Source organism: Devosia sp. Z11_6 (genome assembly GCF_058133665.1).
On the sequence record NZ_JBYUNQ010000001.1, the window covers coordinates 956,723 to 1,011,958 of the forward strand.

At 62.4% G+C, this 55,236-nt stretch carries 59 protein-coding genes, 1 tRNA gene, 1 pseudogene and 1 other annotated feature (2 of these 62 only partly in view); of the genes and pseudogenes, 31 read left to right on the forward strand and 30 right to left on the reverse strand.

The window, feature by feature from the left end; all coding sequences use genetic code 11:
• Positions 1-2,918 carry the 3' portion of a hypothetical protein gene (locus AC3YMN_RS04510; protein WP_489889071.1) on the forward strand. Its footprint begins 415 nt before the window's first position, so only the last 2,918 of its 3,333 coding nucleotides appear in the window; the start codon falls outside the window, past its left edge; its stop codon occupies positions 2,916-2,918.
• Positions 2,919-2,921: 3 nt separating this feature from the next.
• On the opposite strand, the gene fliP is transcribed toward AC3YMN_RS04510, so the two are convergent.
• Both fliP and AC3YMN_RS04520 read right to left on the reverse strand, forming a co-directional pair.
• On the reverse strand, positions 2,922-3,713 hold the full coding sequence (fliP, locus tag AC3YMN_RS04515) for a flagellar type III secretion system pore protein FliP (protein ID WP_489889072.1): 792 nt from the start codon (positions 3,711-3,713) through the stop codon (positions 2,922-2,924).
• Complete coding sequence (locus AC3YMN_RS04520; protein ID WP_489889073.1) at positions 3,682-4,347, reverse strand: hypothetical protein; 666 nt, start codon at positions 4,345-4,347, stop codon at positions 3,682-3,684. Before AC3YMN_RS04520 ends, fliP begins: the two co-directional genes overlap by 32 nt.
• Before the next feature lie 118 nt (positions 4,348-4,465).
• Here AC3YMN_RS04520 and flgB point away from each other — a divergent pair, with 118 nt between their 5' ends.
• From flgB to AC3YMN_RS04560, 8 genes are all read left to right on the forward strand, one after another.
• A complete protein-coding gene (gene flgB / locus AC3YMN_RS04525) occupies positions 4,466-4,918 on the forward strand; it encodes a flagellar basal body rod protein FlgB (RefSeq protein ID WP_248307053.1) in 453 nt (150 codons plus the stop codon).
• Between the two features lie 14 nt (positions 4,919-4,932).
• Entirely contained in the window at positions 4,933-5,343 is a 411-nt protein-coding gene (flgC, locus tag AC3YMN_RS04530; RefSeq protein WP_172123574.1) for a flagellar basal body rod protein FlgC, read from the forward strand.
• A 29-nt stretch (positions 5,344-5,372) separates the two neighbouring features.
• On the forward strand, positions 5,373-5,696 hold the full coding sequence (gene fliE / locus AC3YMN_RS04535; protein ID WP_172123573.1) for a flagellar hook-basal body complex protein FliE: 324 nt from the start codon (positions 5,373-5,375) through the stop codon (positions 5,694-5,696).
• A gap of 91 nt (positions 5,697-5,787) precedes the next feature.
• Positions 5,788-6,054 (forward strand): flagellar biosynthesis protein FliQ, encoded by a 267-nt coding sequence (fliQ, locus tag AC3YMN_RS04540; protein WP_489889074.1) that lies wholly within the window; start codon positions 5,788-5,790, stop codon positions 6,052-6,054.
• Between the two features lies 1 nt (position 6,055).
• A complete protein-coding gene (gene fliR, locus AC3YMN_RS04545) occupies positions 6,056-6,823 on the forward strand; it encodes a flagellar biosynthetic protein FliR (RefSeq protein ID WP_248305092.1) in 768 nt (255 codons plus the stop codon).
• Positions 6,824-6,833: 10 nt separating this feature from the next.
• Complete coding sequence (gene flhB, locus AC3YMN_RS04550) at positions 6,834-7,919, forward strand: flagellar biosynthesis protein FlhB (protein WP_489889075.1); 1,086 nt, start codon at positions 6,834-6,836, stop codon at positions 7,917-7,919.
• 207 nt (positions 7,920-8,126) lie between these two features.
• The gene (cckA, locus tag AC3YMN_RS04555) at positions 8,127-10,700 is read left to right on the forward strand and encodes a cell cycle histidine kinase CckA (protein ID WP_489889076.1); all 2,574 of its coding nucleotides are present in this window, start codon (positions 8,127-8,129) and stop codon (positions 10,698-10,700) included.
• Positions 10,701-10,736: 36 nt separating this feature from the next.
• Positions 10,737-11,093, forward strand: a complete 357-nt coding sequence (locus AC3YMN_RS04560; protein WP_489889077.1) for a DUF2237 family protein — start codon at positions 10,737-10,739, stop codon at positions 11,091-11,093.
• Positions 11,094-11,103: 10 nt separating this feature from the next.
• Here AC3YMN_RS04560 and araD1 read toward each other — a convergent pair whose 3' ends face one another.
• A complete protein-coding gene (gene araD1, locus AC3YMN_RS04565; protein ID WP_489889078.1) occupies positions 11,104-12,099 on the reverse strand; it encodes an AraD1 family protein in 996 nt (331 codons plus the stop codon).
• Between the two features lie 282 nt (positions 12,100-12,381).
• Between araD1 and recA the strand changes: the two genes are divergently transcribed.
• Both recA and alaS read left to right on the forward strand, forming a co-directional pair.
• On the forward strand, positions 12,382-13,455 hold the full coding sequence (recA, locus tag AC3YMN_RS04570) for a recombinase RecA (RefSeq protein WP_127753443.1): 1,074 nt from the start codon (positions 12,382-12,384) through the stop codon (positions 13,453-13,455).
• A 288-nt stretch (positions 13,456-13,743) separates the two neighbouring features.
• Positions 13,744-16,383, forward strand: coding sequence for an alanine--tRNA ligase (alaS, locus tag AC3YMN_RS04575; protein ID WP_489889079.1), 2,640 nt, complete (start codon positions 13,744-13,746; stop codon positions 16,381-16,383).
• Between the two features lie 77 nt (positions 16,384-16,460).
• Here alaS and AC3YMN_RS04580 read toward each other — a convergent pair whose 3' ends face one another.
• The 5 genes from AC3YMN_RS04580 to AC3YMN_RS04600 all read right to left on the reverse strand — a co-directional run bounded on the left by AC3YMN_RS04580 (position 16,461) and on the right by AC3YMN_RS04600 (position 21,849).
• The gene (locus tag AC3YMN_RS04580; RefSeq protein WP_489889080.1) at positions 16,461-17,441 is read right to left on the reverse strand and encodes a Tim44 domain-containing protein; all 981 of its coding nucleotides are present in this window, start codon (positions 17,439-17,441) and stop codon (positions 16,461-16,463) included.
• A gap of 112 nt (positions 17,442-17,553) precedes the next feature.
• Positions 17,554-19,305, reverse strand: a complete 1,752-nt coding sequence (locus AC3YMN_RS04585; protein WP_489889081.1) for an alpha/beta hydrolase — start codon at positions 19,303-19,305, stop codon at positions 17,554-17,556.
• A gap of 56 nt (positions 19,306-19,361) precedes the next feature.
• Positions 19,362-19,997, reverse strand: coding sequence for an exopolysaccharide biosynthesis protein (locus tag AC3YMN_RS04590; RefSeq protein WP_489889082.1), 636 nt, complete (start codon positions 19,995-19,997; stop codon positions 19,362-19,364).
• 79 nt (positions 19,998-20,076) lie between these two features.
• Positions 20,077-21,288, reverse strand: a complete 1,212-nt coding sequence (locus AC3YMN_RS04595; protein ID WP_127753439.1) for an NADP-dependent isocitrate dehydrogenase — start codon at positions 21,286-21,288, stop codon at positions 20,077-20,079.
• A gap of 120 nt (positions 21,289-21,408) precedes the next feature.
• Positions 21,409-21,849 (reverse strand): GFA family protein, encoded by a 441-nt coding sequence (locus tag AC3YMN_RS04600; RefSeq protein ID WP_489889083.1) that lies wholly within the window; start codon positions 21,847-21,849, stop codon positions 21,409-21,411.
• Positions 21,850-21,948: 99 nt separating this feature from the next.
• On the opposite strand from AC3YMN_RS04600, the gene AC3YMN_RS04605 reads away from it, so the two are divergent.
• From AC3YMN_RS04605 to rpsD, 5 genes are all read left to right on the forward strand, one after another.
• A complete protein-coding gene (locus AC3YMN_RS04605; protein WP_489889084.1) occupies positions 21,949-22,542 on the forward strand; it encodes a GNAT family N-acetyltransferase in 594 nt (197 codons plus the stop codon).
• Between the two features lie 115 nt (positions 22,543-22,657).
• Entirely contained in the window at positions 22,658-23,215 is a 558-nt protein-coding gene (locus AC3YMN_RS04610) for a GNAT family N-acetyltransferase (protein ID WP_489889085.1), read from the forward strand.
• A gap of 103 nt (positions 23,216-23,318) precedes the next feature.
• Positions 23,319-24,122 carry an RNA methyltransferase gene (locus AC3YMN_RS04615; protein WP_489889086.1) on the forward strand — a complete coding sequence of 268 codons (804 nt, stop codon included), beginning with the start codon at positions 23,319-23,321 and terminating at the stop codon, positions 24,120-24,122.
• Between the two features lie 75 nt (positions 24,123-24,197).
• The gene (locus AC3YMN_RS04620) at positions 24,198-25,469 is read left to right on the forward strand and encodes an MFS transporter (protein WP_489889087.1); all 1,272 of its coding nucleotides are present in this window, start codon (positions 24,198-24,200) and stop codon (positions 25,467-25,469) included.
• A 175-nt stretch (positions 25,470-25,644) separates the two neighbouring features.
• Positions 25,645-26,262: a 30S ribosomal protein S4 gene (gene rpsD, locus AC3YMN_RS04625; RefSeq protein WP_127753433.1), complete on the forward strand. Its 618-nt coding sequence runs from the start codon at positions 25,645-25,647 to the stop codon at positions 26,260-26,262.
• Between the two features lie 186 nt (positions 26,263-26,448).
• Here rpsD and AC3YMN_RS04630 read toward each other — a convergent pair whose 3' ends face one another.
• Complete coding sequence (locus AC3YMN_RS04630) at positions 26,449-27,831, reverse strand: SbmA/BacA-like family transporter (RefSeq protein ID WP_489889088.1); 1,383 nt, start codon at positions 27,829-27,831, stop codon at positions 26,449-26,451.
• A 179-nt stretch (positions 27,832-28,010) separates the two neighbouring features.
• On the opposite strand from AC3YMN_RS04630, the gene ttcA reads away from it, so the two are divergent.
• Both ttcA and AC3YMN_RS04640 read left to right on the forward strand, forming a co-directional pair.
• Positions 28,011-28,865, forward strand: coding sequence for a tRNA 2-thiocytidine(32) synthetase TtcA (gene ttcA, locus AC3YMN_RS04635; RefSeq protein ID WP_489889200.1), 855 nt, complete (start codon positions 28,011-28,013; stop codon positions 28,863-28,865).
• A 2-nt stretch (positions 28,866-28,867) separates the two neighbouring features.
• Positions 28,868-29,686, forward strand: coding sequence for an inositol monophosphatase family protein (locus tag AC3YMN_RS04640; protein WP_489889089.1), 819 nt, complete (start codon positions 28,868-28,870; stop codon positions 29,684-29,686).
• 17 nt (positions 29,687-29,703) lie between these two features.
• Here AC3YMN_RS04640 and AC3YMN_RS04645 read toward each other — a convergent pair whose 3' ends face one another.
• Positions 29,704-30,951, reverse strand: coding sequence for a multidrug effflux MFS transporter (locus tag AC3YMN_RS04645; protein ID WP_489889090.1), 1,248 nt, complete (start codon positions 30,949-30,951; stop codon positions 29,704-29,706).
• A 123-nt stretch (positions 30,952-31,074) separates the two neighbouring features.
• Positions 31,075-32,289: an MFS transporter gene (locus AC3YMN_RS04650; RefSeq protein WP_489889091.1), complete on the reverse strand. Its 1,215-nt coding sequence runs from the start codon at positions 32,287-32,289 to the stop codon at positions 31,075-31,077.
• Positions 32,290-32,440: 151 nt separating this feature from the next.
• Here AC3YMN_RS04650 and AC3YMN_RS04655 point away from each other — a divergent pair, with 151 nt between their 5' ends.
• Complete coding sequence (locus AC3YMN_RS04655) at positions 32,441-32,725, forward strand: Dabb family protein (protein WP_489889201.1); 285 nt, start codon at positions 32,441-32,443, stop codon at positions 32,723-32,725.
• Between the two features lie 51 nt (positions 32,726-32,776).
• Here the strand turns inward: AC3YMN_RS04655 and grxD are convergent, their stop codons facing one another.
• The 9 genes from grxD to purC all read right to left on the reverse strand — a co-directional run bounded on the left by grxD (position 32,777) and on the right by purC (position 39,267).
• Positions 32,777-33,112 (reverse strand): Grx4 family monothiol glutaredoxin, encoded by a 336-nt coding sequence (gene grxD, locus AC3YMN_RS04660; protein WP_127753427.1) that lies wholly within the window; start codon positions 33,110-33,112, stop codon positions 32,777-32,779.
• Between the two features lie 106 nt (positions 33,113-33,218).
• Entirely contained in the window at positions 33,219-33,536 is a 318-nt protein-coding gene (locus tag AC3YMN_RS04665) for a DUF6665 family protein (RefSeq protein WP_489889092.1), read from the reverse strand.
• A gap of 5 nt (positions 33,537-33,541) precedes the next feature.
• Complete coding sequence (locus AC3YMN_RS04670) at positions 33,542-33,778, reverse strand: BolA family protein (protein WP_127753425.1); 237 nt, start codon at positions 33,776-33,778, stop codon at positions 33,542-33,544.
• 70 nt (positions 33,779-33,848) lie between these two features.
• Positions 33,849-36,098, reverse strand: a complete 2,250-nt coding sequence (gene purL / locus AC3YMN_RS04675) for a phosphoribosylformylglycinamidine synthase subunit PurL (RefSeq protein WP_489889093.1) — start codon at positions 36,096-36,098, stop codon at positions 33,849-33,851.
• A gap of 29 nt (positions 36,099-36,127) precedes the next feature.
• A complete protein-coding gene (purQ, locus tag AC3YMN_RS04680; protein ID WP_172123558.1) occupies positions 36,128-36,796 on the reverse strand; it encodes a phosphoribosylformylglycinamidine synthase subunit PurQ in 669 nt (222 codons plus the stop codon).
• Positions 36,797-36,883: 87 nt separating this feature from the next.
• Positions 36,884-37,963 (reverse strand): acyltransferase family protein, encoded by a 1,080-nt coding sequence (locus AC3YMN_RS04685; RefSeq protein WP_489889094.1) that lies wholly within the window; start codon positions 37,961-37,963, stop codon positions 36,884-36,886.
• A gap of 135 nt (positions 37,964-38,098) precedes the next feature.
• Positions 38,099-38,230: a hypothetical protein gene (locus AC3YMN_RS04690; protein WP_489889095.1), complete on the reverse strand. Its 132-nt coding sequence runs from the start codon at positions 38,228-38,230 to the stop codon at positions 38,099-38,101.
• Positions 38,231-38,238: 8 nt separating this feature from the next.
• Entirely contained in the window at positions 38,239-38,481 is a 243-nt protein-coding gene (gene purS, locus AC3YMN_RS04695) for a phosphoribosylformylglycinamidine synthase subunit PurS (protein WP_489889096.1), read from the reverse strand.
• 21 nt (positions 38,482-38,502) lie between these two features.
• Entirely contained in the window at positions 38,503-39,267 is a 765-nt protein-coding gene (purC, locus tag AC3YMN_RS04700) for a phosphoribosylaminoimidazolesuccinocarboxamide synthase (RefSeq protein WP_489889097.1), read from the reverse strand.
• 231 nt (positions 39,268-39,498) lie between these two features.
• On the opposite strand from purC, the gene AC3YMN_RS04705 reads away from it, so the two are divergent.
• A complete protein-coding gene (locus tag AC3YMN_RS04705; protein ID WP_489889098.1) occupies positions 39,499-39,822 on the forward strand; it encodes a DUF1476 domain-containing protein in 324 nt (107 codons plus the stop codon).
• A 50-nt stretch (positions 39,823-39,872) separates the two neighbouring features.
• Here AC3YMN_RS04705 and AC3YMN_RS04710 read toward each other — a convergent pair whose 3' ends face one another.
• The 4 genes and pseudogenes from AC3YMN_RS04710 to rpe all read right to left on the reverse strand — a co-directional run bounded on the left by AC3YMN_RS04710 (position 39,873) and on the right by rpe (position 42,882).
• Complete coding sequence (locus AC3YMN_RS04710; RefSeq protein ID WP_127753418.1) at positions 39,873-40,430, reverse strand: RBBP9/YdeN family alpha/beta hydrolase; 558 nt, start codon at positions 40,428-40,430, stop codon at positions 39,873-39,875.
• Positions 40,427-41,764 carry an adenylosuccinate lyase gene (gene purB, locus AC3YMN_RS04715; protein ID WP_489889099.1) on the reverse strand — a complete coding sequence of 446 codons (1,338 nt, stop codon included), beginning with the start codon at positions 41,762-41,764 and terminating at the stop codon, positions 40,427-40,429. The genes AC3YMN_RS04710 and purB overlap by 4 nt, the downstream gene beginning before the upstream one ends.
• Positions 41,761-42,149, reverse strand: a pseudogene (locus AC3YMN_RS04720) (VOC family protein). Before AC3YMN_RS04720 ends, purB begins: the two are co-directional and overlap by 4 nt.
• Positions 42,150-42,204: 55 nt before the next feature.
• Positions 42,205-42,882: a ribulose-phosphate 3-epimerase gene (gene rpe / locus AC3YMN_RS04725; RefSeq protein ID WP_489889100.1), complete on the reverse strand. Its 678-nt coding sequence runs from the start codon at positions 42,880-42,882 to the stop codon at positions 42,205-42,207.
• Between the two features lie 170 nt (positions 42,883-43,052).
• Here rpe and AC3YMN_RS04730 point away from each other — a divergent pair, with 170 nt between their 5' ends.
• Positions 43,053-43,787 carry a cytochrome c biogenesis CcdA family protein gene (locus AC3YMN_RS04730; protein WP_489889101.1) on the forward strand — a complete coding sequence of 245 codons (735 nt, stop codon included), beginning with the start codon at positions 43,053-43,055 and terminating at the stop codon, positions 43,785-43,787.
• 2 nt (positions 43,788-43,789) lie between these two features.
• Here the strand turns inward: AC3YMN_RS04730 and radC are convergent, their stop codons facing one another.
• Together radC and map are read right to left on the reverse strand one after the other, a co-directional pair.
• Positions 43,790-44,572 carry a RadC family protein gene (gene radC / locus AC3YMN_RS04735; protein WP_489889102.1) on the reverse strand — a complete coding sequence of 261 codons (783 nt, stop codon included), beginning with the start codon at positions 44,570-44,572 and terminating at the stop codon, positions 43,790-43,792.
• Positions 44,569-45,405, reverse strand: coding sequence for a type I methionyl aminopeptidase (map, locus tag AC3YMN_RS04740; RefSeq protein ID WP_127755246.1), 837 nt, complete (start codon positions 45,403-45,405; stop codon positions 44,569-44,571). Before map ends, radC begins: the two co-directional genes overlap by 4 nt.
• Positions 45,406-45,537: 132 nt before the next feature.
• Between map and AC3YMN_RS04745 the strand changes: the two genes are divergently transcribed.
• The 5 genes from AC3YMN_RS04745 to AC3YMN_RS04765 all read left to right on the forward strand — a co-directional run bounded on the left by AC3YMN_RS04745 (position 45,538) and on the right by AC3YMN_RS04765 (position 47,696).
• Positions 45,538-46,305, forward strand: coding sequence for a competence/damage-inducible protein A (locus tag AC3YMN_RS04745; RefSeq protein WP_489889103.1), 768 nt, complete (start codon positions 45,538-45,540; stop codon positions 46,303-46,305).
• Between the two features lie 80 nt (positions 46,306-46,385).
• Entirely contained in the window at positions 46,386-46,883 is a 498-nt protein-coding gene (gene gpt / locus AC3YMN_RS04750; protein ID WP_127753412.1) for a xanthine phosphoribosyltransferase, read from the forward strand.
• Between the two features lie 31 nt (positions 46,884-46,914).
• Positions 46,915-47,000, forward strand: a tRNA-Leu gene (locus AC3YMN_RS04755).
• Positions 47,001-47,013: 13 nt separating this feature from the next.
• A complete protein-coding gene (locus AC3YMN_RS04760; protein WP_489889104.1) occupies positions 47,014-47,391 on the forward strand; it encodes a RidA family protein in 378 nt (125 codons plus the stop codon).
• 2 nt (positions 47,392-47,393) lie between these two features.
• On the forward strand, positions 47,394-47,696 hold the full coding sequence (locus AC3YMN_RS04765; protein ID WP_489889105.1) for an ASCH domain-containing protein: 303 nt from the start codon (positions 47,394-47,396) through the stop codon (positions 47,694-47,696).
• Here AC3YMN_RS04765 and AC3YMN_RS04770 read toward each other — a convergent pair.
• Positions 47,675-48,346 (reverse strand): RluA family pseudouridine synthase, encoded by a 672-nt coding sequence (locus tag AC3YMN_RS04770; RefSeq protein ID WP_489889106.1) that lies wholly within the window; start codon positions 48,344-48,346, stop codon positions 47,675-47,677. The two genes, AC3YMN_RS04765 and AC3YMN_RS04770, sit on opposite strands and share 22 nt — an antisense overlap.
• Before the next feature lie 110 nt (positions 48,347-48,456).
• Between AC3YMN_RS04770 and AC3YMN_RS04775 the strand changes: the two genes are divergently transcribed.
• The 4 genes from AC3YMN_RS04775 to AC3YMN_RS04790 all read left to right on the forward strand — a co-directional run bounded on the left by AC3YMN_RS04775 (position 48,457) and on the right by AC3YMN_RS04790 (position 51,837).
• Positions 48,457-48,639, forward strand: coding sequence for a CsbD family protein (locus AC3YMN_RS04775; RefSeq protein ID WP_172123545.1), 183 nt, complete (start codon positions 48,457-48,459; stop codon positions 48,637-48,639).
• A gap of 166 nt (positions 48,640-48,805) precedes the next feature.
• On the forward strand, positions 48,806-49,678 hold the full coding sequence (locus AC3YMN_RS04780; RefSeq protein WP_489889107.1) for a CHAD domain-containing protein: 873 nt from the start codon (positions 48,806-48,808) through the stop codon (positions 49,676-49,678).
• Between the two features lies 1 nt (position 49,679).
• Positions 49,680-50,132, forward strand: a complete 453-nt coding sequence (locus AC3YMN_RS04785; protein WP_489889108.1) for a CYTH domain-containing protein — start codon at positions 49,680-49,682, stop codon at positions 50,130-50,132.
• Between the two features lie 105 nt (positions 50,133-50,237).
• Positions 50,238-50,293: a sequence feature (sul1 is cis-regulatory element that is thought to sense ions involved in sulfur or methionine metabolism; They are found in Alphaproteobacteria), on the forward strand.
• A gap of 59 nt (positions 50,294-50,352) precedes the next feature.
• Positions 50,353-51,837: a SulP family inorganic anion transporter gene (locus AC3YMN_RS04790; protein ID WP_489889109.1), complete on the forward strand. Its 1,485-nt coding sequence runs from the start codon at positions 50,353-50,355 to the stop codon at positions 51,835-51,837.
• Between the two features lie 51 nt (positions 51,838-51,888).
• Here AC3YMN_RS04790 and AC3YMN_RS04795 read toward each other — a convergent pair whose 3' ends face one another.
• Positions 51,889-52,449, reverse strand: coding sequence for a gluconokinase (locus tag AC3YMN_RS04795; protein WP_489889110.1), 561 nt, complete (start codon positions 52,447-52,449; stop codon positions 51,889-51,891).
• Positions 52,418-53,188 carry an SDR family oxidoreductase gene (locus AC3YMN_RS04800; RefSeq protein WP_489889111.1) on the reverse strand — a complete coding sequence of 257 codons (771 nt, stop codon included), beginning with the start codon at positions 53,186-53,188 and terminating at the stop codon, positions 52,418-52,420. The genes AC3YMN_RS04795 and AC3YMN_RS04800 overlap by 32 nt, the downstream gene beginning before the upstream one ends.
• Before the next feature lie 201 nt (positions 53,189-53,389).
• Here AC3YMN_RS04800 and gndA point away from each other — a divergent pair, with 201 nt between their 5' ends.
• Positions 53,390-54,835 carry an NADP-dependent phosphogluconate dehydrogenase gene (gndA, locus tag AC3YMN_RS04805; RefSeq protein ID WP_489889112.1) on the forward strand — a complete coding sequence of 482 codons (1,446 nt, stop codon included), beginning with the start codon at positions 53,390-53,392 and terminating at the stop codon, positions 54,833-54,835.
• Positions 54,836-54,891: 56 nt separating this feature from the next.
• On the opposite strand, the gene AC3YMN_RS04810 is transcribed toward gndA, so the two are convergent.
• Positions 54,892-55,236: the 3' portion of a GNAT family N-acetyltransferase gene (locus tag AC3YMN_RS04810; protein ID WP_489889113.1), read on the reverse strand. It continues 138 nt past the right edge of the window; only the last 345 of its 483 coding nucleotides appear in the window; the start codon falls outside the window, past its right edge; it ends in the stop codon at positions 54,892-54,894.

Sequence of the window (55,236 nt, forward strand, 5' to 3'; positions counted from 1 at the left end):
AGGTGCTCGATGAACTGGCGGAGCGTGCTCGCCTCGAAGCCATCGAGACCGAGCAGGAGCGCAAGGCGCGGCAGGCGGCCGAGCTTGGAGCCACGCCCAGCGTTCGGGTGGGGCGCAACCCGACCTTTCTGCGCCTGCAGTTCGACTGGAACGTGCCCACCTCTGGCCAATACCTGCCCGAGGGCGAGCACGGGCTCATCGCCTTTGAATGGCCGGTGCCGGTGGATCTGCGCGATCTGCTGGTCGACCTGCCGGCCGAGATCGTGGCGGCAGATAACGTGGTCACGCCTGATGGGTCGTCGGTGCAAATGCAGTTTGCCAAGGGCGTCGTACCGCGCTTTTACCAGAACTCGGACCGGCAATATGTGCTGGATGTGGATCTCGCGGGGCAGGGGCTGCCCAGCCTTGATGCTGAAGATGTTGTTGCTGAGGTAGCACATGCCGAGGCGGAGGCGCATGGGACGGAACATGCCGCAGCCGGTAGCGAGCAAACCCGCTATCCGGCAAATCCCGCAGCGGTTGTGACGCCGTTTGCCAGCGTGCTGGGCTCCACGGTGCGGGTGGTGTTTCCGTTTGAGCAGGAAACGCCGGCAGCAGTGTTTCGGCGCGGCGACACTGTCTGGCTAATGTTTGACACGGTGGCTGGCATTGCTGCGCCAACCCAGTCGCCCGAACTCGACACCATCGCCCAAGAGTTCAGCGTGGTGCCGGCTGCGGATACGCAGGTGGTGCGGATCGATCTGGCGCAGGATCGGCTGGCAACGCTTGGCTCGGAAGGCATGGCCTGGGTGCTCTCGCTGGGCGATGTGGTTCTGACCCCGACCCAGCCGATGCAGCTGACGAGACGGCGTGATAATGCCGGTTCGTTCGAGATGGTGGCCGATGTGTTGCGGCCCGCTCGCGTGCACGAGTTCCGCGACCCGCTCGTGGGCGATACCCTGCAGGTGGTGACGGCTTATCCGCCGGCCCGCGGCATCACCCGGCTGCTCGATTACGTGGAATTTTCGGCGCTGCGCAGCGTGCATGGGCTGGTGATCAAGCCCGAAGCCGGCGATCTGGGCGTCAAGATCGAAGAGCAGCTGGCGGTGATCTCGGCGGCGCGTGGGCTGAGTGTTTCCGCCTATGATGCCCCACGGGGTGCAGGCCAGGGCGCGGGAGATGGCGCGCGGAACCGGTTCATCGACTTGGCGGCGCTGGAACAAAGCGATCCGAACGGCTTCATCGAGCGGCGCCAAGAGCTGATGCGCGCGGCCGCGGCGGCCGAAGGGCAGCAGCGCGACGCAGCGCGGCTGGATCTGGCGCAATATCTTGTCGCCAACCGGTTTGCCCATGAGGCGCTCGGCGTGCTCCGCACCGTGGCGGGTGAAGCCAGTGCGGAAGAACTGACCCGCCGGATCGGCATGACAGAGGTCATCGCCAATACGGTGGCCTCGCGATCGGCGGATGCGCTGAAGGTGCTCAATGTGCCGGCGTTCAACGGGGATGTGGATGCCCTGTTTTGGCGCGCCATTGCTCGGGCTGATCTCGCCGACTATCAGGGCGCTCGGCAGGATGCGCGGGAGGCGCAGGGCGTGCTTGCGAGCTACCCGCAATGGGCGCGCAATCGATTCCTGCTCGCCGCCAGCGGGGCGAGCTTGCAAACCGGGGATCGCACATTCGCAGAACAGTTGCTGGACAAGGTTACCCCGGCCGAGTTGAGCGCGGAGGAGTCGAGCCGCTACCATCTGCTGACCGCGCGCCTCCTGGAAGAAGGCGGGGCGGTGGAAGAAGCGATCGATGCCTATGGCCAGGTGATTGCTGCCGATTTTCGGCCTACGCGGGCAGAGGCGGTCTACCGCACCTTGCTGCTGTTGGATGGAAAGGGGACGCTCAACCTCGAAAAGGCAACGCACACTCTGGCCGCTGAGGCGCTGATGTGGCGCGGCAATGCGCTGGAAGCGGAAATGCAAAAGCTGCTGGCCGACCTTTACTTCCGGTCGGGCGAATATCGCTCGGGGTTTGAAGCGGTAAGGCAGGCGGTGGCCCAGCATGGCGCTGATCCCTCGATCAATGCGCTGGGCGATCGGGCGCAGCAGGTATTCGAGGAATTGTTCCTGGATGGACAGGCCGACAAGCTCGGGCCCGTGGATGCGCTGGGATTGTTTTACGACTTCCCGCAGTTGACGCCGCCGGGCGCGCGCGGTGACGAGATGATCCGCAAGCTGGCGCGCCGGCTGGTCGGGGTGGATCTCCTAGCGCAGGCGGCCGAGCTGTTGCAGTATCAGCTGGAGAACCGCCTCCGTGGGGTGGCGCAGACGCAGGTGGCCGCTGACCTGGCGGTGATCTACCTGGCGGACAGGCGGCCGCAGGACGCCTTGCGCGTGCTCAACGCCTCACGCTTACCGGACCTGCCGGCCGGGCTGGCGCGGCAGCGACGGCTGCTCGAAGCCCGGGCGATGATCGATGGCGGCCGCAACGAGCTGGCCCTGCAATTGCTGAGCGACATGGATGGACGCGATGCCGACCTGTTGCGGGTGGATGCCCAGTGGCGGGCCAAGCGCTACAGCCAGGCCAGCGGGTTGCTGGAAACCATGTATGGGCAGGCAGGCGTTAGCGAGCCGCTGAGCCAGCCGGCGCGCATGGACCTGATCAAGGCGGCCGTGGGCTTTGTGCTGGCCAATGACAATAGCGGCCTGTTGCGCTTGCGCGAGAAGTTTGCCGAGCGGCTGGTCAAGACACCGGAATGGGCGATGTTCGACTTCGTCACCGGGCCGATCACCGCCTCCAGCCTTGAGTTCAAGAGCGTGGCCAATGAGGTGGCCGGTCTCGATGGCCTTAATGCGTTTCTTGCGTCTTATCGTGAATTCTATGGCAAGGACGGCGCCTTGACGCCGCTGGCGGCAAGCAAGGCCGATGGGGATCTTGCATCGGCGAACTAGGCACTAGCCGCTGACAAAGCTGCGCACCAGCGATCCGGCGACCAGATACCAGCCGTCCACCAAAACGAAAAAGATCAGCTTGAAGGGCAGCGAGATCACCACGGGCGGCAGCATCATCATGCCCATGGACATCAGCACCGAAGCCACCACCATGTCGATGATGACAAAGGGCAGGAAAAGCAGAAAGCCGATCTCGAAGGCGCGCCGCAGCTCGGAGATCATGAAGGCGGGGATCAGGAGCTGGAGCGAGATCGCTTCGGGATCGGCAGGAGGTTCGGCTTCGGTCAGGTCGTAGAAGAGCTCGAGATCCTTGTCGCGCACATTGGCGCGCATGAACGCATGGATGGGGGCGCTGCCCAGCTCAAAGGCCTCGGGGGCTTCAATCTCGCCGGCAATGAGGGGAGCAATACCCAGGTCATAGGTCTGCTGCAGCGTCGGCTGCATGACAAAGATGGTGAGGAAAAGGGCTAGCGACACCATCACCGAATTGGGTGGAGCGGTTTGCAGGCCAATGGCTGTCCGCAGCAGCGACAGCACTACGACGATGCGGGTGAAGCTCGTCACCATGACGAGGATAGAGGGCGCCAGCGCGAGAATCGTGACGAGGCCGATCAGCTGAACGGCACGCTCGGTCAGGCTGGCATCGTCGCCGAAATCAATGTTGACGTCCTGGCCAAATGCCAGGCTTGGCGCCAGCAGCAAGATGATGCTGGCGAGGGGAAGAAGATGAGCGGCGCGCAACCGCCGCCGGCCTGGCTGCGGGTTATCGATCGCCTTTGGTGGTGCCGCCGACACTCTCCGCGTTTTCCCTGCTCTTCGCCCCAGTGTTCTCTTTAGCTGAGTCGAGCGGGTGCGCAGCCGAATTGTCGGGGTTATGCGCCGGGTGATTGTCGCCGTTGCTGCCGGGCTTGAGCAGGCCCGTGTGGCGCAAGGAAACTGGCTTGGGCTGAGTGCCCCGGCCGAAATCGCGCAAACGCTCGATGGCGGAAGGGGGCGGTGCTGCAACAGGAGCCACCGGAGCAGGTGCCGCCGGGGGGGAAGCAACTGCCGGTGCGGCCGCCTGCGGCGCCGGCGCGGGCCGGGTGCGGCGGGAGGGGACCACGGGGACCGGACGACGCGTCGGCGTCGGAAGGTCATCAACCGGGATACCCGCTTCAAGCAGCAGGTCCTGGGTGCCGCCGGTCAGCACGAGATGTTCGACATTGTCGCGGCGAACGAGGAGCAATTGGCGCCGGCCATCGAGCTGCAGGGTTTCCACCACACCCAGACGTGGGCCGCGGCCGGCGCGCGCAGGCTTGCCGGTGGCGGTAAACACGAATTTGAGCAGCCATACCGCAAGCACGATCAGGACCAGCACCGCGCCCAGGGCGAACAGGGCGGTAAGGAGCGTTGCTCCCGAGTCGCCCAGTATGCTGGTGATGAAACCCATGATCATTCTCCTCCAAACCGCTTTGCCGGCGGTAATTCTTGCCGAGTAAACGCTGCAATCGCCGCTAATACGAGGCCGCACGAGCTATGACGACAATCAGATTAACGCGACGTTAACCATGGACCCGGCAAGAATTGCCCATCGCTCCCACCTAAAGGGTTTGCTGGCCATGGGCCTGATGGATCTGCCGGTCTTTAATGCCTTGACCGACAAAATGCGCTGGCACCAAGCCCGTCAAGGCTTATTGGCCGAGAACGTTGCCAATGCGGAAACGCCGGGCTATCGCGGCCGCGATTTAGCGCAGTTCGAATTCGGGGCGCAGGGTCCCAGCTCATCCGCCAGCATTGTCACTTCGGCGACGCAGCCCACCCATTTCAGCGTTTCAAGCAGCAATGGGGGCTTTGGCGCCCAGCGCATGGCCAATTTCGAGATCACGCCGGAAGGCAACGGGGTGACGCTGGAAGACGAGATGATGAAGGTGACCACCAATCTGATGGATTACCAGGCAGCCACCTCGCTCTACCAGAAGAGCATCAAGATCATTCGCACCGCGCTCGGCAAATCGGCTTAGGAGTTTCAGGGTTCATGGATTTCAACGCCTCGCTCCGCATTGCCGCCACGGGGCTGCATGCCCAGACCGCGCGGATGCGCGTCATCGCGGAAAACCTTGCCAACACCGATTCGGCCGGCAAGGCGCCGGGGGACGAGCCTTATCGTCGGCGAGTGCCGACCTTTGAGGTGGGGCTCGACAACGAGACGGGAGCACGCATCGTGGAAGTGGGCAAGCTTGCCTATGACATGAGCGATTTCACCAGCCGCTATGAGCCAGGCCATCCGGCCGCCGACGAGAGCGGCTATGTGCAATATCCCAATGTCGACCCGCTGATCGAAAGCATGGATATGCGCGAGGCCCAGCGCACCTATGAAGCCAATCTGAACGTCGTTTCCGTGACCCGCCAGATGCTTGGGCGCACGCTCGACATCCTGCGCGGCTAGTTCTTTTCCCTTCAGCAAGAAGTTCACCCATGGCCATCCCGTTCAATGCCGCCACCGCCGCCTATGGCAATGCTTCGCGCCTGATCAGCCAGGCGGCCAAGCCGGGCACGGACCTGCTCGCCAAGGGGGCCGGCGGGCCGGACTTTGCGCAGATGCTGGCGCAAAGCGTCCAGGGCGTGGTGGAAACCGGCCGAGCCTCGGACCAGATGGCCATCGACATGGTCAATGGCAAAGCCAATCCGGTGGACATGGTGACGGCCATCTCACAGACGGAAATCGCGATCGAAAGCATGGTAGCGGTACGTGACCGGGTGATTTCGGCTTATGAAGAAATCATGCGGATGCCGATCTAGGCCGGCACCAAGGGTAAGCTGAGCAGAAGCGACCGAGCTGGCTTATGATCAGCTTGGGCGAGCCATGATTCGCCGCTGACCCGAGAGAGCGATGACCGGCGCTGAAGTTCTCGACATTGCCACCGATGGGATCTGGACGCTGATCATTGTTTCGGCGCCGATGATGATCGTCGGGCTTCTGGTGGGCGTGGTGATCGCGTTGTTCCAGGCGCTGACGCAGATCCAGGAGCAGACCCTGGTGTTCGTGCCCAAGATCATTGCCATCTTCATCACCATGCTGCTGACCCTGCCATTCGCGGGCGCGCAGATGGGGGCCTATATGTCTCGGGTGATCGACATGATCATCGTGGGCGGTTGAGGTGTCTCTGGCGCTCAACTGGCTGCCCAACATGGCCTTTGTTTACCTGCTGCTGTTTGCCCGGATCGGGGCCATTCTGATGCTGATGCCGGGGCTGGGGGAGCAAACCATTCCGGCGCGAATGCGGCTCAGTTTCGCGCTGGCGTTTACGCTGGTGCTGTACCCGCTCCTGGCCGGGCAGATGCCGCCGCTGCCGACAGGGATCATGGGCATCGTGCCGTTGCTGTTTCATGAACTGGCGGTGGGCCTGATCCTGGGCGCGATCGCCCGGATCACGGTGATGGCGACGCAGGTGGCGGGCGCGATCGTGGCGTTCAATGCCGGCATGAGCATGGCCCAGACCGCCGACCCTACCCAGGGCGGCATCCAGGGCGCGGTGTTTGGCACCTTTTTGTCGTTTGTGGGCGTGGCGCTGATCTTTGCCACCGATTTGCATCATGTGGCGCTCGCCGCGACCTATGACAGCTACACCCTGTTCAGCCCGACCGATCCGCTGATGTGGGAGGATGCGGCGCAACTGGCGATCCGCACGGTGAGCGGGGCGTTCACGGTCGGGGTGCAGATGTCGGCGCCGTTTATCGTGTTCGGTCTCGTGTTCAATCTGGGCGCGGGGATCCTGGCGCGGCTGATGCCGGCGCTGCAGGTGTTTTTCGTATTGATGCCGGCCAATGTGATGGTCGGCTTGATCCTCTTTGCCTTGCTGCTGACGATGATGATGGGCTGGTATATCAGCGCCTTCGAGCAGCATCTGGCGATGTGGCGGGGCTAGGGCCGGGCAGATGTCGGACGAGGCGCCCGAAAAATCCAGCAAAACCGAAGACCCTTCCGCCAAAAAGCTCGAGGACGCGCACAAAAAGGGTGACGTAGCCAAGAGCCAGGAGGTGACCACCTGGTTCATGCTGGCGGGCTCGGCGGCGGTGTTTGCGCTGCTTGGGCCATCCACCAGCGCCAGCTTGATGGGGTCGCTCAAAACGCTGCTCACCAATGCCGATCGGTACGAGCTGGGTGGTCCCGCATTCGGCTCGTTCTTCAACGGGCTGGCGCTGGCGCTTGTCGGCACGATCATGGTGCCGCTGCTGATCCTGTCATTTTGCGCGATCGCGGCCAATCTGGTGCAGCATCGTTTCCTGTTCTCGGCCGAGCCGATCACCCCCAAACTGTCCAAGATATCGCCGCTGGCGGGGTTCAAGCGGCTGTTTTCGGGGGAGGCGCTGGTCAACTTCCTCAAGGGGTTGGTCAAGCTGGGACTGGTGGGGGCGGTGCTGGTGGGGGTGGTCTGGCCCGAGCGTGATCGGCTCGACACGATGATGACGGCCGACCCGCTGCTGATCCTGGGTTTTTTCCAGGATATCGGGCTCAAGGTGTTCGGTGCGACGCTGGCCGTAGTGACGCTGATCGCCATGGCCGATTATGTTTATGTGCGCCGCAAATGGTGGACGCGCCAGATGATGACGCTCCAGGAAACCAAGGACGAATACAAGCAGATGGAGGGCGACCCGCACGTGAAGGGTCGCATCCGCCAACTGCGCCAGGAGCGCTCGCGCAAGCGCATGATGGCCTCGGTGCCCGACGCTACGGTGGTGGTCACGAACCCGACGCACTTTGCCGTGGCTCTGAAATATGACCGCTCCATGCGCGCGCCGCTTTGCGTTGCCAAGGGCGCCGATGCCGTGGCGTTGCGCATCCGCGCCCTGGCGGGCGAGCACAATGTGCCCATTGTCGAGAACCCGCCGCTGGCTCGGGCATTGTTCGCGAGCGTCGAAGTCGATGAGCCCATACCGGCCGAGCACTTCAAGGCCGTCGCGGAGGTGGTCGGCTTTGTGATGCGATTGCGCCCCAGCACAGGGTGGCGGCCATCGAGCTGAGGCTGGCAAGCCTGTTGATAACAAGCAATATCTCCCCGCGCGGCAGACCATTTGCTAAACCTTTCTGGGCACCTGATTCGGGCGGCCAGATGGTGTACGCGCTTGCGTTGCGAACGAAAGCCAAGCATTGCCTTGGTAAGCTGGCCTGGTGCCAGACCATGCGAAACGGTCCGAAAGCCTTGCGACCGAAGACCTAGGAGCTTGAACATGGCCGTCACGCCGATCCGGGATGACAATTATCCCGAGCCGCTGGTGGATTCGGGGCGAGGCGGATACGGGCTCTGGCGCGTTGTGGCACTGGGACTGGCGCTGGTGGCGCTGGCGGTGGGCTACGCGATGTTCGGTGATCACGTGCCGCTTGATCTGGTGATGACCTTTGTGGGCATGCTGGCAGTGGTCGGCGTGTTCTGCCTGTTTGGACTGGCCGCGGGCTTGTTCCGCTTTGCCGGTAATGAGGAGCGGCGCACCACGTCCCACGCGATCGTCGATAGCTTGCCCTTTGGCGCGGTGGTGGCGGATCGGGATGGGCGCATCTCCTATGTGAATGCTCACTATGGCAGCTTTGCCGGGGCGCTCAACAATGGGGTTCCGGTGGGCGTGCCGCGCTTGTTTGCCGGACAATCCGATGCCAGCGAAGCGATTTACCGCCTGTCGCGCGCGGCCAAGGACGGGCGCAGCGCGGTGGAGGATATCCGCCTGATCGGGGGGCTGGGGGGATCCCAAGCCGAAAGCAATCGCGCCTTCTGGTACCGGGTTGGAGTGCGGCCATTGCCGGTCACCGAAGGCGAATCCAAGCCGAAGGTGATCTGGACGGTCGAGGACATCACCCGCGACCGCGACAATAATGAAAGCGCTTTCCGCGATCTGCAGCGCGCGATCGATTATCTCGATCATTCGCCGGCGGGCTTTTTCTCGGCTGATGCGCGTGGGCGCATCCAGTATCTGAACTCAACCCTTGCCGACTGGCTGGGTTACGACCTGGCTGAATTCAATGCCGGCCAGCTCAGTCTGCGCGACGTGGTGCATGGCGATGGCGCGACGTTGTTGATGCGTGGTCGCGGTGACGGGGAAATCCGCACCGAGATCATCGATATCGACCTGGTTCGCCGTAATGGCACAACATTGCCGGTGCGCCTCCTGCATCGCGCGGCTCGCATGGCCGATGGTGAACTGGGCGAAACGCGCACCCTGGTGCTCGACATGACCAGCGCGCCCGACACCGAGGAAGCGTTGCGGGCGGCGGAAATCCGGTTCTCGCGCTTTTTCAACGATACGCCATTTGCGATCGCGACGCTTGACAGCGAAGGGCGGATTATCCGCACCAACGCCCCGTTTGGGCGCATCTTCCATTGGTCGGGTGAGGAAAAGAGCCTTGAAATGCAGCCGCTGATCGACCTGATCGGCCAGGGCAGCCGCGACCGTTTTGCGCGCGCCATCGCCGATGCTTCGGCGCATCGCTCGGCAGTGGAGCCGGTTGATGCGTTGTTGAGCGCGGAAGGCGAGCACGCCGTGCGGCTTTATCTATCGGGCTCTGAAACCCTGTCGGGCTCGCCCGAGCAGGTCAATGTCTATGCCCTAGACATGACCGACCAGCGCAAGCTTGAGGCGCAGTTTGCCCAAAGCCAGAAGATGCAGGCCGTGGGACAGCTCGCCGGCGGCGTTGCGCATGATTTCAACAACTTGCTGACCGCAATCATCGGTTTTTCCGATCTGCTGCTGCTCAAGCATAAGCCGGGCGATCCATCGTTCAGCGAACTGATGCAGATCAAGCAGAACGCCAACCGTGCAGCGGGGCTGACACGGCAGTTGCTGGCGTTCTCGCGACGGCAAACTCTGCGGCCGCAAGTGCTTGAGCTGCCGCTGATTGTTGACGATCTGACCGTGCTGCTCAAGCGGATGATCGGGGACAAGAACACGCTGGGCGTTGATCACGGCCGCAATATCTGGCCGGTGCGCGCCGATGTCGTCCAGCTCGAACAGGTGGTGATCAACCTTGTGGTCAATGCGCGCGACGCCATGCCCGATGGTGGTTCGATCACCATTCGCACCAGCAATGTCAGCCGCGCCGAGGCCGAGGCCATGCAGTTCGATGGCATGGTGGCGGCCGATTATGTGTTGATCGAAGTGCAGGACACCGGCACCGGGATGACCCAGGAAGTGCTCACCAAGATCTTCGAGCCCTTTTTCACCACCAAGGAGCTGGGCAAGGGCACGGGGCTGGGGTTGTCGACGGTCTACGGCATCATCAAACAGACCGAAGGTTACATCTATCCGGTCTCGACCGTTGGGGTTGGCACCACGTTCAAAATCTTCCTGCCCCGCTATGTGCCCTCCGAGATCGAGGCAACGGCAAAGGTGGCCGCGGCGGCGGCGCCGGTGCGGGACCTGACCGGCGAAGAGCGTATCCTGTTGGTTGAGGACGAGGAAAGCGTGCGGGCATTCTCCGCGCGCGCATTGCGAGCGACCGGCTACGAGGTGTTCGAGGCCGATGGCGGCGAAGAAGCCCTTGAAGTGCTCGAAGAGCTCGAGTTCAAGATCGATCTGATGATTTCGGACGTGGTGATGCCCGAGATGGATGGGCCGACGCTGCTCAAGCATGTGCGCAAGACCATGCCGCGGCTCAAGGTGATCTTTGTGTCGGGTTATGCCGAGGAAAGCGTGCGCCGCGATATCGAGGATGACCAGAGCGTCGAGTTCCTGCCCAAGCCTTATTCGCTGGACCAGATCAATTCCAAGGTCAAAGAGGTGCTGCAAAAGCAGGACGAAGGCCAGGCGCAGTGAACGCGCGCAATTTCGGTGAAGGGGCGGGGGAGCGCAATGTGCTCGGCGAACCGCTCGAGCCCTTGCTCCACCAGTCCGCTGACGGGGTTCTTCCGCAGCGGCTATTGTGCGGCGGGCCCAGACGGCGTAGCCCGGCATCTGGTCTGCATCGAGGCGAGCGAAGCCTTTCTCGCCTACTCCAAAAGCGCGGGCAATGATCTGTCCACGCCCCGCCCCGAATGGGGCTTTCCCGGGCTCAAGGCGGGAGACCGCTGGTGCCTTCTGGCCGAGCGGTGGGCACAGGCGCTGGAAGCGGGGCAGGCGCCCCGCGTCTTCATGCACTCAACCAATGAAGCGGTGCTGGACGGGCTAAGCCTTGCTGATCTCAAGGCTCATGCACGCGATTTGAATTGAGCGGCTCCCCCTAGTAGAGATCGCCGATGATCAGCGGATGCTCGTCCTCGATCCGGACGGGATTGCGCAGGGGAGCGCCGAACTGGCTTTCCTCGATCTCGAATACGTCATTGGGCTGAGTGACGATGTTGTCCGCAAAGCTGAGCGTCGCCGTGCCGAACATATGCACATGCACGTCGCCAGGCTGGCGGAACAGGCCATATTTGAAGTGGTGATATTCCAGATTGGCGATGGTGTGGCTCATATTGGCCTCGCCCGAGAGGAACGGCTTTTCCCAGATCACCGCACCATCGCGATAAATGCGCGACATGCCTTCGATATGGTCGGGTAGATCACCCACCCGCAGCTCGGGACCAAAGGCGCAGGCTCGCAGCTTGGAATGGGCGAGATAGAGATAGTTGACCCGTTCCGTCACATGATCGGAAAACTCATTGCCCAGCGCGAAACCAAGGCGGCGGGGCTGGCCATTGGCGTCGATCAGGTAGATGCCGGCGATCTCTGGCTCTTCGCCAGCATCGCGGGCAAAGGACGGGGATGGAATGGGGTGACCGGGATTGACCACGGTCGTGCCATTGCCCTTGTAGAACCATTCCGGCTGGACGCCCCGGGCGCCGCCTTCGGGCTTGCCCCCTTCAAGGCCCATCTGGAACATCTTCATGGAATCGGTCAGCTGTTCGGCTTGCTTGGCGGCGTTGCCCTTGTGCATGGCATCGCGCGTGGCGGCCGAGCCCAGATGGGTCAGCCCTGTGCCGGTGATATAAAGATGGGCCGGATCGGGATGATCGATCGGCGCGAGCATGCGCCCTTCAGCCAGGATGTCGTGCCGATTGATGGCGTCGCCAAGCCCACGCTGGGCAACGAGCGCCGCAAGACCCGCGCCTTGCGCGAGGGCGGTCGTGGCGAGCTCATAAACGCTGGTGGTGGTGTTGACCCGGCGGGCGACGTCACCCTCTACTGCTGCCACGGCGCGGGCGCCCGATTGATCGAAAAACTGGATGAGATTCACGGGGTTTGCTCCTCGATTGCCTGTTGCGGTCGTCCCGTGCATAAAGCGCAACCCGGGCCGGCCCGGCAAGCTCTTTTGCGCGCCGCGTGGCGGTCAGAGTTCCATCTGGGCACGGAGGGGCTGCGGTCCAGGGACTGCGGTTCTTTTGTTGCAAGGGGCGCGAAAAATCGCCTTGACAGGAGCGGAACAAAATGAGAACAAGAGGGCACTTCTCGTGGATTGATCTTCCGGAAAGCAGCGCGTTGCGCCCGGTCCCGGAGCGTGGAATAAGGAGAGACTCGTATGGCAAATACCCCGCTTCGGATCGTTGAAGGTGGATCAATGGACAAGGACAAGGCTCTCGCCGCGGCGCTGAGCCAAATCGAGCGCAATTTCGGCAAGGGCTCGATCATGCGCCTTGGCGAGGCTGCCTCGATCGAGGTTGAGGCAATATCGACGGGCTCGCTCGGGCTTGATATCGCCCTCGGAATTGGTGGCCTGCCCAAGGGCCGCATCGTTGAAATTTTCGGGCCGGAAAGCTCAGGCAAGACCACGTTGGCGCTGCATGTGATTGCCGAGGCGCAGCGCAAGGGTGGCGTTTGCGCTTTTGTGGATGCCGAGCACGCGCTCGATCCGATCTATGCCCGCAAGCTGGGCGTCAATGTGGATGATCTGCTGATCTCCCAGCCTGACGCTGGCGAACAGGCGCTCGAAATCACCGACACGCTGGTGCGCTCGGGCGCGATCGATGTGCTGGTGGTTGATTCGGTAGCGGCATTGACGCCGCGGGCCGAGCTTGAAGGCGAAATGGGCGACTCGCTGCCGGGGCTGCAGGCCCGGTTGATGAGCCAGGCCATGCGCAAGCTGACCTCGTCTATTTCCAAATCCAAGTGCCTGGTGATCTTCATCAACCAGATCCGCATGAAGATTGGCGTGATGTATGGTTCGCCCGAAACCACGACCGGCGGCAATGCGCTCAAATTCTATGCCTCGGTGCGGCTCGACATTCGCCGGATCGGCGCCATCAAGGACCGCGAGGAGATCGTGGGCAACCAGACCCGCGTCAAGGTGGTCAAGAACAAGCTGGCCCCGCCGTTCCGCCAGGTTGAATTCGACATCATGTATGGCGAAGGTATCTCCAAGACTGGCGAGTTGCTCGATCTTGGGGTCAAGAGCGGCGTGGTGGAAAAGTCGGGCGCCTGGTTTTCCTATGACAGCCAGCGCATGGGGCAGGGGCGTGAGAATGCGCGCCAATTCCTCAAGGACAATCCGGCGGCTGCGGCAACCATCGAGCAGGGCGTGCGCGAAAGCTCGGGCCTGCTCGGAGAAGTACTGCTGGTATCGGGCGGTGACGACGCTGCCGACAGCGACGAATAATCAGTTCCCATGCAGGGTGAAGAAAGGCATCGCGAGAGCGGTGCCTTTTCTTTTGGGTCTGCGGCAGACGCCCAGCTGCAAGCAGGCGAGACAGAGCTGCCGCCAACCGCAATCCAGATTCGTTTATGTCGGGCTTGGCGATGCTCATGGAGCGCTCTAGCCGGCGTCCCCATACCTAGCCGTAAGCGGGGCGCACCGATGCTGGACAGCGCTGCGCCGCACGGGCTAGAAAGCCAGCCAAAGTCTTGCGGCGTCCACGGGGCGCCAATCCGCCATGAAAGCCATTCTATGACCAGCGTAAACGATCTCCGCTCGAGTTTTATCGACTTTTTTGCCCGGAATGGTCACGAGGCGGTTCCGTCGAGCCCGTTAGTACCGCGCAATGATCCCACATTGATGTTCACCAATGCGGGTATGGTGCAGTTCAAGAACGTTTTCACCGGTCTCGAGAAGCGCCCCTATACGACCGCTACTTCGGCGCAAAAGTGCGTGCGCGCCGGCGGCAAGCACAACGATCTGGACAATGTCGGCTTTACAGCCCGGCACCACACCTTTTTTGAGATGCTGGGGAATTTCTCCTTTGGCGATTACTTCAAGGACCACGCCATCGAACTGGCCTGGACCTTGCTGACCAAGGACTGGGGTCTTCCCAAGGACCGGCTGATGGTTACCGTCTACGAGGACGACGACCAGGCCATGGAGCTATGGAAGAAGATCGCCGGGATCGGGGAGGACCGGATTGTGCGGCTGGGCGCCAAGTCCAACTTTTGGCAGATGGGCGACACAGGCCCGTGCGGGCCGTGCTCGGAGATATTCTACGACCATGGCGACAAGGTCTGGGGCGGCCCTCCCGGCTCGCCGGATGAAGATGGCGATCGCTGGATCGAGATCTGGAACCTCGTGTTCATGCAGTTCGAGCAGCATGCCGACGGCTCGCGCACACCATTGCCACGCCCGTCAATCGACACTGGCATGGGCCTTGAGCGTATTGCCGCCGTGATGCAGGGTGTGCACGACAATTACGATATCGACCTGTTCAAGGCGCTGATCGGGGCTGCTGCCTCGGCGATCGGCACCGAGGTCGAGGGCGAGGGTAACCGCAGCCTGCGGGTGATCGCCGATCACCTGCGCTCGATGTCGTTCCTGATCGCCGAAGGCGTGCTGCCGTCTAATGAAGGACGTGGCTATGTGCTGCGCCGGATCATGCGGCGCGCAATGCGCCATGCCACGCTGCTCGGCGCTGAAGAGCCGGTGATCCATAAGCTCGTTCCTGCGCTGGTGCGCGAAATGGGCCAAGCTTATCCCGAGCTGTCGCGCGGGGAGGCCATGATCAGCGAAACGGTGCGGCTGGAGGAGGGGCGCTTCCTTAAGACCCTTGGACGGGGCCTGCAGATTCTCTCGGATGAAACGAGCACTCTCGCCGAAGGCGATACGCTGAACGGCGCCACCGCGTTCAAGCTTTATGACACCTATGGGTTCCCGCTCGATCTCACCCAGGATGCGTTGCGGGCGCGCGGCATTGCTGTGGACCAAGCGGGCTTTGATGCCGCCATGGCCCAGCAAAAGGCAGAAGCGCGCCGGAGCTGGTCAGGCTCGGGCGAGGCGGCCACCGGCGCGGTCTGGTACGGGCTGGCTGATCGGCTTGGGCCCACGGAGTTTCTGGGCTACGAAACCGAAACGGCCGAAGGGGAAGTCACCGCATTGCTGCGCGACGGAGCCGAGATCGATCGGCTTGAGGCCGGGCAAGAAGGTTATGTGGTACTCAACCAAACCCCGTTCTACGGCGAGAGCGGCGGGCAGGTTGGCGATGCCGGCTCCATGCGTGGTGACGGCGTCAGCGTTGTGGTCACCGACACGCAAAAGTACCATAGTGTGTTCGCGCACAAGGTGAAGGTCGAGACTGGAGCGCTGCGCGTGGGACAGGCCCTCGAACTCGTGGTTGACCACGCTCGCCGTTCGGCCATTCGTGCCAATCACTCCGCGACCCATTTGCTGCATGAGGCACTGCGGATCGTGCTGGGCGACCATGTTGCTCAAAAGGGCTCGCTGGTTTCGCCGGATCGGCTGCGATTCGACTTTGTGCATACCAAGGCCATGAGCCCGCTGGAACTGGCGGAGGTCGAGGATCTGGCCAATGCCATTATCCTGCAGAACACGCCGGTCGAAACGCGGCTGATGGGAGTCGAGGAAGCCAAGGATTCGGGCGCCCGCGCGCTATTCGGCGAGAAATATGGCGACGAAGTGCGCGTGGTCTCGATGGGCGAGCCGACGGGCAACAGCCTCGGGTGGTCGGTGGAGCTGTGCGGGGGCACCCATGTCAGGCGCACCGGCGATATCGGGCTCGTGTCAGTGGTGGCTGAAAGTGCCGTCGGCGCCGGCGTGCGTCGCATCGAGGCGCTGACCGGCAATGCGGCGCGCCATCGCGGCAACACCCATGTTGCCATTGTTGAAACTGCAGCGGGGATGCTGCGTGCCGGCAGCCAGGATGTGCTTGAGCGTATCGCGGCGCTGCAGGAGCAGCTCAAGCGCTCCGAGCGGGCGCTCAGCGATGCCAAGCAGAAGCTGGCCATGGGCGGCGGCGCTGGCGGGAGCAACGAGGTTGAGGCGATCAACGGCACGCCCTTTATCGGCCGGATCGTCGATGGCTTGCAGCCAAAGGATTTGCGCGGGCTGGTTGACCAGACCAAAAAGCAGGTTGGCTCGGGCGTTGTTGCCATTATCGGGTTGGCGGAAGATGGCAAAGCGGGGCTGGCGGTCGGAATCACCGAGGATCTGATCGGCAAGGCTTCGGCCGTGGATCTGGTACGGGCGGGATCCGCTGCGATGGGCGGGCAGGGCGGCGGCGGTCGTCCCGACATGGCGCAGGCCGGTGGTCCGGATGGCAGCAAGGCCGAAGACGCACTGGCCGCTATCCGCGCGCTGCTCTAGACCAAGGATAGAGAAAAAAGGAAAGGCCCGCCTCCTGAGCTGGAGGCGGGCCTTTTTGTGTGGTTGTAGCGGAGCGCTTAAGCTTCCTGGATCGCCGACAGCTTCCAATCGCCGCCCCGCGGGCGGACAAAGGTCCAGAGCTCGGTGGCCTCGGTGGGTTCGGCAGGGTCGCCCTCGACGACCCGATCGGTGGCGCGTTCCACGGTCCAGTCGCGCAGGCTGTAGCGCAAGGCAGCGGTGGCGTAATCGCTGTTATCCTCGCGCCAGCTTTCGGCGATGTCACCCTGGAGCAGCTTGATGTCGGCAAGCTGGTTGTGCAGGCCGCGGGTGGCGTTGGCGGCCATTTGTTCGGCCAGGTAGCCCATCATTTCGGGCGTGGTCAGGCGACGCAGGGTTTCATAGTCCTCGGCGCCATAGGCAGTCTGAACCTGACCCAGCATCTGCTCGAAGCTATCGAGGTCCCGCTGGCCAACGCCCAGTTCGTCTGGATTGGCCGGGCGAGCGCGCGAGGGGCGGGTGGCATTGCCGGCACCCGAGCCACCCAAGCCGCCAAGATTGCGGCCGAAGTTCTCAAAGCCCGTGCGGTTGGTGTTGTCGGGCCCGCCAGCCATTGCCGGACGGCGCGCGCCGCCGCGGACGAGGCGCATTACCAGCCAGACGACGCCGCCGATCAGGAGAACCTGGAAGAGCAGGCTGAACAAGCCGCCAATGCCGCCAAAGCCAGCGCCAAAGAGCAAACCGAGCAGGCCGCCAAGCATCAAGCCACGGAACAGGGAGCCACCAAGGCCGCCGAGGAAACCGCCACGCTGCTGGGCGGCGGCAGGGTTCTGGGCGTTAGCGTTGGGCCGTGCTTGCTGTGCGGGTGTGGTGGAGCGCTGGATAGGGGCTACGGTGTTGGGTGCCGTGTTGGTTGGAGGCGCCGACTGGAAGGTGCGGGTGCCGCGGCTGCCAAAGCTGCCACGGGCGCGCGCATCCGCGGTATCCACGGCGGCCATCGAGAATGCGACAACAAGTGCGGCAAACGCGCTGGCTAGCCGGAAGCGGCGGGCGATGAACATCAGGAAAATCTCCTCGGACTGAACTTGGGGCCTATATGGGGGCAGGGCCAGGCAATTGCATCCCCTGAAAGCCATGAGAGCGCGGGAAAGTTGCGTTGCCCGGCCAGGTCGCTCAAAGCCCAGCCGATGTAACAACAGGCGCTTTATCCTTGAACCAGCCGGGGCCGATATCCTGTGCCCCGCCGGAGCGCGTGAGCCGGTCGCGCAGTCGCTGCTGATTTGGAGGGTCCCAATTTGGGGGATCGGTGATGGCGAGCCAGGCATCAAGATAATGCTGGGGCGCATAAACATGGCCGAACCCAACGGGTGAGGTTTGGGCCAGGGCCATGTCGAGCGCGAGCTGCAGGAAGGTGACGACTGGGTACCAGGTGAGTTGGCGCGAGACGTCGGGCGGCCGATTGCTGGTCAGCCATTCGGGCGGACGATACAGCACCTGGGGCTCGAAGAAGACAATGGGGTCGCTGGCATATTGCAGGTAAACCAGGCGCATGGGACCCCAGCTGGCACCGGGGATGTCGAGGGCATTGCTCTGGTTGGTGAAGCGGATGATGGAGCTGTCATTGAAGCGCGGCAGCCATTCCGGAGTGCCGGCCTGGCGGTTGGCGGTGGCATTGCGCCAGGAGGGGCTGGCGAAGGGCGGGCCGGCCCAAAGCGCACCCTGGAACGGATCGGCCAGCACATCGTAAAGGGTGGCGGAGGCTTGTGACGCATAGGCGCCCAGGCTCAGACCATGCAGATAAAGCCTGGGCCGTGCGTCGGGGGGCAACTCGGTCCAGTAATCATAAACCGCGTTGAACAGCGCCTGGGCCGAAGCCGTGCCAACATCAGGTTCGGCAAGGAGCGAGAGCCAACTGGTGAGATATGAATATTGCAGGGCCACGCTCGCGACGTCACCGGCATGCAGGATTTCGAGCGTGTCGATGGCGGGGGGGTCAACCCAGCCGGTGCCCACTGGCATGATCAGCACCAGCACAGAGCGATCAAAGGCGCCGATCCGCTCCATTTCCGCAAGGGCAAGCTGGGCCCGCTGGTCCACCGTTTCGGCCGAACGGAGCCCAACATAAACCCGAAGCGGGCTCTTGGCTGGGCGCCCGATCAGGGCTTGGATATCGGCGGCGGTGGGACCGGACTGGACGTAAACCCGGGCGTCGAGCCCAATCGTGTCCCAGTCGATGAGGGAGCCGGCGCTGCCCGAACGCAGGGGATCGGCCGGGGGCTCTTCATATTGGCCCGCGAGGGCATCCAGTTCGCCATAGAACTGATCGGCAGCATAAAGAACGCCGCGTACCACGATGCCGTTGACAAAGAGGCTGGTCACGACGCCGACGATGAGCATGCCGCCAACCAGCGCCACCCGGCGCGGCAGGATGCGGGCCAGCCAATTGGCCACGGCCCGCACGAAGCGCACGATGGCGGTGCCGATGCCGATCAGCAGGGCGGCGGGGAGAGCCGCAATCGCGGCAACGCGTACGGGCTGGGTGGAATGAACGGGGGTCATGCCCATGACCTCGCGGATGGAGTTTTGCCAACCGGTGGATAGCCACAGAAAAACAATGGCCGTGAGCGTGCAGACCAAAAGGGCGATCAGCTTGATCCGGCGCGCGCGGGCGCGACCCGGGATGCTCAGTTCCATGAAGGTCCACAGCCACTCGCCAAACACGCCGATGCCGTAGCCGGCAGCAAAGACGCAGCCGCTCAGAATACCCTGCAGCACGAAGTGACGAGGCAGCAGCGAAGGCGTGAGGGAAAGGGCAAAGAACAACACTCCGACTAGCACGCCCCCCGTGGGCAAGCGATCCAGCGCCAGGAGGAGGCGCGGCAGGAGACGCTGCATGCGCCAGGCGCTAGCGGCAGGTGCGCGCATGGCCATTCCACGGGAGCGCTGGAGCCCGAAATGCCAACAACCAGGCGCCCAATGCACTACCCCCTCAGAAAACCGCCGGCAGAAAAACCGAGCGAAATCACCGTCCAGATCACCCACGCATCGACCAGGAAGCCGACTGCCCCGATGAGGACGCCGATGATGAGGCCCAAACCGTCGCGGTTCAACCGGGACAGGCACATTACCGCGACCCCGACATTGGGGATGGCGTTCATAAAGGGGATAGGGACCACCATGGGCAGGCACAGCACCATGACGATGAGGGCGAAGGGGCGACCCGTTCCTGTTCCAACCAGGGCTCGGAAGCGGGGAAAGGAGATGCGCGCCAATGCGCGCGAATAGCGCAGCAAACGGGCCAGCAGTTTGAGCAGGAGCTTAACAGGGACGCGCCGGTCACCCACAAAACGCGGCAGGCGCACGGGGCGGCCCAGCAGCATGGCCATGGCAAACCCAAACATGGCCAGTGCCACCAACCCGCCATAGCCTGGGGCACCCGGGATCATGTTGAGCAGGCTGAAAACGAAGATGATGAGAGTGTGGCTGTTGACGCCAAGAACCTGGATGAGGCCCGAAAAGGTCAGTTCCGGCGCTTGGCCGCTGGCAGACAGGTGCAGGGCCTGCCGCATGGCATCGAGCTGGAGTTCAACCGGGCTGGCGTGCGGAGAAAAGGGCATTGCTATTCAGGCCAACGCGAAAGGCGCAAAAGCAAAACGGCGCCCAGGGGCGCCGCTCGCATTACTCTCTCGAGGTCGCTCAGGCCATGGCCTTCTGCAGGTTCTGATCGATGGCATCGAGGAAGCCGATGGTCGACAGCCATGGCTGATCCGGGCCGACGAGCAGGGAAAGGTCCTTGGTCATCTTGCCTTCTTCGATGGTGTCGACGGTGACCTTTTCGAGGGTTGCGGCGAACTTGGCGAGGGCTTCGTTGTCATCGAGCTTGGCGCGATGAGCCAGGCCACGCGTCCAGGCAAAGATGGAGGCGGTGGAGTTGGTTGAGGTTTCCTTGCCCTGCTGGTGCTGGCGGTAGTGACGCGTCACCGTCCCGTGGGCAGCTTCGGCTTCGACGATCTTGCCATCGGGGGTGGCCAGAACCGAGGTCATCAGACCGAGCGAGCCAAAGCCCTGGGCCACGATGTCGGACTGCACATCGCCGTCATAGTTCTTGCACGCCCAGACATAGCCGCCGGACCACTTGAGTGCCGAGGCGACCATGTCGTCGATCAGGCGGTGCTCGTACCAGATCTTGGCGGCTTCGAACTTTTCCTTGAACTCGGCTTCGTAGATTTCCTGGAAGATGTCCTTGAAGCGACCGTCATAGGCCTTGAGGATGGTGTTCTTGGTCGAGAGATAGCACGGCACACCGCGGGCAAGCGCGTAGTTGAAGCTGGAATAAGCGAAGTCGCGGATGGAATCGTCCAGGTTGTACATGGCCATGGCAACGCCAGCGCCGGGCGACTGGAACACTTCGTGCTCGATCACCTGGCCGTCTTCGCCGGTGAACTTGATGGTCAGCGTGCCCTTGCCCGGGAAGGTGAAGTCGGTGGCGCGGTACTGATCGCCAAAGGCGTGGCGGCCGACGATGATCGGCTGGGTCCAGCCGGGGACGAGGCGCGGCACGTTCTGGCAGATGATCGGCTCGCGGAAGATCACGCCGCCCAGGATATTGCGGATGGTGCCGTTGGGCGACTTCCACATCTTCTTGAGCTTGAATTCCTCGACGCGCTGCTCATCGGGGGTGATGGTGGCGCATTTGATGCCGACGCCGTACTTCTGGATCGCCTTGGCGGCATCGATCGTGATCTGGTCGTTGGTGGCGTCGCGGCTTTCGACGCTGAGATCGTAATATTCGATCGGCAGATCGAGATAGGGGTGGATGAGCTTGTCCTTGATCGCCTGCCAGATGATGCGCGTCATCTCATCGCCGTCGAGATCGACGACCGGATTGGCGACTTTGATCTTGCTCATGAAGAGTTCTCCCTTGGTGTCCTGCCTGTCGGCCCACAGCCGTGTTGGCGCCCCTATAGCATTGCAGGGGAAAAGCGCAAAGACTGGCTCGGCAAGGCCTCTTGCCCAAGGCGGGCAGGTTCAGGCGGGCGAAGGGCGGTAGGTCTCGTGCTGTGGAAGGTGATCGGCCATCGCGTCCCAGCCCTGGTGGGTGCGGGCGAAGATCAGTTGATTGGGCACAAACCAAGCGTTGTCGCCGGCGAAAAAGCCTGCCGCGACCAGGCGCACAGATGGAGCGCGGGAGGACTGGCCATAAAGCGGCGTGCCGCAATGGGGACAGAAGTGACGGGTGAAGGTTGCGCCCGACGCACTTGGCCGCGAGAAACTGCCGGCTTGCCCGGAGACGATCAGGTGTTGCTCAGACACGAGGGCCACGGTGGAATGACCCGTGCCGCTCGCCTGCTGGCAATGTAGGCAAGCGCACATGAACATGGAGCCGACCGGACCGGTGATGGCCATGGTCAGCGCCCCGCAGGCGCAACTGGCTTTCACGTTCACCGACGCTCGGTCTTGTTTGCTCATGGAGGCAGGCTGCCATGCGGGTTGGCGAGGAACAAGAGCAATGGCCTTGCCTTGATTCTCCCGAACCGCAACAATGAGTGGCTTCCGCCAGGAGGACGCATGGCGCTTTATCCGACCTATCCGATGGAAACCAAGCGGCTGCGTTTGCGCCCGTTTACACGCGGCGATGTTGATGCCGTGTTTGCCTATCGGCAGCGCGATGACGTGGCGCGGTTTCTGTTCGACTCGGCACTCAGCCGGGAGGAATGCGCACTGGCGGTGCAGCAGCGGATCGCGCAAACCACGCTGATCGACGAGGGCGACAAAATCGTTCTCGGGGTGGAACTGCCCGGCACCGGCGAACTGATCGGCGAAGTTTCGCTGATCTGGCGGAGCGTCGACAGCCAACAAGGGGAAGTGGGCTGGATCCTGCACCCGGACTATCACGGGCAGGGCTATGGCACGGAAGCGGCGGGCGCGATGCTGGACCTGGCGTTCAGGCAGGCAAATCTGCATCGGGTGATTGCCCGCTGCGCAGCCGAGAATGCGCCATCGTTCCATCTCATGGAGCGCCTGGGCATGCGGCGGGAAGCGCATTTCCGCGAGCACGCCGTCACCAAAGGTGTGTGGGATGAAGAGTTCATTTACGCTATTTTGCAGGGCGAGTGGCTGAGCCGGAACCCGCCCCGACCTAGTCCCAGCATCTTCAACTAACTTGCGCTAGTGCTGGAACTTCCCGCTGACGTGATCCGTTCTTGGGCATCAGTATCTATTCGGGAGGTTCGCTACTATGTCGTCACCATCTTTGCCCTTGCAAACAGATCGGTTGATGCTGCGGACCTTCGAGCGCGCCGATCTTGCGGATCTCGCGGCCTATCACACCCTTCCATCCATGCAGCGCTATGTGTTCAGCCGAACGCGTGACGAGGTCGATGTTGCCGATGCGCTCAACGTCCTTCGGGGACATGTGAGCCTGCAGCGGCCTGGCGACACGCTGACCATGGCCATGGTGCGCAAGGGCGATAAGAAGGTCATCGGCCATGTGTCGCTGAACTGGCAGGACGCAACCTCGGGGCAGGGCGAAGTTCGCTTCTGCATCAATCCCAGCTATTCGGGACAGGGCTATGCCGCCGAAGCGCTGGGCGCCATGTTCGATCTGGCTTTCGAGCGGTTCCATATCCACCGGGTATTTGTCCGGTGTGACGGGCGCAACCACAATTCCATCAAGCTGATGCAAAAGCTCGGCCTGCGCCTCGAAGCGCATTATCGCGAGCATGCGCTATTCCAGGGCGAGTGGGACGAAGAGCTGCATTTCGCCATTCTCGACCGGGAATGGAACCGCTCCAGCAAGGTCAAGGAACTGCCGATCCGCCATCGCGTGGCCTGAACCGCGCTTGGATATCTCGAATTCAGAACGGCGCTCCAGCGGGGCGCCGTTTGCGTTTGCCGCGGCGCTCCGCTAAGTGCGGCTGATAGCGAGAAGGGGCATCATGGCCGGCACCGATTCATCCATTCCCATCACCCTGGCGCCGTCACCGGCGATTATCCTCTGCGAGCCGCAGCTGGGCGAGAACATTGGCACGGCCGCTCGGGCCATGGCTAATTTCGGGCTGTGGGACTTGCGGCTGGTGCGGCCGCGCGACGGCTGGCCTAATGAGAAGGCGGTGAACGCCGCTTCCCGTGCCGATCATGTGCTCGAACGGGTGCGGGTGTTCGATACGCTTGAAGCGGCGATCAGCGACCTTACCCTGGTTTATGCCACGACGGCCCGCTCGCGCGACTTGCAGAAGGCGGTGATCGGCCCCGACGAGGCAGCGCAACGGATGGCCAGCCATATCGGTGGTGGTCGTGGTGCCGGCCTTCTGTTCGGGCGTGAGCGCTGGGGGTTGCTCAATGACGAGGTGGCCTTGGCCGATGCCATCGTGACCTTGCCGGTGGAGCCTGCCTTTGCTTCGCTCAACATCGCACAGGCCGTGTTGCTGCTGGCCTATGAATGGCGCCGCCACAGCGCCGCCGGAACCACGCTGCCATTCGAGGATAATCTGGCGCAGGTTGCGCCGCGCGAAGAACTGGTTGGCTTGTTCGGGCATTTGGAAGCGACGCTCGACCAATCGGGATTCTTTACCGCACCGGACAAGCGGCCCACAGTGGTCAACAATTTGCGCACAATGCTCGAGCGCGGCAAGTTCACCAGCCAGGAGATCCGCACTTTGCGCGGCGTAATTTCTTCGATTGACCGGCGCCATCAGCGCCCCAATCCAAACCGACAGCCGCGCGAAAGTGACAAAGGCTAGAAAATCGGCGGTCGGTCTGAGTTCGGGTGTGTTTGAGGCTTTGACGAGCGTTTACCGGCATGCCATGGGCAAATGATGAGCACGCCCGCACCGCATGATAAATCCCGCCTAGCTTTCAGTTACACCGGCTTCCGCTTCTTTTGGCTGACCACGCTGCTCGTCAGCTTTGCTGTCCAGATCATGTCTGTATCCATCGCCTGGCAGATCTTTGCGATCACCGGCGATTATTTCCTGCTCGGGCTGGTGGGCCTTTGCTTGTTTATGCCGGCTCTGGTGTTGATGCTGGTGACGGGCCTAGCGGCGGACCGGTTCAACCGCCGGATGATCATGGCAGTGTGCCTGGCAGTGGAGCTGGGTTGCGCGCTCGGTTTTCTCATGCTGGTGAATGCGCAGGAGCATGAGGTTTGGCCGATCTTTGCCATCCTAGTGGTACTGGGCACCGCCCGCGCCTTTTGGAGCCCCGCAGCTCAGTCGCTGGCCCCAAATCTGGTGCCCCCTGAAGCCCTGAGCAATGCGATTACGGTCAATGCTTCGGCCTGGCAGTTTGCGGCGATCATGGGACCCTCGATTGGTGGTGTGCTGTATGCCCTCAGCCCGGTGGTTGCGTTTGGCACCGCGGGCGTGCTGTTGCTGGTAGCCAGCGGTTGTGTGCTGCTGATCCCCAAGCCGCAGCAGCGCCAATCGCAGCAGGCGACCAGCCTTGAGACGATCTTTGGCGGGTTCCGTTATATCCTGAGCAACAAGGTGGTACTGGGCGCCATTTCGCTCGACATGTTCGCCGTGCTGATGGGCGGGGCAGTGGCCTTGCTGCCGGCCTTCACTGAAGAGATACTGCATGGTGGGCCAGTGGAGTTCGGCATTTTGCGGGCGTCGCCCGGCGTTGGCGCGCTGTTGATGGCGTTGACGCTGACGCGCTTCCCCATCCGGCATCATGCCGGCAAGATGCTGTTCGTGTTCGTGGCGCTGTTTGGTTTGTTCACGACGGTGTTCGGGCTGTCGAGCAATGTGTGGCTGTCGATTGGAGCACTGATGCTGGTGGGCGCCTCGGATATGGTGAGCGTGACCATCCGCGAGACCATCATGCAGCTCTGGACGCCCGAAGAGGTGCGCGGGCGCGTCAATGCGGTTAATTCCGTGTTTATCGGCGCGTCCAACGAGCTGGGCGAATTTCGAGCCGGAACGGTGGCCCATTTCATTGGGCCGGTTGGCGCGGTGGTGGTTGGTGGCGTGGGGGCCATGGCGGTCGCGGCGATCTGGAGCCGGGTGTTTCCCGGGCTGCGCGAGCAGGATACGCTTGACCGCAAGATGGTCAGGGATGGCGTGGCCGAGCCGCTGTCTACCCCTTAGAGTCCGGCCGGCTTGACTTTGCCGCTGGCCCCTTTTATCAACCGGCCACCTATTGCGGCCTTCGGGCCCTAGGCGCACCCGGGATCTTCTTTCATCAGAGGTCTGTCAGCCTGTCGGTTCACCGGCAGGCAGAGGAGGGCGCGATCCATTTCGACGTTTCATGAAAGGATACGCGATGTCGAAGCGCATTTCTGCCAAGCACAAGATTGACCGCCGTCTTGGCGAAAATATCTGGGGTCGTCCGTCGAGCCCGCTTAATGCTCGTGCCTATGGCCCCGGCCAGCACGGCCAGCGCCGCAAGGGCAAGCTGAGCGATTATGGTCTGCAGCTGCGCGCCAAGCAGAAGCTGAAGGGCTACTATGCCTCGATCACCGAGAAGTCGTTCAAGAAGCTCTACAACGAAGCTGCCCGCGTCAAGGGCGACACCGGCGAGAACCTTATTGGCCTGCTTGAGTCGCGCCTGGACGCGATCGTCTATCGTGCCAAGTTCGTGGCAACCCCGTTTGCTGCCCGCCAGTTCGTCAACCATGGCCATGTGATGGTCAATGGCAAGCGCGTCAACATTCCATCCTACCAGGTCAAGGTTGGCGACAAGATCGAAGTGCGCGAGCGCTCCAAGCAGCTCACCGTTCTGCTCGAAGCCATCCAGCTGGCTGAGCGTGATGTGCCCGACTATGTGGAAGTCGACCACAACAAGATGACCGCGACCTATGTTCGCGTGCCGGCCCTGTCGGATGTGCCCTATCCGGTGCAGATGGAGCCAAATCTGGTGGTGGAATTCTACTCGCGCTAAGCGAACCAGAGTTTTGAATGTGAAAGGGCTGCTCTTCGGAGCGGCCCTTTTTTGTTTGTGGGCTGCGGGGGCGTGGGGGATGGTCACCGGGCAGAGCGGCGCGTCCTGATGTGGTGGTCGGAACTCATACCAAAGAAGAAGGGCCGCTCCATGAGCGGCCCTTCATGGCGTCTGGCGAGGCGGTTGCTAGGCGGAGGCGCCGCTGAGGCTGACCTTTATCGGTTCCTGATCCTGGGGGATGTAGCTTTCGAACTTGCGCAGGCGCATGACGACCGATTGTAGCTCCACAATTACCGTCCAGGCGCGCGCGAAGAACTGGAAGGAGCTGAAAACCTGTCCGAAGGCGATCTGGATCTGCTGGTAGAGGCCCATGGTGAGTGTGCCGGCAAGGATGGAGGGCGCCATGACGAGGAGCGGCACATAGCCGACCATGTTGGTGTACCCGTACCTGGCAAGGTTGAAGTAGGTGTAGTGAAAATACAGGCGGAAGTAGTTCCTCTGCACATCGGCGAAGAGGTGACGGATCGTCGGGGGTTGGGCACGATCAGCATGGTCTTCGCCGAAGACCAGCTCTTTGCGGTAGGCCGCTTCGACACGCTGGTTGGCGAAGTTGAGGCCCGGCAACTTTATTCCGACGAGCGCCAGCAGGGCCGTGCCCGCTGCAGCACCCAGCAGAGCCACCCAGACTAGGCCACCTGGCGCGGCGCCAAAGATCGGCAGCTCGCTGATATTGGCAGAAAGGCTCCAGAGCAGGGGCAGAAAGACGACCAGCGTAATCAGTGAGTCGAAGAACGCGGTGCCCAGATCCTCCATGATCGAGGCGAAGCGCATTGTATCTTCCTGAACGCGCTGTGCCGCCCCTTCGGTGTGCCGGATCTCGGGCCAATAGGTCATGTAGTAGAAGTTCATGGCCTTGCGCCAGCGGAACACGTAGTGGGACGTGTAGAAGGCCAGCGCGACAGCGACGAGCACATTGGGGATGGTGACGAGGATGATGGTCCAGGTTAGCCCATAAAGCTGGTCGGGTGTTACTGACCCCGGCTGCGTCAATGCCAGCTGGATGGTGTTGAAGAACGAGCCCGACCATTCATTGACGAAGGCCTGCACCTGCACCTGGAAGTAGATGACCAGCAGGATGACAGCGGAAGAAACCACCGACCACCAGTACCACTCATTGCGCTTGTAGAAGTACCAGAAGACGCAGAAAACCAGCGCCACCATAACAACGTATTGGTAGAGCCATACCCGCTCGGCCGTCAGGAAATTGAGGCTGGCACCTTCGGCGGCAGCTGCCGCTGGATTGGGAGTGACCGGAGCTTCGCTCTCGGTGGAAGCGGGAGCATTAGGATTGGTTTGCTCGGCTCCCGCGGCAGGATCAGGCACCGGCTGGTCGGCGGTGGTGGGCTGATCGGAGACGGTGGCCGCCACCACTGGATGGGTGAACCGGTCAATGCTGATCACGGCGCGCAATGGTTCCCCGATGGAGAACCACAACAGCACTGATGCCAGCAGCCATAAGGCCGCTGAACTGAAGAAGATTTTTGGAACGGGGAAAAAGGACCGAAACACCGCGCGACTCCTTGGTGCCGAGAATATCGCCGCATCTAGCCGCCGAGTTTGAGCGAATGCAAGAAAGCGAAATTAAGCTTTGGTAAGGATAGCGAAGTCCGGTTTTCCTTCCCCTCCGCGTCCCATAGGGCTATCAGCAGGACACGTTGTTCAACGAGAGTTACGCCATGAGTGCGGTGATGGACGATCTTGCCAAGCCCGAGACAGATGCGGCGGAAAGCGGCGCGCATCCCATCTATGCCGATGCCCCGCGCAGCGTGGAATTCAACAAGCTGCGCAAGCGGCTGATCCGCAATACGCGCGAGGCGCTCGAGAAGTTTGCGATGGTGCGGCCGGGCGAGCGGTGGTTGGTGGCGCTGTCAGGGGGCAAGGACAGCTATGGCTTGCTGGCATTGCTGCTGGATCTGAAATGGCGCGGGCTGCTGCCCGTGGAGTTGCTGGCGTGCAATCTCGACCAGGGACAGCCCAATTTTCCCAAGCACATCCTGCCTGAGTTTCTCAGTGGGCTCGGGATCGAGCACCGGATCGAATACAAGGACACCTATTCGATCGTCACCGACAAGCTGCCGGCCGGTGCCACCTATTGTTCGCTTTGCTCGCGGCTGCGACGCGGCAATCTTTATCGCATCGCCCGCGAGGAAGGCTGTTCGGCGCTGGTGCTGGGGCATCATCGCGACGACAGCCTCGAAACGTTTTTCATGAACCTGTTCCATGGTGGCAAGCTCGCCGCCATGCCGCCGCGCCTGTTGAACGATGACGGCAATGTGGAAGTGCTGCGGCCGCTGATCTATTGCGCCGAGGATGATCTGGCGCGGTTTGCCGAACAGATGCAGTTCCCCATCATCCCGTGTGATCTGTGTGGTTCGCAGGATGGCCTGGAGCGCAACGCGATGAAGGCAATGCTTGCCGATATCGAAAAACGCATGCCGGGGCGCAAGGACGTGATGATCCGTGCGCTAGGCAACATCAATCCTAGTCATATGCTCGATCCGCGTTTGTTCGACTTTGCCGGTCTGGCCGAACGGAGAAGCTAATCGTGAACATCGATATCGAGTGGCTTGCCGGCGTGCTGCGCGCAGCGGCCAAGGCTGAGATCCTCCCCCGGTTCCGGCGGCTTGAGGATATCGACATTCAGGTCAAGACCGAGGCCATCGACCTGGTGACCGCGGCCGATCTGGCTGCCGAGCAGTTCATCAAGGCCGAGATCAGCCGGAAAATGCCATCGGCGCTGTTTGTCGGCGAAGAATCGGTGGCCGCCGACCCGCAACTGCTCAGGGCGCTCGCCGATGCGGAGCTGGCTGTGGTTGTTGACCCGATTGATGGGACCGCCAACTACGCAGCTGGCTTGCCGCTGTTTGCCGTGATGGCGGCGGTGGTCGTGGGCGGCGAAACGGTTGCCGGGATCATCTACGACCCGATGGGGGATGACTGGATGCTTGCGGAACAGGGCGGCGGCACCTGGCTGCGCCGGCCCGATGGGAGCGGCAGGCGCCTGCGTGTTGCCCCACCTTTGCCGTTGCCCGAGATGGTGGGCACCGCTTCCATTGCCTTTGTGCCGCCGGGCAAGAAGGTCGAGATCTTGCAGAACTTCGCCAAGGTGCGGCTCGTCTCGCATTACCGCGTGGCGGGGCACGAATACCGCACCTTTGTGTCGGGGCATTCGCAGTTCGTGAGCTACAACAAGCTGATGCCCTGGGACCACCTAGGGGGCGCGCTGATGGCGCAGGAGGCCGGCGGCTATGTGGCGCGGATGGATGGCTCGGCCTACCGTCCGCACCATATCGAGGGCGGGCTCTTGGCCGCCATCGACAAGGAAAGCTGGGAGCAGCTGCGGCGCAACGTTTTCACGTTCTGAGCCGCAGCAGCTAGGGCTCAATGGGCGGCGGACAAGTCCGCCGCGATCGGGCCGTTCTCCGTTCGGAAGAGCCGGCCGCGCTCGGCAACCAGAATGCAGGCGATAGCCAGGCACCCCATGATGAAGTAGCCCGCGGCGACTGGCACGACCGTGCCGTCAAAGTGCTGGCCGATATAGCCGCCGATGATCACGCCGCCCACGGTTTGGATGAAGCCAAAGACTGAGGAAGCGGTACCGGCGACAGCGCCGAGTGGCTCCATGGACAGCGAGTTCATGTTGGAGGCGGCCCAGCCAAAGCAGAACATGATGATGGCGAGGCAGGTGAGGAACAGCCAGAGCGGCAGGTTGCCGGTGACCGCGAGGACAACCCAGACGCCGCTCACCAGGGTGTAGACCAGCACCGCGCCGTGAGAGAGCCGGCGCATGCCGAAGCGGCGCACGATCTTGGAATTGGTGAAGGATGACACGGCCATGAGGCCGGCAATGGCGGCAAAGGCGACGGGGAAGTAGACGCCCAGGCCATAGATGTCGACATAGATCTGCTGGGAAGAGCTGATGAAGCCGAACAGCGCCGCAAAGAGGAACATGCCGGCAAGGCCATAGGAGAAGGCCACGCGGTTGGTGAACACGATGCGGAAGCCATCCACGACCGAGCCGAAGGTCAGCGGGCGGCGCTTGTCGAGAGGCAGGGTTTCGGGCAGGCGGAAATAGCCCCAGATGCCGAAGATCGTGGCCAGTACGCCCATGAAGATGAAGATGGTCTGCCAGGGGCCGGTCAGGAGCAGGATCTGCCCGATGCCGGGCGCAATCACCGGGATGGCCATAAAGACCATGAAAGTCAGCGACATGACCTCGGCCATGGCGCGGCCGGAATAAAGGTCGCGCACCAGGGACGTGGTGATGACGCGAGTGCCGGCAGCGCCAATGCCCTGCACGAAGCGCAGAATCAGCAGGGTGGCGAAATTGGGCGAGAAGGCTGCGGCGACCACCGCGACGATATAGAGGATGATGCCGAGCAGGAGCGGCGCGCGACGGCCGAATCGATCGGACAGCGGGCCGAAAGCCAGCTGCGCGGCACCGAAGCCGAACATGTAAACCGAGACGACGAACTGACGCTCGTTTTCGCTGCTGATGCCAAGGGCTTCGCCCATATAGGGCAGGGCGGGGAGCATGACGTCGATGGCGAGGGCGTTCAGCGACATCATCGCTGCCATCAGGGCAATAAATTCCGGACGGGAAAGCACCCGGGTCAAATGTTTGGACATGTTCTGGATCTCGAGGCTGCCGCCGGACGCGACACGATGTGCCGGACCATGAACCCGGAAGCCTAATTTGGCAACCGGCTATATCGTTAAAAGGCGATGGTGGAAGCGCCTTTTAGGTCAAGGTCAGGCGGGTTGCGGGGCGAATTTTACGTCGACTTTTTCGTTGATGGGAAGGTGGATGGCGGCCGAGGCCAGGCCGAGAACTATGCCCAGATACCAGACCAGACTATAGGAGCCGGTCACGTCATAGACATAGCCGCCCAACCAGACGCCCACGAAAGAGCCGACCTGGTGGCTGAAAAAGGCGACGCCGTAGAGCATGCCCATGTAGCGGGCACCAAAGAACAGGGTCACGAGGCCAGCCGTGAGTGGAACGGTGGAGAGCCAGAGCACGCCCATGGTCGCGGCAAAGGCATAGGCGGTCCATTCCGAGACGGGGACTAGCAGGAACACGGCGATAGCCACTGCGCGCAGGAAGTAGATGCTGGCGAGCAGCATCTGTTTGGGCAGGCGGCTACCGAGATAACCGGACAGCAGCGAGCCGACGATGTTGAAGAGCCCAATAACGGCAATGGTCCAGCTGCCGACCTCGGGAGAGAGGCCGCATTGCACCAAATAGGCGGGCATATGAACGTTGATGAACGCCAGATGAAAGCCGCAGACAAAGAAGCCGATGACGAGAAGGCGGTATGAGCCATGTCCCCAGGCGCGCGCCAGCGCCTGCATGAAGCGCAGGTCGGCATGGCCGACCGGGTTCTCGGTGCGACCGCGCAGGGCGTAGCTCAAGGGGATGATGAGCACGAGCATCATGCCGAGATAGATAAGGGCGGTCTGCCAGCCGAAGCTGTTGATGAAGCCCTGGCTGATTGGGGCAAAGATGAACTGGCCGAAGGACGAGGCGGCAGTGGCGACGCCGAAGATCAGGGTGCGCTTTTCCTGCGGGACGGAACGGCCGAAGGCGACCATGACGACGCTGAAGGACGATACGGCAATGCCGACGCCGGTGATGACGCCGCCGGTGATGGTGAGCAGACTGGCCGTGGGGGAGAAGGCCATGAGAATTACGCCCAAGGCGTAGATGGCGGCGCCGCCGGCGAGTGTGCGGCCGGTGCCGTAGCGATCGGCCCAAGCGCCCGCAAAGGGTTGGGCTATGCCCCAGGCCAGGTTCTGGATCGCCATGGCCATGCCATAGCCTTCGCGGGTGAGGCCCAGATCGGTGGAGATGGGCAGCGTAAAAAGCCCAAAGCTGGTGCGAACTCCGTTGCCGATCGCGGCGATGAGGCAGCCGCAGATGATCAGCGCAAGCAGAGGTACGGCGGGGCGAAGGCTGCTGGGCATGGCAGGAATCCAAGAAAGACAATCCTGTCTACGCCGGCGGTCCTATGTCGCAAAGCGATAATGCGGAATGACTTCGATGAATTTGGGTGATGGGGTTGACCGCTGCCGCGCTGGCGGGAACAACACGCGCTTCGCGCAGGAGCCGTTTGCCTTGATCCGCCACATCATATTCTTCACCGCCCCATCACCCGACAAGATCGAGGCGATCTGCCAGGGCCTTGAGCCGCTGGGCACTATCCCGCACTCGTCCCATTTCGAGGTGCGGCGCAACAGCAAGGTCGACCAGATCTCCAATGAGATCGACGTGGTGGTTTATGCCGAGTTCGCCGATGCCGCTGCACTGGCAGCCTACAAGGCGCATCCGACCTATGCGGAAACGACCCGTAAGGTGCAGCCCATGCGCGAGTTGCGCTTTTCGGCCGATATCGAGGTTTGAAATAAAAACGCCGGCCGCAAGGGCCGGCGTCGTTGTCTGGAATGGTCGCGATCAGGCGGTTTGCTTGACGGGGATGCCAGCCTGTTCAAAATGGGACTGCAGTTCACCAGCCTGGAACATCTCGCGCACGATGTCGGCGCCGCCGACAAACTCGCCCTTTACATAGAGCTGGGGAATGGTTGGCCAATTGGTGAAGGCCTTGATGCCGTCGCGCAGTTCGGCGCTTTCCAGCACATTGGCGCTGCCATATTCGACCCCGAGATAGTTGAGAATCTGGACGACTTGGCCGGAAAAACCGCATTGCGGGAAATCAGGCGACCCCTTCATGAAGAGGAACACGTCGTTGTTGGTTACCTTGTCGGTGATGAAGGCGTTGATGTCGGTCATGGCTGCTCTCTCGCTTGCACGCTCCGAAAAGCGGACATTGTTGGTGGATAAATAGGTCATCGACCCGACGCTGTCGAGAACAGCGGCAGCGAAATCACGCGGGGCCCTAGCGGCGAGAGGGCGCTGCGCCCAGTCCGACGAGCACTTCGGGCGTGATCTTGAGTTCTCGGATGACGTCATTGTGACTGCGAAAGCCGATGAGTTCACGCTGAACGAAATAGGCCCAGACCGCCTGGCGGGCAGTTTCGAGACATTGCCCGCGATCCGAGTCGGCTTCGGCGAGGGCTGCCATTGCGGCGATCACCCGGGCTTCGGCGCTGCCGAGCGATGACGCGCGCTCGGCGACAATCTCGTGCTCGATCGCCGATGTGCCCGCCTCCGGGCGGACCATGCGGATGAGATCGAGCGAGTCGCGCAGCGACATGGTACTTACTCGGGCGGGGCGCTGGTTTGCAGCGCCAAGGCATGGAGGGCGCCGCCCATGTCGCCGCCAATCGCCTGATAAACGATCTGGTGCTGCTGCACGCGCGATTTGCCCTTGAAGGCGGTGGACACGACAGTGGCGGCGTAGTGATCGCCATCGCCGGCCAGATCGCGAATGTCGATTTCGGCATCCGGCAGCGCGGCCTTGATGCGGCGCTCGATCTCGATTGCGTCCATTGGCATAGCGCTACTCCGTCATAGGTCGCCGGCGGCGTGGCCGGTCACTTTGATATTGCATGGTCGCCGAGGCGCTTCAATGGCCGGCATTGTCGGCCGCCATGCCGGACATGAAGCTGGGGAACCAGCCTTCATGGGCCGACTTCAGCTGCGACACGGGGAGGGGGCGGGCGGCGCCCAGGACGAGCTCCGTGCCGACGGTGGAGCCGATCCAGGGCGCAAAGATGCCGAGCGCCTGAGCCTCGGCCCAGAGATCGGCCAGTTCCTCGCCCTGCGGGTCGAGGTTGACGGTGACAAGGTAGCGGCCCTGATCTTCGGCAAAGTATTGCAGAATGGGGTCCTGGTCCTCGAGGTCGACGACCGTGGCGCCAATGCCGGAGGCCACGGCCATTTCCGCCAGCCCGACCGCAAGGCCGCCGTCGGAGAGGTCATGCACGGCAGTGGCGATGCCCGAGCGGATCAGCTTGCGTACGAAGTCGCCGGTGCGCTTTTCGTGGGCGAGGTCAACCGGCGGCGGGGCGCCAACGGCACGTCCGAACAGATCGCGCAGATAGATGGTTTGGCCAAGATGGGTGCCACGCTGGGGTGGGGCGCCCACGAGGAGGATGACTTCGCCGACTGCCGCAAAGCCGGTACGGGCCATCTTGGACCAATCATCGATCAGGCCGACGCCGCCAATGGTGGGGGTGGGAAGGATGCCCTGACCATTGGTTTCGTTGTAGAGCGAGACATTGCCGGAGACGATCGGGAACTCAAGCACGTGGCAGGCCTCACCGATGCCCTTGATGGCGCCGACCAGCTGGCCCATGATTTCGGGACGTTCGGGATTACCGAAGTTGAGGTTGTCGGTGGCGGCCAGGGGCTCTGCGCCGGTAGCGGTCAGGTTGCGCCAGCACTCGGCCACGGCCTGCTTGCCGCCTTCGAAGGGATCGGCCTCGCAGTAGCGGGGGGTAACGTCGGACGAGAAGGCTAGCGCCTTGGCGGGATGGCCATCGACGCGGATGACACCGGCATCGCCGCCGGGACGCTGGAGCGAGTTGCCGCCAATCAGGGTGTCATATTGCTCATAGACCCAGCGGCGCGAGGCGATCTGGTGGCCGCCCATGAGCTTGAGGAGAGCGTCCGCAACATCCATCTGCGGGACGTCGCTTGCGGCAAGTGACGCCGGGCGAGCCGGCTCGGTCCAGGGGCGATCATATTCCGGTGCTTCGTCGCCGAGATCCTTAATGGGGAGGTTGGCGACTTCTTCGCCGCGCCACATGACGCGGAAGCGCAGATCGTCGGTGGTCTTGCCGACGGTAGCGAAATCGAGTTCCCATTTCTGGAACACGGCGCGCGCTTCGGCTTCCTTGGCCGGGTGCAGCACCATCAGCATGCGCTCCTGGGACTCGGAGAGCATCATCTCGTAGGGCGTCATCTCGGTTTCGCGGACCGGCACCATATCGAGGTTCAGCTCGATGCCGAGGTCGCCTTTGGCGCCCATTTCCACGGCCGAGCAGGTCAGCCCGGCCGCGCCCATGTCCTGGATGGCGATGACGGCGCCGGTGGCCATGAGTTCGAGGCAGGCTTCCAGGAGGCGCTTTTCGGTGAAAGGGTCGCCGACCTGGACGGTGGGGCGCTTCTGCTCAATATCGTCGCCGAATTCGGCCGAGGCCATGGTGGCGCCGCCGACGCCATCGCGGCCCGTCTTGGCGCCGAGATAAACCACGGGAAGGCCGACACCTTCCGCCTTGGAGTAGAAGATCTTGTCGGTATCGGCTAGGCCGGCGGCAAAGGCATTGACTAGGATATTGCCGTTGTAGCGCTGGTCGAACTCGACCTCGCCCCCCACGGTGGGCACGCCAAAGGCATTGCCGTAGCCGCCGATGCCGGCGACGACGCCGGACACCAAATGGCGGGTTTTTTCATGGTCGGGCGCGCCGAAGCGCAGCGCGTTCATGGCGGCAACAGGACGGGCACCCATGGTGAAGACGTCACGCAAGATGCCGCCCATGCCGGTGCCGGCGCCCTGATAGGGCTCGATGAAGCTCGGATGGTTGTGCGACTCCATTTTGAAGACGACCGCCTGGCCGTCGCCGATATCAACCACGCCAGCGTTCTCGCCCGGACCCTGGATGACGCGAGCGCCGGTGGTTGGAAGAGTCTTGAGCCACTTCTTGGAGGATTTGTAGGAGCAGTGCTCGTTCCACATCGCGGAAAAGATGCCCAGCTCGGTATAGGTCGGCTGCCGGCCAATCAGGGCAACAATCTTGTCGAACTCGTCGGGCTTGATGCCATGATCGGCGACGAGTTCAGGCGTGATGGCGATGTGATTGTCGTAGGGCATGGTTGAACTGTCCGGCTGGAGCGGCTGGGTCAAGCGACGAGATCAAGGGCGCTGGCAAAGAGCGCGCGGCCATCATCGCCGCCATGGGCGAGCTCGATTAAATTTTCCGGGTGCGGCATGATCCCCAGGACATTCTTGTTCTCGTTGAGAATGCCGGCGATGTCGTTGATCGAACCATTGGGATTGGTGCCGTCGGCATAGCGGAAGGCCACCCGGCCTTCGCCCTCGAGCCGCTCGATCGTCTCGGCATCGGCGAAGTAGTTGCCATCGTGATGCGCCACGGGGCAACGGACGACCTGACCTTGCTGGTAAAGCCGGGTAAAGGGCGTGTCCGCGTTAGCCACCTGCAGCTTCACCTCACGGCAGACAAATTTGAGTGAGGTGTTCCGCATGAGGGCGCCGGGCAGGAGACCGGCTTCGGTCAGGATCTGAAAGCCGTTGCAGACGCCCAGGATGCGAACGCCATCGGCGGCGCGTTCGCGCACTGCGTCCATGATGGGGGAGCGGGCAGCAATAGCGCCGCAACGCAAATAGTCGCCGTAGGAGAAACCGCCGGGAATGACGATCAGGTCGGCTTCGGGAAGGTCACGTTCTCCGTGCCAGACCGTCGTTGGCGCGCGGCCGGAAATCTTGGTGAGCGCAGCAACCATATCTCGGTCGCGGTTAAGCCCTGGAAAGATGATGACAGCGGCCTTCATCGGCGGGGTCCTCGCGAGCTAGGGATTATGGGGGGACCTTGTCGTGGCTCTTGCAGCAAAAGGCAAGGGGCAAGAGCCGAAGAGCGCCTATTCCGCTGGCGTCCGCACGGCCGTTGTGCCGAGTCGCGCACCCGGTGTGCCGGGCAGACGCGCCCAAGCCGGGCGTTCGAATAGCCAGCGGCCGCGTCCGGTCCGCTGGATCAGCCAGAACAGAACCAAGGGCGTAAGGACGGCGCTGGACATCACCAGGGTGCTGATCAGATCAGCATTGGTGAATCCGACTCTGACAAGCAGGATGCGGGTCGCGGCCATGGGCAGGGCGAAGGCCAGGTAGACCACTATGGACTGAGCTCCGAGCCAGCGCAGCCAATCCATGAACGCAAGCTTGGACACTAGGCCCGCAACAACGCAAAGGGCGACAGAGCCGGCAAGCGCCAGCGCCAGGTGAATGCCCGGGGCGGTCGACAGGCCCATATGGATGGTCATGGGCAGAACCCGATAACCTGGCGAGAACACGAGCAGTGTTTCGAGCAGTGCCCAAAGCGAGAGGCCAGCCAAGGTCTGGACGACATGGTCCTGCGCCCAGGCAACCAGCCGGAACACGACCGGTGCGAAGACGTAGCCGGAATAGAAATAGATGAAGTGCTCAGCGAACTGGTCGAGCAGATACCAGCCGGTCTGAACATGGACGAGTTGGAGCAGAGCGGCGCCGATGAGCACAAGCCAATGGGGCGCCCTGGCGTTGTGGAGTAGCTTGGCCACGGCGCTGAAGGCGGCGAGCATGTAAATGAACCACAGCACGCCATAGGGCTCGACAATGGCCCAGAGCATATGGGTCATGGCCGTAACCGGATGGCCGGCGCCAGCCGCTTCCTTGAACAGGAGGTGGATCACGGCCCAGAGCGCGTAAAAGTAAAGATAATGGACCACACGCCGGTCGGCATAGCGCCGCCAGTCGCGATCAATGACCTGAGAAAGGAATAGGCCGGAGATCAAGAAGAACTCGGGCATACGGAATGGCGAGGCCCAAGCAATGATCCAATGCAGATAGCTGACCTGGTTGGTGACTTCACCGACCCCGATCGCCGAGTGCATCATCACCACCAAAAGGATCGAAATGCCTTTGGCAGTATCGACCCAATCCAGGCGTTGCTTGCTCTCGCTCATGGTTCACTCCGCGCCAGTTCGAGCCCCTTATAGGGTTGAACGGAGGTGAAGTGACGCTTGAGCTTGGAACAAGATTAACGCGCTGTCAGCTGCTCCGGTGAAGGGCAGGTGAACGGGCCGGGACGCTTGGGAGCTTCAGACCGGAACCGAAGCGTAGGCCGCAAACATCAGGCCGAGAGTGGCGAAGAACATGACCGAGAGGGAAACGGTTTTAAGCATGGCAATATGGTCCTGCGCCCCAAGAACGGCGCGAATATAAAAATACAACAAAGGCGTTAATCGAGAATTTCGACGGCGTAGTTTTCGATCACGGTGTTCGCCAGCAGGCGTTCACACATGCTGTTGATCTGAGAACGCGCGTCCGACTCCTCGGTTCCGTGCAACTCGATGTCGAACACCTTGCCCTGTCGCACGGATGCAACACCGGCAAAGCCCAGGCTCGCCAAAGATCCTTCAATTGCCTGACCTTGCGGGTCGAGTACGCCGGGCTTGAGCGTTACGGTGACGCGGGCTTTCATGGTGTTGTCCTAAACGAGCGGTTACTGGACCAGACGCGGGCCGGTGGTCAGGGCATTCTCGGTTTCCACCAGGATGCCGAGGCGCTGGGCCACTTCGCGGTACGACTCGACCAAACCGCCGAGGTCCTCGCGGAAGCGATCCTTATCGAGCTTGTTGCGGGTCTTGATGTCCCAGAGGCGGCAGCTGTCGGGCGAAATCTCGTCGGCCAGAACGATGCGCATCATGTCGCCTTCATAGAGACGACCGCACTCGATCTTGAAATCGACCAGCTGGATGCCGACGCCCATGAAGAGGCCGGTCAGGAAGTCGTTGACGCGGATGGCGAGCGACATGATGTCGTCGAGCTCGGCGGGGGTGGCCCAGCCAAAGGCGGTGATGTGCTCTTCGGAGACCATGGGGTCGCCCAGGGCGTCGTCCTTGTAGCAGAACTCGATGATGGAGCGCGGCAGCTGCGTGCCGGGCTCAAGGCCGAGACGCTTGACCAGCGAGCCAGCGGCGTAGTTGCGCACGATGATCTCGAGCGGGATGATCTCGACTTCCTTGATCAACTGCTCGCGCATGTTGATGCGCTTGAGGAAGTGCGTGGGAATGCCAAGGCCATTGAGCTTGGTGAAGATGAACTCGCTGATGCGGTTGTTCAGCACGCCTTTGCCGTCAATGACGTCGTGCTTGGCGCCGTTGCCAGCGGTGGCATCGTCCTTGAAATACTGAACCAGGGTCCCGGGCTCGGGGCCTTCGAAAAGAATCTTGGCCTTGCCTTCATAGATTCTGCGCCGACGGGTCATGAGGGGTCCAATAGCGATGAAGGGGAAGGGGAGGAATGGGCCGCTTCATGCGCCAGAACGGCGCAAAAATGCAAGCTATTTCGAGTCAGCTTCCAAAGCCTTGCGGTGTGCAGAGTGCCGCAGCTGAAGTGTTGCGCCTACCGCCGAAGCGTTGATTTGGCCGCGCCGACCGCCTATGTCGAGACTGAAGGCGGCCCCAAAGGGAGGGCGGCGAAGCAATCGGAGTGTTGCATGAGCGGATTCGAAGATCGTCGGCGGGGCGAAGAAACCAAATTCGCCTTTGACGCTGAAAAGCAGTTCAAGGCAGAAGCGCGCCGCAACAAGTTGCTGGGGATCTGGGCGGCGGAACTGATGAGTCTGCCTGCGGATGAAGCCAAGAGCTATGCGGCGGAAGTGGTCGCGGCCGATTTCGCCGAAGCGGGCGACGAGGACGTGTTCCGCAAGGTGTCGGGCGACCTCAAGGCCAAGGGGCTGAACATCGGCGAGGACGTGATTCGCCAGAAGATGGCCCAGCTCAAGCAGACGGCCAGCGAGCAGATTGCAGCCGAGGGCTGAGTTGGCTTGGCTGTTGAACGGAGAACCCGCGGATCATGTCCGCGGGTTTTTTATTGGCGGATGCGCTGCATCAAGCGGGTGAACATCAAGAGCCCCTCAGGCCAGGGGCCATGCCCCGAGTCGAGGTTGATGTGACCCGCTTCGCCTGCTTCGTGAAATTCCGAGCCCCAGCAGGTCGAGAACTCCACGGCGCGCTCGACCGTGCAATAGGGGTCGTTGGTGGACGCAACCATCAGCGAGGGGAAGGGCAGCGGGTCGCGCGGGATCGGGCGGAAGGCAATCGCCGCTTCGGGCGCATCGGGATGCAGTTCGACATCGGGCGGCGCTACGAGGAAGGCGCCTCGCACCTTGGTGTCGGTCAAGCGGCCGGCAGCGCCCACGGCGGCAAGCACGCCCAGGGAATGGGCAACCAGCACGACGGGCCGGGTCGCCATCAACACGGCCTGCTCGATCGTCGAAATCCAGTCGTCGGGGTCAGGCTCGTCCCAATCGGCTTGCTCGACAATGGCGGCATTGGCCATGCGCTCGGCCCAGCGTTGCTGCCAGTGACCAGACGGGGAGCCGCCCAGGCCCGGAATGATCAGAATGTCAGCTTCGGACAGCTTCATGCCGTTTCCCCAAATACCCGGGCAAAGATCGTGTCGACATGCTTGAGGTGATAGGCATCGTCAAACATGGCGTCGATCTGCTCGTCAGACAGGGAGACGGCCGGATCGGCCTTTAGGTTGCGTGCAAACTGCCCGGTGCGGTCGCCCCGCATTTCCCAGACCTGCATGGCGTTGCGCTGGACGGCGGCATAGCTGTCCTCGCGCGAGTAGCCGGCCTGGGTGAGGGCCAGCAGCACGCGCTGGGAGTTATGCAGGCCGCCGAGCAGGTCGAGATTGCGGCGCATATTCTCGGGATAGACCACAAGCTTGTCGATGACGCCGGTGAGGCGTGCGAGGGCAAAATCGAGGGTGACGGTAGCGTCAGGGCCAATCATGCGCTCGACCGAGGAGTGCGAAATGTCGCGCTCATGCCAGAGGGCGACGTTTTCGAGCGCGGGGGTGACCATGCCGCGCACCAGTCGGGCAAGACCGGTTAGGTTCTCGGTCAGCACCGGATTGCGCTTGTGCGGCATGGCCGAGGAGCCCTTCTGGCCCGGCGAGAAATATTCCTCAGCCTCGAGCACTTCGGTGCGCTGGAGATGCCGGATCTCGACGGCGACCCGTTCGATCGAGGAGGCGACGACGCCCAGGGTCGCGAAGAACATGGCGTGGCGGTCACGCGGAATCACCTGGGTGGACACCGGCTCGATGGCGAGGCCGAGTTTGTCGGCGACATATTGCTCAACCGAGGGATCGATATTGGCGAAGGTGCCGATCGCGCCCGAAATGGCGGCCGTGGCGATCTCCTCGCGGGCGTGAACGAGACGCTGCCGGTTACGGGTGAATTCGGCATAAGCTTCGGCCAGCTTGACGCCGAAGGTCGTGGGTTCGGCGTGGATGCCGTGCGAGCGGCCGATGGTTATGGTGTGCTTGTGCTCAAGGGCGCGGCGCTTGAGGGCGGCCAAAAGCGCGTCGACATCGGCGATCAGCAGGTCGGCGGCGCGGGCAAGCTGGACCGAGAGCGTTGTGTCGAGGATATCGGACGAGGTCATACCCTGATGCACGAAGCGGGCTTCGGGGCCGACAATTTCGGAGAGGTGAGTGAGGAAAGCGATGACGTCGTGCTTGGTGGTGCGCTCGATTTCATCGATCCGGGCGACGTCGAAGGCGTAGTCGCCATGCTCGGCCTTGCGGGCATTCATCACGTCCCAGATGCGTTGGGCGGCTTCCTTGGGCACGACGCCAATTTCAGCGAGCTTGGTGGTCGCGTGCGCCTCGATCTCAAACCAGATGGAAAAGCGCGTTTCGGCGGACCAGATGGCGACCATTTCGGGACGGGAATAGCGAGGGATCATTGATCTGGACCTTGAGTTTGAGCAGGCGGCGCGGCCCGGTAGCGCGTCAGGCGTTCCGACAGCGTTCCGGTATGAAGTTCGAACAGGTGATTGTCGTGATCTTCGAAATAAAGCGATCGGCCTTCTTCAGCAAGGCGGGGGCGGCTTCGCGCAAGTCGAGCCCTAAAGCTGTGATGCGCTCGCGGTAAAGCTCGAAGTCGGCTTCGGCGATCTTGAAGGCGACATGATTGTAGCTGCGGGCGGGTAGGGGGTCGCCCTGCATGATGGCGATCCAGAGTTCGTCATCGCCCAGCAGGAAGAAGCGCTCGGGCGAGAGCGAAAAGGTCGTGCTGCCGCTGTCGTAGATCTTTTCCGCCCCAAGCACCCGGGTGAGGATGGTTTCCATCCGGTCCAGGTCGGCCACGATGAAGGTCAGGTGGCTCAGGCCCTGCGGCCGCGGATCAGACACTGAGTGTTGTGGCCGCGTCGCGGATGGCGGCAATGCGCGCGGCATAGGTGGAGGGATCGTTGCTGCCATAGATGGAGGAGCCGGCAACAAAGACATTGGCGCCCGCTTCCGCCACTGCGCGAGCATTGTCAGCGGAAATGCCGCCATCCACTTCCAGATCGATCGGGCGGCCGCCAATGAGGGCACGGGCCTGGCGCAAGCGCGAAAGCGTCGAGGGAATAAAGCTTTGCCCGCCAAAGCCGGGATTGACGCTCATCACAAGAACCAGGTCGACATCGTCGAGCACGGGTTCAATGGTTGATACCGGGGTGCCGGGATTGATCGCAACCCCCGCCTTTACGCCAAGGCCACGAATGGCCTGGAGCGTGCGATGAAGATGCGGGCCCGCTTCGGCATGGACGGTGATGATATCGGCTCCGGCCGCAGCAAAGGCCGGCAGATAGACATCCACCGGCGAGATCATCAGATGCACGTCGAAGGGCTTTTTGGTGCGGGCACGCACGGCAGCCATGACGGTGGGTCCAAAGGAGATGTTGGGCACGAAATGGCCGTCCATCACATCCACATGGATATAGTCCGCCCCAGCCGCATCGATAGCGCTGATTTCCTCGCCCAGCCGGGCAAAGTCTGCCGAGAGGATGGAGGGAGCGATGCGGATGGGTTGGGTCATGAGGCTGGCCTTTTGCCGCAGGAGAAGCCTTTGCTCTACATAAGGGGCGCGGTGCCGACAAGGCAGTGCGCAGTGCGGGCGCGGGTTTCACAAGGGGGCGATGCGGCGGTGTGGCGGTTGCTTTGTGCGGGTGACGCGCTACACAGGGTCGCGATCAACGGAGCTGTGTTGTGGAGTTTTCGCTGCCGATGGTGTTTGGCGCCGGGGTGCTGAGTTTTCTCAGCCCATGCGTGCTGCCGCTTGTTCCGCCCTATCTGACCTATATGAGCGGCGCCAGTTTCGACCAGCTGCGGGCCGAAGAGGGTGGCGCGGGGGCGCTGCAGCGGCGGGTGATGGGCACTTCCGTGTTTTTCATCCTTGGGTTTAGCGTCGTGTTCATTGCGCTGGGCGCCACCGCTACGGCGTTTGGTCAGGTGTTTCGGCAGGCGTTGCCGATCCTCACGCCGCTGGCGGGCCTCCTGATCATCGCCATGGGGCTGCATTTCCTGGGCGTGTACCGGATCGCCTTGCTGGATCGGCAGGTGCGCCATCAGGGTCCGGGCGTTGCCAGCGGTCCGCTGGGCGGGTTCCTGTTGGGCCTAGCCTTTGCGATCGGATGGACCCCGTGTATCGGGCCGGTGCTGGCTGCAGTGCTGTCCGTGGCGGCAAGCCGGGACACGGCCTGGGAGGGCGCATCGCTGCTCGGGCTATATTCCCTTGGACTTGGCGTGCCGTTTTTCCTGGCCGGCATTGCCATCGGGCCGTTCCTGACCTTCTTTAACGGCTTCAAGAAGCACCTGCACACGGTGGAGCGGGTCATGGGCGCTTTGCTAGTCGTGACCGGCGTCTTGTTCCTGACGGGCAATTTCACCCGCATCTCGTTCTGGTTTCTCGAGACCTTCCCGTTGCTGGCGACCTTCGGCTAGGCTCAGATCAGCTTGAGCGCGCGCAGCGAGGCGTGGCCGTTCTTGCCGATCACGAGATGGTCGTGCAGCGTGATGCCGAGGGGCTTGGCGATATCCGCGATTTCGCGGGTCATGCGCACATCGGCCGAAGAGGGCGACGGGTCGCCCGACGGGTGGTTGTGGAGCAAGATCAGCGCCGTGGCGCCTAGTTCGAGCGAGCGCTTGATCACTTCGCGCGGGTAGACCGGAGTGTGATCGACGGTGCCGGTTTGCTGCACCTCGTCGGCAATCAGCCGGTTCTTTTTGTCGAGGAAGAGGATGCGGAACTGCTCGATGGTTTCGAACGCCATCTGGGTGGTGCAGTAGTCGATCAACTGGGACCAAGAGGACAGGATCGGCTTTTCCACCGCGATCCGGTCGCGGCCGAAGCGGGCGGCGACGGCCTGGATGACCTTGAGATTGGCCACTGAGGTTTCGCCAAGCCCGTCAATATTGCGCAGGCGCGCTTCGCTGGCAGCGAACACGCCCGAAAAAGACCCGAACTCCTTTAGCAACTGCTTTGCCAGCGGCTTGGTGTCCTTCTGCGGGATGACCAGGTGCAGAGCCAGCTCCAGCAGTTCGTAGTCCTCGAAGGCATCGCCCCCGACCTTGAGAAAACGGTCCCTCAGTCGTTTGCGATGACCAGCGTGATCGGACGTGGGCGCACCACTTTTGGCGGGAGCCACCGAAGCCTGATCGTTGGGGGCAGGAGTGTCGGCGACTAGGAAACTGGCTTCGTCGAACTCCTCGCCCCGCGCCTTGGTCATGCGGCTTGTCGTGCGGCCAGAGGATTGAACAGGCCGGCCGGGGAGGTCGTGAAAATCTCGTGTCCGGTTTCGGTGATGCCGATGGAGTGCTCGCACTGCGAGGACAGGGTGCGGTCGCGGGTGACCGCTGTCCAGCCATCGGAGAGAATCTTGACGTGCGGCCGGCCCAAATTGAGCATCGGCTCGATGGTGAAGATCATGCCGGGCTTAAGGGGCACCCCGGTGCCGGGCTGGCCGAAATGGAGGATATTGGGCTCGTCATGAAAGAGCTTGCCAACGCCATGCCCCACGAAGTCGCGCACGACGCTGGTGCGCTCGCCTTCGGCCAGGGTCTGGATGGCAGCGCCGATATCGCCCGTGGTGTTGCCCGGCTTGGCGGCCGCAAGGCCCGCCTCAAGGCTTTGATAGGTCACTTCGATCAGCCGCTCGGCCTTGCGCGAAATTTCGCCCACCGGATACATGCGGCTGGAATCGCCGTACCAACCGTCCACAATCAAGGTCAGGTCGATATTGACGATGTCGCCTTCCTTGAGCGGGCGCTCATCGGGAATGCCGTGGCACACGACATGATTGATGGAGGTGCACAGCGAATGGCGGAAGCCCTTGTAGAACAGGGTTGCGGGCATCGCGCCATTGTCGCGCGCGAACTCATAGGCAATGCGGTCGAGCGTTGCGGTAGGCACGCCCGGCTCGACATATTCGGTGAGAATGTCGAGGGCGCGCGCGGTCAGCTGGCCGGCCTTGCGCATGCCCTCAAAGCCTTCCGGTCCGTGCAGCGGAATAACGCCTGGCGTGCGGCGGCCTTTGGTTTCGGCATCGACATAGGTAATCATCATGCTCTCCGGCTAAGGGGCAAAGATAATCGTCCAATCGGGTGATTGGAAGAGCCAACGCTCGCTGCGTGTTGGCTTGACGCACTTTATGGGGCGGGGCATTGCTGGGGGGCAATAACAGGTTGATTTCCCATGTCGAGCGCAGCTTCCGTGACCGCCGGGCTTCTGGTGATTGGCGATGAGATTCTTTCGGGCCGCACCAAGGACGTCAATATCGGCGCCACAGCCGATTTCTGCACCGATCTGGGGATCGAGCTCAAGGAAGTGCGGGTGGTCAGCGATGACACCGACGACATCATTGCGGCGGTGAACGCGCTACGCTCGCGCTACACCTACGTGTTCACGACCGGCGGCATCGGGCCGACGCATGACGATATCACCGCCGATGCCATCGCCAAGGCTTTCGGGGTCGCGCTGCCGATCAACCCCGATGCCCGGGCGATGCTCGAAGCGCGCTGGCGCGAAACCGGGACCGAGGTCAACGAAGCGCGGCTGCGTATGGCGCGCATTCCCGAGGGCGCCGACCTCATCGTCAACAGCGTCAGCGCCGCGCCAGGGTTCCGCATCGGCAATGTGCATGTGATGGCCGGGGTGCCGATCATCATGCGCGCCATGCTCGAGGCGCTGGCGCCGACCCTCAAGGGCGGCAAGCGCGTCCTGTCCGAAACGGTGCGCGCGGCGGTTGGCGAGGGCACGGTTGGCGGCCCCTTGGGCGAATTGCAGGCGCAGTATCCCGATGTGAAGATGGGCTCCTATCCGCAGATGGGGCATGGCCGGGTAATGACCGAGCTGGTGCTGCGCTCCTCGGATGCGCAAAGGCTGGCTGAGGCGACCGAGAAAGTGCGCGCCATGGTGCATGCGGCACATCGCGCCGCGGGTGTGGACGCGCCGCAAGACTGATTGGCGTTGCACCCCAGGTTTGCTAAGGAAGCGACGGCTTTCGAGCGCCTCCCTGGCCTTGGATGCGTATGGAGATCGATTTGAGCAACCCTTACCAGAAGAATTTCCCCGTCACCTGGGACCAGTTCCATCGGGATAGTCGCGCCCTGGCATGGCGCCTGATGGGGATGGGGAATTTCGACGCGGTGGTGGCCATCGCTCGTGGCGGGCTGGTGCCAGCGACCATTGCGGCGCGCGAACTCAATATCCGCGTGGTGGAATCGGTTTCGGTGAAATCCTACGATCACCAGAACAAGGGTTCGGTGAAGGTGCTCAAGCCCATTGCGCCGCAGATCATCGAGATGGCGCAGGGCGGCGGCAAGGTTCTGATCGTCGACGATCTGGTGGATACCGGCAATACGGCGCGCGCCGTGCGCGACATGCTGCCGGGCGCCCATTTTGCCACCGTTTATGCCAAGCCGATGGGCCGCGAGCTGGTTGATACCTTCATCACTGAAGTCAGCCAGGACACCTGGATCTTCTTCCCGTGGGACTTGGACGTGGCCTATGTCGCCCCGATCAGCGGCGGCACTGACTAAGCACGAGTTTCGGCACTGCTGGAACCCGATCGCGGGCGTGGTGGAATGGTAGACACACCGGACTTAAAATCCGGAGGGGGTATCCCCGTGCGGGTTCGAGTCCCGCCGCCCGCACCAGAACTGGACAGTCATGTTTGAACGAATTGAAACCGGCATCGCGCCTTCTTCGGCTCCCGTGAACGATGCGGTACGCGCCGGCAAACTGGTTTGGCTCGTGGCTGTGGCGGAAGAGCCGGCAACTGGCGAAATCGTCAGCGGCGATATCGAGGTGCAAACCGAGCGCGCCATCGGCAATCTCGAGATTGCCATGCGTGCGGCAGGCGGCACACTGGCCGATATCGTGCAGGTGCAGGTCTTTCTGATCGACAAGGCCGATGCGGCAGGCATGAACCGCGCCTATGCCCGGCACTTCCAGCCGCCTTATCCCGTGCGTGCAACGGTGGTGGTCAAGGAACTGCTCGCCGAGGGCTTGCGCGTCGAGATGCTTGCTACTGCTGTGCTGAGCTAGCCGTGCTGCTCAAACGCGAACTGCTCGAGGACATCAAGGCCGGCAAGGTCGATCTGGTGTTTAGGCGCTGGAGCCGGCCGACCGTCCGGGCCGGCGGCACGCTCAAGACCAAGATTGGCATCCTTTCCATCGACGCGATGGATGAGATGGACCCGGCCGATGTGACCCTCGCCGATGCGCAGCGGGCGGGCTTTGCCGATCTCGATGCGTTCCGGCGCTGGCTCGACAGCATGAAGCCGGGCCATCTGTTTCACCGCATCCAGCTGCGCTATCTGGCCGAGGATCAGAACGGCACGGGTGCCTGAAACAGCGTGAACTCGCCGGTGGTGGGATGGGTGAAGCCGAGTTCCGCGGCGTGCAGTTGCAGGCGATCGGCGGCGGCGAAATCTTCAGGGCCGGCGTAGAAGGCATCGCCCAGGATGACGTGGCCCATGGCCATCATATGCACCCGTAACTGGTGGGTGCGGCCGGTCAGGGGATGGAGGCGCACCCGGGTGGCAGCAGCTTCGCGGTCCAGCACGGTCCATTCGGTTTGGGCCGGCCGACCGTTTTCCCAATCGACGCGCTGCCGGGGCTTGTTGTCCCAATCCGTGGCGAGCGGCAAGTCCACGAGGCCGGTATCGGCCTCGATCAAGCCGCTCACGCGGGCAACATAGCTCTTCTTGGTCTTCCTGTGCTCGAACTGCGAACCGATGCGCCCATGGGCGCGCTTGTTGAGCGCCATGACGAGAACGCCGGAGGTGTCCTTGTCGAGGCGATGGCACATGCCGGCCGTGGGCCAGGTCTGGCGGGCGCGGTATTCGAGGCAATCCCACAAGGAGGGGTCCTTGCCTGGCACGCTGAGCAGTCCGCTTGGTTTATCGAGCACCAGAATGTCGTCATCCACATGGATGACCGAAAGGTAGGGCTCGAGGGGCGGGTGGTAGTTGAGGAGGGTGGGCATTGGACCGGGCATGGCGCGATCTAGCAGGTCCTGCCGGGCAGGCATAGTCGACAAGACCGCGCATTCGGAACCATGCGTGACGCCAATCGTTTATTATACGACACCAAACAAAGGAGCTTTCGATGCACAAAGACGAAGCAAAGGGCGCCGGTAACCAGGCCAAGGGCGCTATCAAGGACGCTGTCGGCGGGCTGACCGGCGACGAACGTCTCCAGGCCGAAGGCAAGGCTGACAAGGCGCAGGGCAAGGTACAGCAGAAGGTCGGCGAAGTTAAAGACGCCGCCCGAGATATGCTTAAAAAGTAGCACGTCTTGCACTGAAGTTCTTCAAAGGCCGCCCAATGGGCGGCCTTTACTGTTTTGTGGTGTTACGTGAGAAGGCGTTGGATGACCTCTAAGCCGGCTTACCGGGTTTTGGAACTATGACAGTGGCGTCGTGCTTGATCCTGCAAGCAAGCAAAGGAGCGCAGCCTTGGGTTTCAAGTTTCAGCCGCAGGATGAGGGTTCAGGTGTAGGGGTTCGCCGCATCGCGCTTGAACAGGTAGAGGCCGCGCTCGCGGAAGCCACAGACCTGTCCAATCCTGATGAGACGATCCATTCGCTGCGGCGGCGCTGCAAGAAGCTGCGCGGGCTGCTTCGGCTCATCAAGCCCAATTTCAAGCACTTTGCCGAGGAAAACGCCGCAATTCGAGGGGCAGCCACAGGTTTGGCAGGGAACCGCGATGCTGCGGTGATGATCAAGACGCTGGAAGGCCTGCGGGAGGAGGACGTCAACCTGCCCATCACCGCAGTGCGGGCAATGCTCGGAGCCAACATCGAGGCTGCTGCGGAACAAGGCGACCCAGACACGCTCGTCCAGCAGTTCAGCGAGCGCTTCGAGGCGTTGCAGGAACGCATTCCACATTGGAAAGTGCGTGGGCACGGGTTTGATAGTCTGGCGGATGGTCTGCATGACAACTATCGACGGATGCGCCAGGAAATGGACGCAGCTGAAGCAAGTGAAGATCCAAACGAATTTCACGAGTGGCGAAAGGCCGCCAAGTATTTCTGGCATCATCTGAGCTTGCTCAGTGCCTGTGCTCCGGCCATGACCAAGCCCTATCGCGCCGCTGTTGCAGAGCTCGAAACGACCCTGGGCAACCACCACGACCTGACGGTTCTGGATGAGTTTGTCGGCGGTCTGTCCGACCCCAGCGTCCCTTCGATCCAGATCACCATCCGCCAGAAGCGCGATCACCTCGGGCAGCAGGCTATTGGCTTGGGACGGCAGCTGAGTGCGGAAATGCCCGACGCGCTGGTCGGCCGGTTGGGCCAGTATTGGGCACTGGCCAAGAAGGGGCATTGAGGTGGGACAAGAGATCGAACGCAAGTTCCTCGTGCGATCAGACGAGTGGCGTGGCTCTGCTGACGGTGGCCGGCTGATCCGCCAGGGTTATCTCTCGGCCAATGCCAAGGCGACGGTGCGGGTGCGCAGCTTTGATGACCGGGAGGCCGTGATTACGCTCAAAGGCAAGGTCGCCGGTATTGTTCGCCCGGAATACGAGTACCCTATCCCGATCGAGGACGCGCGTGAGCTGTTGCTGATGGCGCAGCCACAAGTGCTGGAGAAACGGCGCTACCATGTGCCCCATGACGGGTTGACCTGGGAAGTGGATGTGTTCGAGGGCCGGCACCAGGGATTGGTGCTGGCCGAGATCGAGCTCGATAGCGACGACCAGCAGGTGGACCTGCCGAGCTGGGTTGGCAAAGAAGTCAGCGATGACGAGCGCTACTATAACGCAACTCTGGCGCGCAGCTAGCGCGCCGCATCCTTTGCTGTTGTTGACCCACGCGGGCTTGATCCTGGACGCGGAGCTCCCGGTGGGTTGATTTTTGCTGTGAGCTTCTGCACAAGCGGAGCATTCATCGGACCCGGTGCAAATCCGGGTGGCTCTTCTGGCCGCCGATCCGCCAGACAATCCAGCACGAACTGCTTCGCTTTGATCGCCTTGCGACAGGGCCAGCGCAGCCTGGACCACCATGACTTTTGCCCAAACTCTCCGCCGTGACTGGCTTTCCAACATCCGTGGCGATGCGCTCGCGGGCATTGTTGTCGCGCTTGCCCTTATTCCCGAGGCGATCGGCTTTTCCATCATCGCGGGCGTAGACCCCAAGGTTGGGCTTTATGCCTCGGTGGTGATCGCCATCGTCATCTCCTTTGCCGGCGGACGACCGGCAATGATCTCCGCCGCTACGGCTGCAACAGCCGTGCTGATGGGAACGCTGGTCCGCGAGCACGGGCTGGACTACCTGTTGGCCGCCACGCTGTTGGCCGGCGTGCTCCAGATCCTCGCGGGCTATGCTCGCGTCGGGTATCTGATGAAGTTCGTGTCGCGCTCGGTGATGACGGGCTTCGTCAACGCGCTGGCAATCCTGATCTTCATGGCCCAACTACCCGAGCTGATCGGGGTGTCGTGGCAGACCTATGCGATGATCGCGGCTGGGCTCGCGATCATTTACCTGTTTCCGCGGGTGACCAAAGCCATTCCATCGCCGCTAGTGTGCATCCTCGTGCTGACGGCGGTGTCGCTGGCGCTGGGGGGTGATGTACGCACCGTCGCCAATCTTGGCGAGTTGCCGTCCACACTGCCCAGCCTGTTGCTGCCCAATGTGCCGCTGACGCTCGAGACCTTGTGGATCATCCTGCCGTACTCGGCCGGGGTAGCTGCTGTGGGGCTGCTGGAAAGCCTGCTGACCGCCTCCATCGTTGATGGAATCACCGACACCACCAGCGACAAGAACCGCGAGTCGGTGGGGCAGGGCCTCGCCAATATTGCTTCGGGCCTATTTGGCGGCATGGCGGGTTGCGCGATGATCGGGCAGTCAGTGATCAATGTCCGCTCGGGTGGACGCGGGCGGCTGTCGACCTTCGTGGCCGGTGCGTTCCTGCTGTTCTTGCTGCTGGTGCTGGGCGATGTGGTGGGGCTCATCCCCATGCCGGCGCTCGTGGCCATCATGATCATGGTTTCGGTCGGCACGTTCAGCTGGGCCTCGCTCAATAATCTGCGCTCCCATCCGCGGCGGTCGAGCATCGTGATGCTGGCGACGGTGATAACGGTGCTCTGGACTCACAACCTAGCCTTCGGGGTGGGGGTGGGCGTGCTGCTGTCGGGGATCTTTTTCGCCTGGAAGGTCGCGCAATTTTTCCGGGTGAGCTCGACCCTGTCGCCTGACGGGCAGGAACGCCGCTACCTCGTTGAGGGGCAGCTCTTCTTTGCGTCAGCTGACGATTTCCTCGCCGCGTTCGACTTCAAGGAGAAGCTCGCGCGGGCGCGAATCGATGTCAGCCGCGCTCATATCTGGGACCTGACCGGAGTTGGGGCGATCGACATGGCGGTGCTGAAGCTGCGCCGGAATGGAGCAGAAGTCGAACTGGTCGGCATGAATGAGGCGAGCGCCACGATCATGGACAAGTTCGCCGAGCATGACCAGCCCGGTGCGATGGAACGCATGCTGGGCCATTGACGGTTCGGTGCCCCGCCTTGCAGCGGGGCATTCCTTTTAGCCGAACGCGGCTTATTGCCAGCGCTTGAAGGTCTTGAGGTGTTCGAGCGTCTTGGTCACCGTGGTGGTGATCTTTTCCACACTGTCGGTAACAGGCACGACGAGAACGTTCTCGGTGGCCGGATCGGGCTCTTCCAGGGTCGCGAACTGGCTGTCGAGCAGGCTGGCCGGCATGTATTCGTGCTGGCGCCGCGCCATGCGCTCGCCGATCACCTGTCGGTCGCCCTGGAGGTAGACGAACAGGATCGGCTCGCCCGCCTGCTCGAGCAGGTAGTCGCGATAGGCCCGCTTGAGCGAGGAGCAGGCGCCGACTGCTGCACCCTTCTTGTCCGCGGCCTCGTGCAGGGCTTGAGCGAGCCGCTGAAGCCAGGGCCAGCGATCCTCATCGACCAGGGGAATGCCCGCGCGCATTTTCTCCACATTGGCGGCCGGGTGGTAGCCATCGCCATCGAGGAAGGGCGTGTGGAGGCGCCGAGCGATGGACTGGCCCGTGGTGGATTTGCCCGAGGAACTAACCCCCATAACGATGATGATGCGGGCGTTAGACCGTGGCTGAGAAGGCGCCGTCGACATAGAGAATGTGTCCATTGATGAAGCTGGCTGCGTCGGAAGCGAGAAATACCGCGGGCGGTCCAAGTTCGGCAACTTCGCCCCAACGGCCCATTGGGGTGCGGGTTTCGACCCAATGGTTGAACTGAGGATCGGCTATCAGCGCCTCGTTGAGCTCGGTCTTGAAGTAGCCCGGGGCAATGGCGTTGATGTTGAGGCCGTGGCGAGCCCAGTCGGCCGCCATGCCGCGCGTCAAATTGGCGATCGCGGCCTTGGCGGCGCCATAAGGGGCGACGTTGGGGCGCGCCACATTGGTCAGAATCGAGCAGATATTGATGATCTTGCCCTGGCGGCGCGCAATCATGTGCTTGGCCACCGTCTTGCTGACCGCGAAGGTGGCCGTGACATGGGTCGCCAGCATGGTTTCGAACTTGTCGAGCGGGAAATCCTCGAGGGGACCCCGAATCTGGATGCCGGCATTGTTGATGAGGATGTCGATGGGCCCGAGCTCGGCCTCGCAATAAGCGACCGCCTCCTCGATGCTATCGATGCTGGTGACGTCGAAGGCCACTGCATTGACGGTGGCGCCGGTTGTAGCGAGTTCGGCCGCTGCCCGGCCCAGCGCGGCGGCATCACGCGCATTGAGGATCACGGCGGCGCCCGCTTGGGCGAGGGCAGTTGCCATGGCGAGCCCAAGGCCGCGACTTGAGCCAGTGACAAGAGCCCGCTTTCCCGCAAGGCTGAACAGAGACGAAGATGGCACGGTGATCCCCCAAACTAGCGCAAACCTACGGGCGCGAACGGCGCGAGGCAATGGCGCCTTCCATACATGAGGCTTTTAGGCGTAAAATATGCCCCGGCAGGGCCTTCCGTCGATGGTCCGTTTGTGGTCAGGTTCGCCGCCGCGCGGGGCAAGCATTCCCGCGCATGAATGGCGACGCATTTTCTCAGAAGGACTGTTTGCATGTCGACAGCGGATATCGGCCTTATCGGGCTGGCAGTGATGGGCTCGAACCTGGCGCTCAACATCGCCGAAAAAGGCTATACCGTTGCCGTTCACAATCGCACTGCGTCTCGTATCGATGACTTTGTTGCCATGGCAACCGAGCAGGGACTGGCCGGCAATGTGATCGCAAAGGCTGACCTGGCTGAGTTCATTCAGTCGATCAAGCGGCCGCGCTCGATCATCATCATGGTCAAGGCCGGCGCGCCGGTTGACGAGATGATCGAGCACCTGCTGCCTTATCTGGAAGAAGGCGATGCGATCATCGAGTGCGGCAATTCGCTGTTTACCGATACCCAGCGCCGATTCGATTACCTCAAGCCCAAGAATATCGGCTATCTCGGCGTCGGCGTTTCGGGCGGCGAAGAAGGCGCGCGCCATGGTCCCTCGATCATGGTGGGTGGTTCCGAGCAGCAGTGGCATAATGCCGAGGCGGTGCTCACGGCGATCGCCGCGCAGTTCAATGGCGAAAGCTGCTGCGCCTATCTGGGTGAAGGCGGCGCGGGCCACTTCGTCAAGACCATCCACAACGGCATCGAATATGGCGACATGCAGATGATCGCCGAAGTCTATGGCGTGATGCGCGACGGGTTGGGCATGAGCCCGGGTGAATGCGCCGATGTGTTCAAGGAGTGGAACAAGGGTCCGCTCAATTCCTACTTGACCGAGATCACCGGCCATGTGCTGGCCGCCATCGACGAGCAGACCGGTCAGCCGCTGGTCGAGCTGATTCTCGACAAGGCGGGGCAGAAGGGCACCGGTGTTTGGTCCGCCATTGCCGCCCAGCAGATGGGCGTGCCCGCGACCGCAATCGAGGGCGCCGTGGCCGCCCGCTCGATTTCGGCGCGCAAGGATGAGCGCGTCGCGGCCGAAGCGATCTATGGCAAGCCGAACCGCACCAAGACCGAGGTGACGCTGGCCGAACTGGAACAGGCACTGCTCGCAGGCAAGATCGTCTCCTATGCGCAGGGCTTTGCGGTGATCGCCAAGGCTTCCGAGGAAAATGGCTGGGCCTTGCCGCTGGCGACTATCGCCAAGATCTGGCGCGCCGGCTGCATCATTCGTTCTCGCTTCCTCGACCAGATGTCGGCGGCCTATGCCAAAGGGGGCAACACCAATCTGCTGGTGGTGCCAGACTTTGTCGAGCTGATGAAGGAAGCCCATCCGTCGCTGCGCAAGGTGGTGGCGGCGGGCGCTGTGGGAGAATTCCCGCTGGTCTGCCTTTCGGCGGCGCTGAGCTATTTCGACAGCTATCGCCAGGCTCAGGGCACGGCCAATCTGATCCAGGGGCAGCGCGATTTCTTTGGTGCGCATGGGTTCGAGATCGAGGGACGTGGCTCGAACCTGCATGCCAAGTGGCCGTCAACCCTCGAGATCGCAGCGCTCAAGCCGGTGATCGGCGGCTGAGACCCAAAGACACAGCAGGCACCGGGCTCCGCTGAGGCGGGGCCCTTTTTCGTTGCCTAGAGCGTCCTGAACATTACGTAGCTGTCCACAAAGCCGTGGACGGGATGGTTGAACGCTTTCGGCAGTGTGCCGACTATAGCGAAGCCGAGTGACTGCCAGAGGGCCACAGCGCGCTGGTTGGTGGAGACCACATGATTGAACTGGATGGCCCGGAAGCCGGGGGCGCCCGCCTGCTCAATCGAGTGCGTGCCCATTGCCCTCGCAACGCCGCGCCCCTGGGCAGCAGCGGCGGTCATGTAACCGCAGTTGGCGACATGGGCGCCGGGGCCGAGCTGGTTGGGTTTAAGGTAATAGGTGCCCAGCAGGGCATTGTTGTCCTCAGCCACGAAGACATGATGGGC

Bases quoted from the DNA above. Each gene is read 5' to 3' on its own strand.
- AC3YMN_RS04520 (WP_489889073.1), bottom strand. From the start codon at position 4,347: ATGGGTTTCATCACCAGCATACTGGGCGACTCGGGAGCAACGCTCCTT.
- flgB (WP_248307053.1), top strand. From the start codon at position 4,466: ATGGACCCGGCAAGAATTGCCCATCGCTCCCACCTAAAGGGTTTGCTG.
- flgC (WP_172123574.1), top strand. From the start codon at position 4,933: ATGGATTTCAACGCCTCGCTCCGCATTGCCGCCACGGGGCTGCATGCC.
- fliE (WP_172123573.1), top strand. From the start codon at position 5,373: ATGGCCATCCCGTTCAATGCCGCCACCGCCGCCTATGGCAATGCTTCG.
- fliQ (WP_489889074.1), top strand. From the start codon at position 5,788: ATGACCGGCGCTGAAGTTCTCGACATTGCCACCGATGGGATCTGGACG.
- flhB (WP_489889075.1), top strand. From the start codon at position 6,834: ATGTCGGACGAGGCGCCCGAAAAATCCAGCAAAACCGAAGACCCTTCC.
- cckA (WP_489889076.1), top strand. From the start codon at position 8,127: ATGGCCGTCACGCCGATCCGGGATGACAATTATCCCGAGCCGCTGGTG.
- AC3YMN_RS04560 (WP_489889077.1), top strand. From the start codon at position 10,737: ATGTGCTCGGCGAACCGCTCGAGCCCTTGCTCCACCAGTCCGCTGACG.
- recA (WP_127753443.1), top strand. From the start codon at position 12,382: ATGGCAAATACCCCGCTTCGGATCGTTGAAGGTGGATCAATGGACAAG.
- alaS (WP_489889079.1), top strand. From the start codon at position 13,744: ATGACCAGCGTAAACGATCTCCGCTCGAGTTTTATCGACTTTTTTGCC.
- AC3YMN_RS04580 (WP_489889080.1), bottom strand. From the start codon at position 17,441: ATGTTCATCGCCCGCCGCTTCCGGCTAGCCAGCGCGTTTGCCGCACTT.
- AC3YMN_RS04585 (WP_489889081.1), bottom strand. From the start codon at position 19,305: ATGCGCGCACCTGCCGCTAGCGCCTGGCGCATGCAGCGTCTCCTGCCG.
- AC3YMN_RS04590 (WP_489889082.1), bottom strand. From the start codon at position 19,997: ATGCCCTTTTCTCCGCACGCCAGCCCGGTTGAACTCCAGCTCGATGCC.
- AC3YMN_RS04595 (WP_127753439.1), bottom strand. From the start codon at position 21,288: ATGAGCAAGATCAAAGTCGCCAATCCGGTCGTCGATCTCGACGGCGAT.
- AC3YMN_RS04600 (WP_489889083.1), bottom strand. From the start codon at position 21,849: ATGAGCAAACAAGACCGAGCGTCGGTGAACGTGAAAGCCAGTTGCGCC.
- AC3YMN_RS04605 (WP_489889084.1), top strand. From the start codon at position 21,949: ATGGCGCTTTATCCGACCTATCCGATGGAAACCAAGCGGCTGCGTTTG.
- AC3YMN_RS04610 (WP_489889085.1), top strand. From the start codon at position 22,658: ATGCTGCGGACCTTCGAGCGCGCCGATCTTGCGGATCTCGCGGCCTAT.
- AC3YMN_RS04615 (WP_489889086.1), top strand. From the start codon at position 23,319: ATGGCCGGCACCGATTCATCCATTCCCATCACCCTGGCGCCGTCACCG.
- AC3YMN_RS04620 (WP_489889087.1), top strand. From the start codon at position 24,198: ATGAGCACGCCCGCACCGCATGATAAATCCCGCCTAGCTTTCAGTTAC.
- rpsD (WP_127753433.1), top strand. From the start codon at position 25,645: ATGTCGAAGCGCATTTCTGCCAAGCACAAGATTGACCGCCGTCTTGGC.
- ttcA (WP_489889200.1), top strand. From the start codon at position 28,011: ATGGACGATCTTGCCAAGCCCGAGACAGATGCGGCGGAAAGCGGCGCG.
- AC3YMN_RS04645 (WP_489889090.1), bottom strand. From the start codon at position 30,951: ATGTCCAAACATTTGACCCGGGTGCTTTCCCGTCCGGAATTTATTGCC.
- AC3YMN_RS04650 (WP_489889091.1), bottom strand. From the start codon at position 32,289: ATGCCCAGCAGCCTTCGCCCCGCCGTACCTCTGCTTGCGCTGATCATC.
- grxD (WP_127753427.1), bottom strand. From the start codon at position 33,112: ATGACCGACATCAACGCCTTCATCACCGACAAGGTAACCAACAACGAC.
- AC3YMN_RS04665 (WP_489889092.1), bottom strand. From the start codon at position 33,536: ATGTCGCTGCGCGACTCGCTCGATCTCATCCGCATGGTCCGCCCGGAG.
- AC3YMN_RS04670 (WP_127753425.1), bottom strand. From the start codon at position 33,778: ATGCCAATGGACGCAATCGAGATCGAGCGCCGCATCAAGGCCGCGCTG.
- purL (WP_489889093.1), bottom strand. From the start codon at position 36,098: ATGCCCTACGACAATCACATCGCCATCACGCCTGAACTCGTCGCCGAT.
- purQ (WP_172123558.1), bottom strand. From the start codon at position 36,796: ATGAAGGCCGCTGTCATCATCTTTCCAGGGCTTAACCGCGACCGAGAT.
- AC3YMN_RS04685 (WP_489889094.1), bottom strand. From the start codon at position 37,963: ATGAGCGAGAGCAAGCAACGCCTGGATTGGGTCGATACTGCCAAAGGC.
- purS (WP_489889096.1), bottom strand. From the start codon at position 38,481: ATGAAAGCCCGCGTCACCGTAACGCTCAAGCCCGGCGTACTCGACCCG.
- purC (WP_489889097.1), bottom strand. From the start codon at position 39,267: ATGACCCGTCGGCGCAGAATCTATGAAGGCAAGGCCAAGATTCTTTTC.
- AC3YMN_RS04705 (WP_489889098.1), top strand. From the start codon at position 39,499: ATGAGCGGATTCGAAGATCGTCGGCGGGGCGAAGAAACCAAATTCGCC.
- AC3YMN_RS04710 (WP_127753418.1), bottom strand. From the start codon at position 40,430: ATGAAGCTGTCCGAAGCTGACATTCTGATCATTCCGGGCCTGGGCGGC.
- purB (WP_489889099.1), bottom strand. From the start codon at position 41,764: ATGATCCCTCGCTATTCCCGTCCCGAAATGGTCGCCATCTGGTCCGCC.
- rpe (WP_489889100.1), bottom strand. From the start codon at position 42,882: ATGACCCAACCCATCCGCATCGCTCCCTCCATCCTCTCGGCAGACTTT.
- radC (WP_489889102.1), bottom strand. From the start codon at position 44,572: ATGACCAAGGCGCGGGGCGAGGAGTTCGACGAAGCCAGTTTCCTAGTC.
- map (WP_127755246.1), bottom strand. From the start codon at position 45,405: ATGATTACCTATGTCGATGCCGAAACCAAAGGCCGCCGCACGCCAGGC.
- AC3YMN_RS04745 (WP_489889103.1), top strand. From the start codon at position 45,538: ATGTCGAGCGCAGCTTCCGTGACCGCCGGGCTTCTGGTGATTGGCGAT.
- AC3YMN_RS04760 (WP_489889104.1), top strand. From the start codon at position 47,014: ATGTTTGAACGAATTGAAACCGGCATCGCGCCTTCTTCGGCTCCCGTG.
- AC3YMN_RS04770 (WP_489889106.1), bottom strand. From the start codon at position 48,346: ATGCCCGGTCCAATGCCCACCCTCCTCAACTACCACCCGCCCCTCGAG.
- AC3YMN_RS04775 (WP_172123545.1), top strand. From the start codon at position 48,457: ATGCACAAAGACGAAGCAAAGGGCGCCGGTAACCAGGCCAAGGGCGCT.
- AC3YMN_RS04790 (WP_489889109.1), top strand. From the start codon at position 50,353: ATGACTTTTGCCCAAACTCTCCGCCGTGACTGGCTTTCCAACATCCGT.
- AC3YMN_RS04795 (WP_489889110.1), bottom strand. From the start codon at position 52,449: ATGTCGACGGCGCCTTCTCAGCCACGGTCTAACGCCCGCATCATCATC.
- gndA (WP_489889112.1), top strand. From the start codon at position 53,390: ATGTCGACAGCGGATATCGGCCTTATCGGGCTGGCAGTGATGGGCTCG.